Here is a 53,023-nt window from a genome sequence, read left to right as displayed (position 1 = left end):
CTCGTTCGACTTGCATGTGTTAGGCATGCCGCCAGCGTTCGTTCTGAGCCAGGATCAAACTCTCAAGTTTGTGTCACACACCAAACAGGCACGGGGAAAACCCCGCCGACCTGACTGGCATGAGCTTCAAGGAGCCGATACCTGCACTGTCAAACGTAATGGATACGAATGAACATGCTTGCCATCCGGGCGAGCGTGGAGCCCGCGATCGGATGTGGCGATCGGCTTGAGTTAACCGGTTACCGGAGCCTTGAGGTCCCCGGACCGGGCGCCGTCGCCCACATGTCCCTTCATCAAAAACCAACGATGTCAAAGAGCCGCCTGGACAGTTATAGCGGACAGCTTTTGGTTCCCCGATTTACACCGGGGGAGCCGGCTATCCGTTTCTGTTGGCGACCGAAGCAGTGGGCGGTGGAAGCCGCCAGCGCCGCGTCGGTGAGGGCCATCTAGGCTTGGTGTTGGATTCGGTCAACCGACTTTTGCAATTTTGTTGCGTCTTTTTTTCAAACCCGCGGAATTCTGCGGGTTTCAGGGGTTTTCGGGCCGATTTGCGGGTGTGGTTCTGCGGTATAACCCAACCGCACGCCGACAAGGTTCCTGTGCAGGCGCGTGAATCGGGGTGTGAATCAGCACTGATTCACCGGTGAATCGCATTGTCCTGACACGGGAATCGCGATTCAGCCGGCTCGCATTCGACACGAATCGCGCCTAGCACTTGGACATGACGGGGAACGGGGTCAGCCAGACAGGCGCACCGGATGGATTTGCGCAGCGTGTGCGAAGCGCACTGGCGTGGCGCTGGGGCAGCCAATTGCTTGCCCAGCTGATCACGTGGGGCGCAACCATCATGGTGGTCCGCCTGCTTGTCCCTGCCGACTATGGTCTGTTCGCCATGACCCAGGTGGTCGTGGTGGCGCTGAACTTTCTTAACGGCTGGAGCTTTGCCACTTCGCTGATCCAGGCCGATCGGGTCGAGAAGCGCCAAGTCGGCCAGGTCTTCGCCCTGCTACTACTGATGAACGGGACGTTGGGGCTGGCGCAGCTGCTGCTCGCGCCGATAGCGGCTGCCTATTATCGCGAACCTGCGGTGGCGGACCTGCTGCGGGTGCAGGCACTGATCTTCGCCACCACTCCCTTTATAGCATTGCCCCAGGCACTCCTGTCGCGCCGGCTGGAGTTTCGCACCCAGGCTTTGGCCAACCTCGCCAGTGCGATCATTGGGGCGCTTACCGCGCTTGGGCTGGCCTGGTTTGGCTTCGGGGTCTGGGCTCTGGTCTACGCGCCGATACTCGCCTTCGCCACGCGTGGCCTGATCATGACCATTTCGCTGGGTGCCCTGCCGCTGCCGGTCTTCGATTTCCGCGGGGCGGGTAAGTTGATCGGTTTCGGCGGCACGCTGACGCTGTGCCAATTGTTCTGGATCATCCAGAGTCAGTCGGACATCTTCATTGCCGGGCGCAGTTTCGAGACGCACCAGCTTGGGCTCTATTCCGAAGCGCTGTTCCTCACGCTGATCGTCACCGGGCGATTCCTGCCCCCGGTCAATGAAGTCGCGTTCCCCGCCTATGCCGAACTGCACAAGGCGGGACAGAGCCTTGCACCCTACTTCGTGCGCACCTTGCGGACTGTGCTGCTGGTGACCGCCCCTATATATATAGGGCTGTCGCTAACTGCCCCCGAAGCAATCCTGTTCGTCTTCGGCGAAAAGTGGATCGGAATGGCGTCCCTGGTGGCCGCGGTGGCCCCGGCAATGCCACTGATGGCAGTGCAGATAGTTTGCAGCCCGGCCACCAATGCGACGGGCGATGCACGTATATACTTGGCGACGAGTATTGCAGGTGCGCTTCTGTTCGTCACCGCATTCCTGGTCGGGGTAGGTTACGGCCCGGAAGGCCTGGTGCGCGCCTGGTGGTTTGCCGCACCGGCATTGCTGGCGGTAACCCTGGCACTGACCTTGCCCTCGGTCGGCGTTCGCCCGGGCACACTCGCCAAGGCCGCATTGCCGCCATTGGTTGCTTGCGGTTTCATGGCCTTCGCGCTTCAGGGCGCGCGGCTCTTGATACCGGCCGACCTGCATCCCGGGCTGATGCTCGCCATTCTCGTACCCCTGGGCGTTGCCAGTTATGTCGGCATGCTTCTGGCCTTTTGGCGGGAGATAGTGCGCGAGAGCATCGCCATGTTGCGCAGATGACGTTTTGGCAGATCGCGCCAGCGTGATACTCTCCCCAATTATGCCAACCCGCCAAAGCGGGGGCAGCTGGAGAGAGACGATGGCGCTTCGCGGCCTGATCGCGGGATGTGCGCTGGCCCTTGCCGGCGGCGTCGCAGCCCAGGATAACAATGCGGGCAGCATGCTGGGAAACAGCCAGGTCGATGAGGCCACGATGCTGCGCGACCGACACGAACGCATGACCGTGCCGGTCACTATCGACGGAGCGGGCCCCTATCGCTTCCTGATCGACACCGGCGCGCAGGCCACCGTCGTTACGCATGAGCTGGTCGAAGACCTCTCTCTGCGCCCCAGCGGGCGCGCAACCCTGGTGGCGATGGGCGGGATCAGCCAGGTCGATACGGTCGAGCTCGACAATCTCGAATTCGCTAACCGTTCGGTCAGCGGTCTGATCTCACCCACACTCAACGCCACACATATAGGTGCAGACGGAATCCTCGGACTCGACAGCCTTCAGGATACGAGAGTGTTGATCGACTTTCGCGAAGGGCGGATGAAGATCGCCGATGTCCCCGGCGAACAGAGCAATTCGGGGTATGAGATCATCGTGCGCGCAAGGCGCAAGCTGGGCCAGATGATCATCACCGACGCGCGGGTCGACGGGGTGCGCACTTCGGTGATCATCGATACCGGCGCGCAGACCTCCATGGCCAATACCGCGCTGCTTCGGCGGATTCGCGCACGCGAGCGGACCGAGGTGAAGAGCATCGACGTGCTCGGCACCGAGATGTCCAACGGCGCAGTCTGGGTGCGCAAGCTGGAAATCGGCGGCGCGGAAATGACCAGCGTGCCGGTTGCCATCGCCGACAGCCCGATCTTTGCGGCCCTGGGGATCGAGGGCAAGCCTGCCTTGATCCTGGGCGTGGCCAATTTGCGCGCCTTCGACCGGGTGGCGATCGACTTCTCGAACCAGCGCATCCTGTTCGATGTGCCGTCGAGCAGCGTACGCTTCTCCCAGCGCCAGGCGCCCGCGCTGGCAGAGCGGTTCTAGTCCCGCGGTACAGCACAGCGCTTGCCTGACGGGCACGGTGCCCCCAGATGGGCGACACGATGCCGCCTGAAACAGACACACCCGAGCCCCGCGAGGACACTGAAAGCTGGGCGACGGTCCGGCGCTTCCTTCCCTATCTATGGCCTGCGGACAATCCGGCACTGAAGCGCCGCATCGTCGGTGCCATGCTGCTGGTGTTGGCTGCCAAGGCGACCACGCTGGCGTTGCCCTTTGCCTATAAGCGCGCGATCGACGCGATGACCACGCCGACCAACGAGGCCGCCATGGTCGCGCTGGCCTTCGTCATTGCCTATGCCGCCGGGCGCTTCGCGGCGGTCACTTTCGACAATCTGCGCAACATCACCTTCGAGCGCGTCGGGCAGGAAGCGACCCGCCAGCTGGCCGAGGATACCTTTGCCCGGCTGCATCAGCTATCATTGCGGTTCCATCTCTCTCGCCGCACGGGCGAGGTTACGAAGACAATCGACCGCGGGACCAAGAGCATCGATGTCATGCTCTACTTCCTGCTGTTCAACATCGCCCCCACCGCGATCGAACTGATCGCCGTCGGGGTCATCTTCTATATCAACTTCGGCTGGGAGCTGGTCGCGGCGACCGCATTGACCGTCGCCTCCTATATAGTGGTGACGCGCCAGATCACCGAATGGCGCAACGAACTGCGGCGCCAGATGAACGAGCTCGATGGCACCGCCCTCGCCCGCTCGGTCGACAGCCTGCTAAACTACGAGACCGTCAAATACTTCTCTGCCGAAGGGCGTGAGAAGGCGCGTTACGGCGAATCCGCCCGTGCCTTCGCCGAGGCCGCGATCCGGTCCGAGAACTCGCTCGGCCTACTCAACATCAGCCAGGCGCTGATCATGAACCTGCTGATGGGTGGGGCCATGGGCTTCACCGTGTGGCAATGGAGCAAGGGCGTGCTGACCACCGGCGACCTAGTGCTGGTGAACACCTACCTCACCCAGCTGTTCCGCCCGCTTGACATGCTCGGCATGGTCTATCGCACCGTGCGCCAGGGGCTGATCGACATGGCCGCCATGTTCCGGCTGATCGATACCGAAGCCGAGGTGCGCGACATTCCCGATGCACCCGCGCTGGTCGTGCGCCGTCCCACGCTGCAGTTCGACGATGTGGTGTTCGGCTACGAACCGGGACGCACCATATTGCATGGCCTCAGCTTCGAAGTTCCGGCCGGCCGCCATGTCGCCATTGTCGGCCCCTCGGGCGCGGGCAAGAGCACTATCGGGCGCTTGCTGTTCCGCTTCTACGACCCGCAGGCGGGTCGCATCCTGATCGACGGGCAGGACATCGCGAAGGTGACGCAGGCAAGCCTGCGCGAAAGCATCGGAATCGTGCCGCAGGATAGCGTGCTGTTCAACGACACCATCGGCTACAACATCGGCTATGGCCGCGATGGCGCCACCAGCGAAGAGATCGAGGCCGCGGCCCGCGCTGCAGCGATCATGCCGCTGATCGAGCGCCTGCCCGAAGGGTTCGAAACCGAGGTGGGCGAGCGCGGGCTCAAACTATCCGGTGGGGAGAAACAGCGCGTCGCCATCGCCCGCACGCTGGTCAAGGATCCACCGATCGTCTTGCTCGACGAGGCGACCAGCGCGCTCGACAGCCGGACCGAGCAGGAAATCCTGCGCACCCTCCACCGCGTTTCCGAACACCGCACCACCCTGGCCATCGCGCACCGCCTTTCGACCATCGCGGATGCCGATCATATCCTCGTGCTCGATCAGGGCCGCCTGGCGGAAAGCGGCACGCATCCGGAACTGTTGCGGGCAAATGGCCTTTATGCCGAAATGTGGGCCCGCCAGCAGGCCGAGGCCGAAGAACTGGGCGAAGCCGCCGAGTAACAGCCGCCTCCTTCAGGGGTTGTGCTGCATTGCAGCATAGGTCATGGGTTCCGGCACATCCGGCGCCGCTCCCTGCGCGCCTCCATCCCCTGGCCTACGGAACCCTTACATGCTCGATCGCAGCGCGCTCCACCGCGACTGGACCTCCAACATTCGCGCCGACATCCTGGCCGGGATCGTCGTCGCGCTGGCGCTCATCCCCGAGGCGATCGGCTTTTCGATCATCGCCGGCGTCGATCCGCGCGTGGGGCTCTATGCTTCGGTAGCGATTGCCATGGTCGTCGCATTTACCGGCGGTCGCCCCGGCATGATCAGCGCCGCCACCGCGGCCGTTGCGGTGGTGGTGGTCCCGCTCGTGCGCGAACATGGCGTCGAATACCTCTTCGCGGCGACGATCCTGATGGGCATCTTCCAGGGCGTGGCCGCGCTGCTGCGGCTCGACCTGCTGATGCAGTTCGTCAGCCGATCGGTCATTACCGGCTTCGTCAATGCGCTCGCGATCCTGATCTTCATGGCGCAGCTGCCACAGCTCACCAATGTCGGGTGGGAAACCTACGCGATGGTCGCCGCAGCGCTGGCGATCATCTACCTGTTTCCCAAGCTGACCACCGCCGTACCCAGCCCGCTGGTGGCAATCATCGTGCTGACCGCACTGTCGATCTGGATCGACGCGCCGGTCAACACCGTGTCCGACATGGGCAAGCTGCCAGAAGGCCTTCCCTATTTCGTGCTGCCCGACGTTCCCCTGACCTGGGAAACATTGCAGATCATCGCCCCCTATTCGGCGACAATGGCGGCGGTCGGCCTGCTCGAATCGCTGCTGACCGCGCAGATCGTCGACGACATGACGCACACCGGCAGCAACAAGCGCCGCGAAAGCGTGGGCCAGGGCGCCGCCAATATCGTTGCGGCATTCTTCGGCGGTATGGGCGGATGCGCGATGATCGGGCAATCGGTGATCAACGTTGCCAGCGGCGGGCGCGGGCGCCTGTCGACCTTCACTGCCGGCTCCGCGCTGCTTATCCTGCTGGCTGCGCTCGGCGATCTCGTCGGCCAGGTGCCGATGCCCGCACTGGTGGCGATCATGATCATGGTCTCGATCGGAACCTTCAGCTGGAACTCGATCCCCAATATCGGGAAGCATCCGTGGCAGAGCTCGGTCGTGATGGTCGCAACCGTCGTGGTGGTCGTGGCTACGCATAACCTCGCGCTCGGCGTGCTCGCCGGAGTAATCCTTTCGGGTGTGTTCTTCACCCACAAGGTGATGACCATGTTTGAAGTGGTGCGCGAACGCGAAGGCGATACGGCGATCTACCGCGCCAAGGGCCAGATCTTCTACGCCAGTGTCGAGCGGTTCGAAGCCGCGCTTGGCCCCGAAAGCAGCATGCCGGACCCGGCGAACCACGTGATCATCGACGTTCGCAAGGCACATTTCTGGGACATCTCGGCCATTGGCGCGCTCGACAAAGTGGTCGAACGGATGCGCCGGAACGGGCGCAGCGTGCAGGTTCGAGGGTTAAACCGCGCCAGCGCCGACCTGTTCGACAGATACGCCCTGACCGACAAGACCGGGGTCGAAATCGGCCTGGCACCTCACCCCTGAGAGGCGGAGAGCGCCAGCAGGATATCCAGTGCTTCCTTGGCGCGACCCGCAGGCACGAAGGCATGATCGTGGTGCAGCGCCGCGACCATGTTGCAGGCGATTCCCGCCTCGGCGAGCGCGGTCGACACGGCAGCCGTCAGCCCCACGCCTTCAAGATCCGAATTCACCTCGAGCACGATCCGCACAAAAGCAGGCGTTCCCTCCGGGGCTAGCACGGCGGGCACGATCGCACTGACGCCCTCCTCCTCGCGGAATGTGCCGATCGCCGCGCCGAGCAACTCCGGCGCCCGGTCGGGCGTCACCGCAACGAAGCACCAGCGCCGCTCGTCGAGCCGGGGGCTCATCTGCGCGATCATCGCCCGGGTACTGCGCACCGGGCCCGGCATTACAGGATGTACTTGCTGAGGTCGGTGTTACCCGCGAGGTCTTCCAGCCGCGCGCGGACATAGGCGGCATCGATGGTCACGGTCTCGCCCTTGTGCTCTTCGGCCTCGAAGCTGATGTCTTCGAGCAGGCGTTCCATCACCGTCTGCAGGCGCCGGGCGCCAATGTTCTCGACGGTCTCGTTGACCTGCGCGGCCACGCGCGCGACTTCGCCGATGGCATCGTCGCCAAACTCGAGGGTGACGTCTTCGGTGCCGAGCAGTGCGCTATACTGCTCGACGAGGTTGGCGCGGGTTTCATTGAGGATGCGGACAAAGTCCTCCTCGGTCAGCGCGCGCAGCTCGACGCGGATCGGCAGGCGGCCCTGAAGTTCGGGCAGCATGTCGCTGGGCTTGGCCACGTGGAACGCGCCGGATGCGATGAAGAGGACATGGTCGGTCTTCATCGGGCCGTATTTGGTGGCGACGGTGGTGCCCTCGATCAGCGGTAGCAGATCGCGCTGCACGCCTTCGCGGCTCACGCTGCCGCCGCGCACATCGGACACCGCGATCTTGTCGATTTCATCGAGGAATACGATGCCGTTGGTCTCCGCATTCTCCAGCGCGACGCGGGCGACGTCGTCCTGGTCCATGCGCTTTTCGGCCTCTTCCTCGACCAGCCGGTCCCATGCATCGGGCACCTTGAGCTTGCGCCGCTTCATCGGCTGCTTGCCCATCGCCTTGCCGAGCATGTCGGAGAGGTTGATCATGCCGACGCTGCCGGGCATGCCCGGGATCTCCATCGAGCCCGAAGGCGCTTCCGCAACCTCGATCTCGACCTCGGTCTCGTTCATCGAATTGTCTACGATGCGCGCGCGGAACGCCTCGCGCGTCGCCTCGCTGGCGCTGTCGCCGACCAGCGCGGTTAGCAGGCGATCCATCGCCGCCTTGCTCGCAGCCTCGCGCACCGCCTCGCGGCGACGGTCCTTTTCCAGCCGGATCGCTTCTTCGACCAGGTCGCGGGCGATCTGTTCGACGTCGCGGCCGACATAGCCGACCTCGGTAAACTTGGTCGCTTCGACCTTCACGAAGGGCGCATTGGCCAACTTGGCCAGCCGGCGGCTGATCTCGGTCTTGCCGCAGCCGGTGGGGCCGATCATCAGGATGTTCTTTGGCGTCACCTCGTCGCGCAGTTCGGGGCCGAGGCGCTGGCGGCGCCAGCGGTTGCGCAGCGCCACGGCAACCGCGCGCTTGGCGTCCTTCTGGCCGATGATGTGCTCGTCGAGCGCGGCAACGATCGCCTTGGGGGTCAGGGTATCGGTCATGGTTTTGCTGGGCCGCTCAGACCGTTTCGACGGTCAAATTGTTGTTCGTGAAGACGCAGACGTCGGCGGCAACCGCCATCGCCTTGCGCGCGATCGTTTCGGGATCGGTTTCATAGTCGACCAGGGCGCGGGCCGCAGACAGCGCATACATGCCGCCGCTGCCGATCGCGGCGATGCCGCCTTCGGGTTCGAGCACATCGCCATTGCCGGTAAGGACCAGGAGGTTCTCCTGGTCTGCCACGATCATCAGCGCTTCGAGATTGCGCAGGTACTTGTCCATGCGCCAGTCCTTGGTCAGCTCGACCGCCGCGCGCAGGAGCTGGCCATTATATTGTTCGAGCTTCTTCTCGAGCCGTTCGAACAGGGTGAAAGCATCGGCGGTGGCGCCGGCAAATCCGGCCACGACCTTGCCGCCCTCGCCGATCCGCCGAACCTTGCGGGCATTGGGCTTCATCACCGTGTTGCCCATCGAAACCTGGCCGTCGCCGGCGATGACAGTCACGTCGCCGCGCTTGACGCCGATAATGGTGGTGGAGTGCCACTGCACGAGGCCGTGGCTGTCGCTGTTCGAGTTCATGCTGCGCGATATGGGGCGCACAGCACGAGGGTCAAGCGGCAGGCTTACTGCGGAGCCCCGGCACCCGGTGCGCCGACCGCGCCGATGTTGCCGAACAGGTCTTCGAGGAAGCCGCGTTCACGGCCCAGCGTAGGCGTCTTGTTGCCGTCAGGGCTCAGATAGGCGACCTTTTCGATCCCCGTACGGTCGGCCGAAATCACATTGCCAGCCCCGTCGAACCGTATGGCAAGCACCGTATGATCCTGGATCTTGGGACGGACGAAGGGTTTGCGGCCCGTGGTGCTGGAGACATAATACCAGGTCGGCTCACCGAACTGGCTGGTGAAGGTCGGGCGACCAAGCGTGCCGGCAACCGAAGTCTGGTTATCGATGCCCGGCTGGATCGACTCGGTCAGCACCGGGTCGACGATATAACCGCGCGCCTCGCGGATCGACGAACAGCCGCTCGTCGCGACGCCCGCAGTTGCAACCAGGGCGAGGCCAAGAATCTTCGTGCCGTTCATGGAACCAGCAAGTCTCCGTATCCAAGGGCGCTTGGCCGCTGGCGGCGGCGTCCCTATAAGCTCGGCCACGCCTTAGTCCGAAAGCGACCGGCCATGCAACGTGGTATGGCTCATCGCTTGGGGATCGCGGCCTGTATTGCCGCTGAACGGAGTTTCCACGTGTCCTTGCTTGCCCGCCTATTCGGCACATCCCCCGACCCGCGCGAAGAATGGCGCGCGCTGTGGCACCGCGTGGTCGGCGAAGCGCGCGATCCCGACTGGTACCGCATGTGCGGCGTCGCCGACACGATCGAGGGGCGATACGACATGATCACCCTGGTGCTCGCGCTGGTGATGCTGCGGATGGAGGACGAAGGCGACATGGCGCCTGCCACCGCGCGCATGACCGAACTTTTCGCCGAAGACATGGAAGGCCAGCTGCGCGAAGCCGGAATCGGCGATCCCACTGTGGGCAAGAAGATCTCGACGCTGATGGCCAGCATGAACGGGCGCATCGGCGCCTATCGCGAAGGGCTGCGCAGCGATCCCAGCGTGTTGGTCGACGCCGTACGGCGCAACGTCACCATGGCCCAGCCCGACGCGGCCGAGGCGCTTGTCCAGCGCATGGCCGCACTCCATGCCCGGCTGGCCCGCACCACGATGGACGGCTTGCGCAAGGGCGAAATCGCAGCATGAGCGGGGAAGGCGAACTGATCCGGCTGGTCAAGCCGCGCGCCCTGCCCGCCGGGACCATGACGGTCGAAGCGAACGAGGCCGAGCGCGCCGCGCTGGCCGGGCGCTTCGGGGTCACCGCGATCCACAAGCTGGTGGCCGAGGTCGCGTTCGACACCAAGGATGAAGCTGTGCGGGCCTCCGGCCAACGCTCCGCGACCATCGCCCCACCCTGTGCGGTGACCCAGGACGATTTCGTCTACGCGGTGGATGAGCCGCTGACGCTGCGCTTCGTGCCCGCAGGCTCCTCGGCCGAGCTCGCCCCTGACGAAGAGGTTGAACTCGACAGCGAGGATCTCGACGAGATCGAATATGAGGGCGAAGTTTTCGACCTTGGCGAAGCCATCGCGCAAACGCTCGCGCTCGCCATCGACCCCTATCGCGAAGGCCCCGGCGCCGATGCAGCTCGCAAGGCGGCGGGCATTACCAGCGACGAAGACCAGCCACCCAGCGGCCCGCTGGCCGAAGCGCTGGCGGCGCTGAAGGGCAAGGATGCGTAGGCATCGAGAAATGGATGTCTGACAGGCATCGCGCCAACTGCCGATAATTTGACATGCGCAGCCGGGAAGGATCAACGTCGCAGACCACGTGGAGCGACTGAGGTTATCCGATGCGTCTGACCCGCCGTAACATTGTCAAATCGATCGGCGCGACCGGTCTGGCGATCGCCAGCGGACGGGTCGGCGCGACAAGCTCGCAGACTTTGGACGTGGCCGTAGTCGGCGCAGGGGTGTTCGGCTCTTGGACCGCCTGGCATCTTCGGAAGCGTGGCCTGAAGGTTGCCCTCTATGACGCCTATGGCCCGGGGAATGTCAGGAGTTCGTCCGGCGGCGAAAGCCGGGTCATTCGCCTGAGCTATGGCGGCGACCCGCTCTATTCTTCGATGGCGCTTGAATCGCTGGGTTACTGGAAAGCACTGTCGGATCGCCAGAGCACTCCCATCTTCTACCCAACCGGCGTCTTGTGGTTTTCGCCCGAGCGCGACCAGTACATGCAGCGCAGCCTGGCATGGCTGGAAGAACAGAAGATCAGCCACCGATCGGGGAACGCCGAATGGCTTGGCAAGAACTGGCCGCAAATCCGCTTCGACGCGAATGATGTGGGTTTCATCGAGGAAGACACGGGCGGCCTCATCGCCAACAGGGCGGTGCAGGCGACGGTTCGGGATGCCGGTTTGAAGCCGGTGATTGCGCATGTCGGACCGCCCCGAAGCGGGCAGGTCGGCGGCTTCGAATTGCCTGACGGGCAAAGAGCGCGAAAGCTGGTCTATGCACTCGGCCCGTGGTTGGGGAACCTGTTTCCAGAGACGCTGGGCGAGCGGCTCTCGGTCACGCGACAGGAAGTCTTCTATTTCGGCCCCCCGGATGGTGATGACCGTTTCGCCGCTGGCAACTTTCCCGTTTGGGCGGACTTCAACGGCGGCGATATCGTCTATGGCCTGCCCGATATCGAGGGCCGCGGCTTCAAGATCGCCTTCGATCGGCATGGCCCGGCGATCGACCCCAACTCGCTGGAACGGGAGCCGAGCAGCGAGGGCATTTCCATGGCCAGGGCATTCATCGCGAACCGTTTCCCGGCGCTTGCCGATGCGCCCCTGGTCCAGGCTAGGGTGTGCCAATATACCAATACGTCGAACGGCGATTTCCTGATCGATTGGCTGCCCGGCAACAGCGACATCCTCGTGATTGGCGGAGGGTCCGGCCATGGCTTCAAGCATGGCCCAGCCGTGGGCAAACGCGCGGCCGAGCTGCTAGTGTCAGGATCGGCGCAGACCGAGCCTCGGTTCTCGCTGGCGACCAAGGGTGTCAACGCCGATCGCCAGGTCTATTAGGGCGCGATTGGCTCCTAACACGGTTGAACTATCGGTCCCTGCAAAGGGGCCTCTCGCTGACTGCCTGCTCTTAGCAGTAGCCAGGAAGGCCGTTCACTTTGGTCTGCGATCGGATCATTGGCAGCCCATCCATCCCTTGAGTTGGTTCCCGTAGTCAAAGCCTGGCGAAAGTGGACACGATCCATTTCTGCACCAGCTTGATCGAGGGCAGCCGGCGCAGGTCGCGGTGGACGAGGAGCCACGGCTGGCGTGATGGTATCGTGAAGGGCGATGCGACTTCGATCAGGTCGGGCTCGCGCGCGGCGAAGGGTATGGGCAGCATTGCAATGCCCGCCCCGGCCATGGCCGCGGTCAACAGCCCCCGCGTGCTGCCCGTCCGCATGGCTACCGCTTCGGCAAGACCGTGCCGCGCCACCCATTCGAGTTCGGGTAGTCGCCCATAGCTGTCGTCATAGATCAGCAGCCTCTCCGCGTGGAGGTCGAGCGCGTCGGGCGAACGGTCGGCAAGATAGTCACGCGATGCGAACAGACCGAGCCGGATCTCCGCCAGCCTTCGTGCATAAAGACTCGCCCCTTCGGGTCGGGCCATCCTGATCGCAAGATCGGCGTCGCGGCCCGCGAGGCTCACCACCGCGGCCTGCGACTGCAGGTGGACGGGGAAGTCGGCACCAGCGGCCCACAATTGGTCGAGCGCCGGGGCCAGTACGTCGGAGATCATGATTTCGGTCGCCGAGATCCGTATCGGCGCGGACTTCACGCCATCGCGCAGGCTTTCCGCCACGCGCTTGACCCGCAACAATTGCTCCGAAATCGGGGCAGCAGCATCGGCAATGGCCAGCCCCTCTTGCGTCAGGCGTACGCCGTCTGCCCGGCGGTCGACAAGCGGCAGGCCGAGCGCCGCCTCGAGCGTCTCGATCCGCCGCGATACGGTGGAAACGGCGACCCCGCGTGCCTTCGCAGCTGCGCTCAACGTACCCGCGTCGCGGATCGCGATGAGGTCACCCAGGTCTTGCGGATCGAGAGCCATGACTGCGAACTTTGCAAAAACAGAAAGGTGATTTGCTGTATCGCAAGATGGTTGCTGTTCGGCAATGCCCTATGATTGCCGCCTTGCCAAAGGAGAGAGCCAAGAATGGATACTGATACACAAACGGTACCGGCTGGCTTCGAGCGGCATTTCCGGCAGAGCCCGGCCACCAATCCGTGGGAGCCGATCTATATGCGGCGTGACGGGGAGGCGTTCAGCCTGGGCCTGACGATCGATACGCCACACTGCAACGCCCGCGGCCTGCTGCACGGCGGGATCATCACCGCCCTGGCCGACAATGCGATGGGCCTGAGCTGCGTCCTGCAGATGGAGAATGTCTCGGCACTGACCGTCAACCTGACGATGGACTTCTTGTCGATCGGCAAGATCGGTCAATGGCTCGAAGTGCGCGCCAAGCCCGCCAAGCTGGGGCGGACCCTGGCTTTCGCCGATGCCGAAATATCGGCCGACGGTGAATTGATCGCCAAGGCCAGCGCAACCTTCCGCATCGTTGCCAAGCAAAAACCGGCGTTCTGACCGCGCCGCGGGCAGGCAGCGACCAGCGCCCTGCCCATACTAGCTGAGCGCCGCGCTTCCCTAGCCAGGTCGTGCCAAGCTAGGCTCGCAGCCACTCCTTGCCATCGTCGATCGCCCAGCCGCGCCGGAGATTCTAACTCCAGAACCGTGTTCCATCTGTTCCATCGGTTCAGCCCGGCAGGTGCCAGGCTGAACACGGGAAACAGCTCAGAACGGGATATCGTCGTCGAGATCGTCGTAATTCGAACCGCCCGACGAACCACCACCCTGGCTGCCGCCGCCATAGCCGCCCGAAGAACCGCCGCCGTAGCTGCCGCCAGAGCCGCCGCCCTGATCCCAACTGCCGCCGCTGCGCTGGCCACCGCCACCGCCCGAACCCTGCGGCCCGTCGAGCATGGTCAGCGTGCCGTTCATGCCGCGAATCACGACCTCGGTCGAATAGCGGTCATTGCCGTTCTGGTCCTGCCACTTGCGGGTCTGGAGCGAGCCTTCGACATAGACCTTGGAACCCTTGCGCAGGTAGCGCTCGACCACGCCGACCAAGCCTTCGGAAAAGATCGCGACGGTGTGCCATTCGGTGCGTTCCTGCCGCTCGCCGGTGTTGCGATCCTTCCAGGTCTCGCTGGTGGCAATGCGCAGGTTCGCGACCTTGCCGCCGTTCTGGAAGCTGCGGATTTCCGGATCGGCCCCGAGATTCCCGATCAGCATGACTTTGTTGAGGCTACCGGCCATCGATTCGTCCCTTCGTATCTGTTGGACGTGGCCTAACTCACGGTGCGAGTCGCATCTAGGGTCGTTGCCGAGTTTCCCCCGTAGCGGAGGAAATTGCCTAGAGCCCCAGCGCGGTCGCCAGCCAGAAGGTCAGGCCGGCGAAGAGATATGCCAGCGTGAATAGATATCCGATCATGAAGGCCGGCCACTTCCACCCATTGGTTTCGCGCCGGGCCACCGCGATGGTCGAGATGCATTGCGGCGCAAAGACGAACCAGGCGAGGAAGGCCAGCGCCGTCGGCAGGCTCCACAGGGCCGCGATCTTGCCGGTCACACCGGCGGCGGCGACATCCTCGTCCTCCGCATCGACGGCATAGGTCGTCGCCAGCGCGGACACCGCGACTTCGCGCGCCGCCATGGCCGGGATCAGCGCCAGGCTGATTTCGCGGTTGAAGCCGATCGGCGCGAGGATGGGGTGCATGACATCGGCGACATGGCCGGCGATACTGGCATCCATCTGGCCTTCGCCGGGCTCCGCCTTAGGGAAGCTCAGCATCAGCCACAGCACGATGGTGACGGTGAAGATGATCGTGCCCGCGCGGCGCAGGAACACCCAGGCGCGCTGCCACAGCCCGATGGCGAGATCCTTGATGCGCGGCATCTGGTAGCGGGGCATCTCCATGATGAACCCGCTCGCCGTGCCGCGCGTGACCGTGCGACGCAGCACCAGGGCCGCGACCATCGCTCCGACGATCCCGATCACATAGAGCGCGAACAGCACCAGTCCCTGCAGACCGATCCCGGGCCCAACCGAGGTCTGGGGAATCACGGCCGAGATGATCACTGCGTAGACCGGGAGCCGCGCCGAACAGGTCATCAGGGGCGCGATCAGGATCGTGGTCAGCCGATCCTTGGGGTCGGGAATGCTGCGCGTCGCCATGATCCCGGGAATGGCGCAAGCAAAGCTCGACAGCAGCGGGATGAAGCTCTTTCCCGAAAGGCCCACGCTGGCCATCAACCGGTCCATCAGGAAGGCCGCGCGCGCCATGTACCCGCTCGCTTCCATCACCAGGATGAAGAAGAACAGGATTACAATCTGCGGGAGGAACACCACAACCGAGCCAACACCCGCAAGCACGCCTTCGGTCAGCAGGTCGCGGACGAAGCCCTGCGGCAGCGTGTCGCTGACCGCTTGCGAGACGAACGCAACCCCCGCCTCCAGCGCATCGGCAAAGGGCGTGGCCCAGGCGAACACCGCCTGGAAGATCACGAACAACAAGCCGAACAGGATCAGCGGCCCGACCCACGGATTGAGCAGCACGCGGTCGATACCGTTTTCGATCGTGTGACGGGTCGATTTCGAGAGGATTGCGGCACGCGCCATGTGCTTCGCGGACAGGCGCCGCTCTGGCAGCGTCAGGTGCCAGCGTTTGCGGGCTTCCTCGTCTGCATGGGTTTCCGCCTCGGCGATGGCATCGGCCAGTTCCGCGATCCCGCGTTTGCGCACTGCGACGGTCGAAATCACCGGAACGCCGAGCGCTTGCGACAAGGCGGCGGGATCGAGCGTCAGCCCGTCGCGCTCGGCCAGGTCGACCATGTTGAGCGCCACGACCGTCGGGCGGCCCAGTTCGAGCACTTCCTGCGCGAAGACCAAATGCTGTTCGAGGTTGGCCGCGTCGAGCACCAGGATGATGACATCGGGCGTCGCCTCGCCATCGAGCTCGCCATGGATGACCTTGCGGGTCACTTCCTCATCAGGGCTCGCGGCATCGAAGCTGTAGGATCCGGGCAGGTCGATCAATTCGACCGGTTCACCCGATGGCAGCAGCAGGCGGCCCGCCTTCCGCTCGACCGTGACACCAGCGTAGTTTGCGATCTTCTGCCGCGCACCAGTCAACGCATTGAAGAGCGCGCTCTTGCCCGAATTGGGGTTGCCGACCAGCGCGGCGGTACGCTTGCGGGTCATACCGGTTCGACCTCGATCGCGCGAGCATGCGCGCGGCGCAGGGCAATGGTCATACGGCCAAGCCGGATTGCCAGCGGATCGCGCCCACCAAATATTCCGCGATGCAGGATTGCGACCTCTGCGCCTTCGTCAACGCCAAGAGCCTTGAGCCGCTTGCCTTCATCCTCGGCCAGAACGGCCCAGTTCACCGCAACGATTCGCGCGGCAGTCTCATGTTCGAACCCGTCGAGAGTCATGCAGGTCGCCCTGTCAGATGTCGAGGCTTGTTGCAACTCGTTATCAATAGCGGTTCGTCGCATTGCTTCCGGCTAGCAGCCGGAAACCGGGCGATCCTTGACGCGCGTCAATCGCGCCGCGTCAGCGAGTGGGGTATCGCAAGCGACCCAGAAAACGCGACATGCTGAAATGCTCGCGCTCGGGGTTGAGCCACTTGGCCTTGACCTTTTCGAACTTCATCACCCCGTCGATCCGCCGGTCAAGAAATGCCCGTGTCTCAGCCTTGCCCTCGCTCTGGTCATTGACGAATACCGCCAACGTCGCACCATAGATCGAGGCCAGGATCGTACGCTTGGTGTAGTGGTTGTAGTCCGTCGCGGTGTCGCCCGCGAGGCGCCACATAACGTCGGCACTGTTCCAACCAGTCTTGAGCGCCCTGGCAACATTCTGCGGCATGGCCATGATGGCGAGAGCGCGACGCAGCGCTTCCTCCTGACCAGCTACCGCATCGAGGCGGTACTGAATCAGGCTGCGAATCCGCTCGCGGATCTTCATCGTCGCCAGTTTCTCTGGCGGCAGGTCGAGCACCATCCGGCGGTCGATCGTCTCGATCCAGGCGGCAACCATGCCCAAAGCGCCATCGTCCTTGAACGCCAGCCGCGCCACATCACGGTCCGCGCCGAGCTGGTCGGCAGCCATCTCCAGCGCGGCATCGCTCCATCCGTCAAAGACCGCGGCTTCGGCGATACCTGGAGCAAGCGCCAGACGCAGTTCGTCGAGGGTGAGATCAGCAACCTCCATGGGATCAGTTCGGCCCATAACCCTTACTCTTCTCGCCCCGCTCGGCGATTGCGCGTTCGATTTCCTCAAGGACCCGTGACCGGGCTCCCATCAATTCAGCATAGTCGCGCGCGGAACGCCCCGAATTGTCCGCCCGCTCGGGGTTGGCCCCCTTGGCGATCAATGCACGAATCATTTCGACATCGCGGCGGTGCACTGCCGAGATCAGGGGGGTCTCACCCGCGATATTGGTTGTTTCCACTTGGGCCCCATGGTCGAGCAGCATCTGCACGCCCTCGACGAAGCCGAGTTGGACCGCAATCTCGAGCGGGGACACGCCATCGCGCGTCTCGATGTTCGGATTCGCGCCTTTTTGCAGCAGGAACTGAAGCCAGGTCGGATCGCGCCGCTGCGTTACGATGTGCAGTCCCGTTTCGCCACTGGTGATGTCACGCGCATTGACCAGAACACTTCCCGGTTCATCGAGCAGCTCGCTGGCCTTGGTGCCATCGCGATCACGCACGGCTTCGAGAAACTCATAACCTTCGCGCTTGCGCTGGGCTTCGACGGGAGAAGCCACCATGGCCAACATCGCTATACCGAGAATCGCACCGAATTTCACATCGAGCACGCGCTTGAACACTTGTCTTACCCCTGTCGTTTTCCGCAAGTCCGTGAGGGTGCATCCCTTGAACCGCGCCGGTTAGCAGACCATGAACCGGGATACCATGCCTCGACTGAAAACCCTTGCTATTGCCGCCCCTCTCGCGACCCTATTGCTGCTGCCCGCATGCGGCAGCGCCCCCGGCGATCCTCCACCACTGGAAGGGGGACGCATTGGCGGCGATTTCACATTGACGGGTGAGGACGGCGGACCGGTCAGCTGGAAAGACTTCGACGGCAAGTACCGCACGGTCTATTTCGGCTATACTTTTTGCCCGGACGTCTGCCCTACCGACAACCAGCGCCTGGGTGCCGGCCTCAAGCTCTTCGAAAAGGAACATGCTGCGCTTGGGGCGAAGGTCCAACCGCTGTTCGTGAGCGTGGACCCCGAACGGGACACGCCTGCGGTGCTCAAGGAATTCACGGCCAACTTCCATCCGCGCATGATCGGTCTGACGGGCGACGAGGCAACTCTGCACAAGGTCGCCGCATCCTTCGCCGCCAGCTTTTCGCGAGGTGAGGATTCGCCCGGCGGCGGTTATCTCATGAATCACACCAACATTACCCTGTTATTCGGGCCCAAGGGCGAGCCGATCGCGACGCTTCCGACCGATCAGGGTGCCGAGGCGGTTGCCGCGGAACTTGAGAAATGGGTGCATTGAGAGAGCGTTTCTGGGAGCTGCCACTCGCAGCCCTTACCACTCCCGAATGGGAAGCGCTGTGCGACGGATGCGGGCGATGCTGCCTGCACAAGGTTGAATATGAAGAAACGGGAGAGATCGAGCAGACAAATGTCGCTTGCCGCCTGCTGGATACCGGAACCGCGCGCTGTACCGACTACAAGCATCGCAAGGCCTTCGTCCCTGATTGCCTGCGGCTAACGCTCAAGATTGTCGATCGAATCAACTGGCTTCCGCCAACCTGCGCCTATCGGCTGCGCGCCGACGGCAGGCCCCTGCCGTCCTGGCACTATCTGCTGACCGGCGATCGCGAAGACGTGGTCCGCGCCGGGATTTCGGTCGCCGGGCGCGTGATCAGCGAGGATCGGGCCGGACCGCTCGAACATCACGTCGTCGATTGGGGCGATGACGAGGATGATACATGATCGACTGGTTGCGTCGCGAACCCCAAGACCCGGAGGTCGAAGTCGACGGACGCATCCTGCCAATCGAGCTAACCCGCAATGCCCGTGCACGGCGCCTGACCCTGCGCCTGGCGCCCGATGGCAGCGCCGTAAGGATCACCCTGCCACACTGGTGTCGTACGGCAGAGGCGGTTGCATTCGCGCAAGCTCGGCGCGCCTGGCTTGCCGAGCAACTCGGCAAGGTTCCTGAGCGACGCGACCCCGTAGCGGACGGGACGCTGCTCTATCGTGGCGACGAGATCGCACTCGACTGGGATGCAGATGCACCGCGCCGGGCACAACTGGGGACGCGCGGGTTGCTGCTGGGCGGGCCACAGGAGACGCTGAACCGGCGACTTCAGCGCTGGCTCGAAAGCGAAGCTCTGCGCCTTTTTACCGAGGATACAAGGGACTACTGCACGCGGGCCGACCTGGCAGTCGCAGGGGTCAAGCTCACACGTGCCCGCCGCCGCTGGGGAAGCTGTTCCTCCGAAGGTGTGTTACGGCTCAACTGGCGACTGGTGCAGGCACCCGACACAGTACGCCGGTCGGTGGTTGCGCACGAGGTCGCTCATCTCGTCCACTTCGACCATTCACCCGCCTTTCACGCGCTGCTCGATCTGCTGTTCGAAGACGATGTGGAGCAGGCCAACCGCTGGCTCAGCCGCCATGGACGGACGCTCTACGCAACTTTCGGTTGAGTTCAGCCCACTGGCGCCCGGCGGCAATCCCCCCTATCTACGCCCGCATGCGCTTCAAGAGCCGTCTCAACCCGGTTGGCGGGATTACCGATTTCCTCGCCTACATCCGCCAGCCGACACCTCATCGCTGGCCGATCCTCCTCGCCTCTTGCCTGATGACCTTTGGCCTTTTGTTCTGGATCACCAAGGAATCGGTGTTCGTCCCGCCTGAGCCACCCAAGGTAGTTTACATCAGTACCTTTGCCGAAGGGCGAAGCGACGAGGAAATTCGCCAATCAAACCTCGAGAATCAGAAGCGCAAAGAAGAACGCGAGGCCGAACTTGCCGAATTGCGCGAGAAGAAGGTCGATGCCTACAAGGCGCTGGGACGTGCGACCGGGCTCGATGTAGATAGCATGGCCGAACAGGCCCAGGCAGAGAACGCCCGCGAAGCAGCAGCGCGCGAATTGCGCCAGAAAGAACTCTATCAGGCGGGCAGCACCCTTGGCGCAAAGCCCGAGTGATGCGCGTTGGATGGCGGCAACAGCGCGGCTTGCCGCGCGTGGCCGCCCGCTGACCCACCCCAATCCCGCTGTCGGTTGCATCATTGTAAAGGACGGCAAGGTCGTCGGCCGGGGCTGGACGCACGACGGCGGGCGCCCACATGCCGAAGCCGCAGCGCTCGAGCAGGCCGGAGCGGCGGCACGCGGTGCAACCGCCTATGTCACGCTGGAGCCCTGCGCACATCGTTCAGAGCGGGGACCGGCCTGTTCCGACTTGCTGGTTGCATCCGGAGTCGCGCGGGTTGTGGTGGGGGTCGAAGATCCGGACCCGCGAACAGCGGGGGCAGGCCTTGAGCGTTTGCGCAAAGCTGGCATCATTGCGGACCTGCTGCCCAGTGCTGAAGCCGTTGCGAGCCTCGCAGGCTACCTCATCCGCGCGAAGCAGGGTCGCCCGCACGTAACACTGAAGCTCGCCACGTCGCTGGACGGCTGCATCGCCATGGCTAATGGGGAAAGCCAGTGGATTACCGATGAGTGCGCACGAGCGCACGTTCATTCGCGCCGCGCAATGAGCGATGCAATCCTTGTCGGCGGAGGTACATGGCGCAAGGACAAGCCTCAGTTGGACGTGCGCCTGCCGGGTCTTGAAGATCGCAGTCCGCAGCGCGTCGTGCTCACCCGCGGGGTCGCACCCGATCGTGCGAAAGTAATCAACGCACCTGGGCAGATCACGCGCCTCGATGCCCAGTATCTCTATGTCGAGGCAGGGACGGATGTGGCCGCCAGTTTCATCGAACAGGACCTGGTCGACCGACTAGAGCTCTATCGTGCCCCGATCCTGATCGGGGGCGGCTGGCCAGCCCTCGGCGACATCGGGCTCGCCAGCCTTGCCCAAGCCCATGGGCGTTGGTGCCTTGTCGAACGGCGCCAGCTTGGCAGCGACAGCTACGAAGCTTACAGCCGCACGCGATAATCAATCGCCAGCAAGGAGCCTGCATGTTCACAGGGATCGTCACCGCCATCGGAACAATTGCAAGCGTCGAGCAACGCGGCGACCTGCATGTGACGGTGGCTTGCCCATTCGATCCGGGCGCAATCGACATCGGCGCCTCGATCGCCTGTTCTGGCGTGTGCCTGACCGTGGTCGAACTAGCGGGTTCGAAGGGCGACGCGCACATTGCCTTCGATGTATCGGGAGAAACAGTGAGTCGCACTCGTCGAGGCATGTGGGCAGAAGGCAGCACCCTCAATCTCGAACCCGCCTTGAAGCTTGGCGATGAACTTGGCGGCCACCTGGTGACCGGTCACGTCGATGCGGTGGGCGATGTCGTGCTGTCACGCGAAGAAGGCGGATCGCGCAAGCTGGCGTTCCGGATCGGACGCGACTTGGCTCCATTTGTGGCGCCCAAGGGATCGATCACCGTCGATGGCGTGTCGCTCACCGTCAACGACGTGCGCGACCGCACCGATGGGACCTGCGATTTTGCGGTAAATATCATCCCGCACACGGCGGAGGTCACCACGCTGGGAGCCTTACGGGAAGGGGATCAGGTCAATCTCGAGATCGATGTTCTCGCGCGCTATCTCAAGCGCATGCAGAGCCTGCAGGGCTAACTCCGCCGACCGGGATGGAACGGGGTGGACCGAAGTCCACCCCGCTGAAATCAAAGCTCGCCTGCGATCCCGTCGACAGCCTTGCTGACGAGGATGTTCACCGCGACTCGGCGGTTCTGGGCCTTGCCTTCTTCGGTGCTGTTATCCGCCGCCGGATCGGCTTCCGCCATGCCGGTGGGGGTCAGCATGCGATACGGCTTCCAGCCGCACTGCTGCTGCAGGTAATTGACCACGCGGGTGGCACGCTTCTCGCTGAGCGTCTGATTGAACTCGTAGTTGCCCGTCGAGTCCGTGTAGCCGACCACAAGCAGAATCGCGTTGTCGGTGGCGCTCGCCTGGCTGGCGGCCGCACAAAGGTCCGCCCGCGCCTGGTCCGAAAGGTTGTACTTGCCCGTGTCGAAATAGACGTTGGTGGTGCCCTTGACGTTGTAGTTGTCGATATCCGCGACGCGGCTACGCAGCGCATCGGTCGCAGCAGTCTGTTCGGCAAAACCCTGGGCAGTACCGTTGCGGATCATGCGCGCAACTTTGAGGTCTTTGCTCTTGAGCGTGACCTTGCTTGCGATCAACGTGCTTCCGCCCCATTGCACAGTGGCGACCGAAACAGGCAGGCCGTTCAGCAACGAGTTCTTCGCCAGCTTGTCACGGCTGAGGCCAAGGAAGCCACCCGTGCCACGAATCTCGGTGCCATCGCTGATGGTGATAACCGTGCTGGCGCCATCGGTCGTGGTCACCTGCATCTTGTCACCCTTGCGGGCCGTAATGATACCTTCGATTTCGGGCCCGGCGGGCATGCCGCTGAGATCGACCGGAGCGGCTCCGTAAACTGTGGTAAGCACCTCGCCGCCCTGCGGCTCCAGTTCCTGGGCGGATAGCCCGCTCGCCATTGGCGCGGCAGCCAGCGCAAGCAATGGAAGCGCGACCGATATTCTGGAAACGAAATTCATTCTTGTACTCCTTGAACTCCATCGACTCGTCGCGCCCCTATGGAACCCACTGGCCCATAACTCCCCTGAGATGGCGTGGTCGGCAAGTCAAAGCCCCCTTCTCTCGCGCAGCGAAAACCATATAGCACGAGCTCTGCACGTGGACGCTCGTGTGCGTCCGTAACCAATCACCCCCCGAACGGTTCCAGCAACACTTCTCCGGCAGGAGATAGTCGGAGCGCATTCTACGACAAACCGTGTGCCCGCGCGACCCTCCTGTGGGTTTATGAGCAGGTTAGGGACACTTGCGCGAAAACGGGGCACCCGAACTCCGCCGGATTCCCCGTTTCCTTTGCATGCTTTCGCCTAAGGGTTGGCTCACGCCGCCTCAATGGAGCCGGCAAGCACCCGAAGTCCGATTTGTTCAGGCATCGCTGACCCGTGACGTGGGGCTCCACAATGTGCCACTCAGTACCGCGGGAGCCACGAAGTTCGAGCCGCCGATCACAAGCGGCGCTTCGGGACCACCGCCGGGCCTGTCGCCCCGAAGGCGATCATACATCGCCTCCGCCGCATCGAGGTACTTCTCCCACTCGGCTTCGGGAATCCCCAATTTCGAGAGCTGGCCTTGGTAGGCGATCAGGAAGGTGTTGAGCGAAAGTTTGGTCACGTCGACGCTCGACTTGTAGGCGGCGGTTGCCAGTGCAGATTCGATCTGCGTGGTAATCCCTTCCGCTTCGATCATGCGACACCAGATGCGAATGTCGAAGCGGATGATGCCAAAGCTCTGAACGATGATGAAATAGCTGCTCATCTCCTGCTGCACTGCCTGGCCGGCACCGATGATCGCCTGAATGCCGGTGGTCACGATGCTGGCCACGCCATCGAGGATATTGTCGCTGCCGCCGGCAATGAATTTGCGGATGGCATCGGTGACCTCGGTCGCGATCTTGCCCGCATCATCCTTGACGTAGGCGCGGTACTCGGTGTGCGTCGCAAGGATCTCGGTCACCGGCACACTGCGGTTCTCCACTGTCCCGGCGGTTCGCAGATTGCTCTCGATCGCTTCTGTGAACTGTGAGACTTTCTGTTCGCACAGTTCGGACAGTAGCGACAAGGCTAGCGTCAGTTGCTTCTTCTTGTCCGGTGCCGGATCGAGCGCTTCAATTGCTTTCTTGAGGACGGCCATCGCGTATCTCCCGCTGGATGTTCGATGAACCACGCACCGCGAGGTTCGCATCCGGCATATCCGCCGCCGCGAACCGGAGTCCGGGCCAATCCCCTCCAGTTTGCAGCCATTGTGCCGCTGCTCGACCATGTGGGAGAAAATAGACTGGCTATGAATCGCGGCCAGACCCGAAGGCGCACCTTCAAGTACCCTCAAAATAACCCATCCATTGTCGATCAATTAATCTGGAGGAAGACCCAATTTCACTCAGATTTATGATCAAACTAAAGGATCGTGGAATTCATATCCTGGAAAATTGCGACTCAATCGGCCAAGGGACCATTTGCGAAACTCTGGCGGTCAATTTCGTAATAGAGGTGCACCACACGCTTTCCGTCGTACCGGCCCAATTCGTATCGATCGGTGCGGACCGCGCCTATCGCCTCCAACGCGTTGCGTGAACGATAATTGGTATCCCCGACCCTGAACTCGACCAGCGCAACCTCGTCGAAGGCATGCGTCAACATCGCACGCTTCATCTCGGGATTGATGCCCTTGCCCCAACAGTCCCGTTCGAGGAACGTCCAGCCGATCTCGACCTTGCCGCCTTCTTCTGCGTCGTAACGGTCGAAGCGGGTCGATCCCAGAATCTTGCCGGTGGCCTTGTCCAGCACTGCCAGGGCCCCGCCGGAAGCAATCCCTTCATCGAAAAGGGCATCGAAGACCTCGCGGCGCCACCGGTCGTGTGCCGGATGCTGTTCCCACAACGCCGGGTCCGCAGCGACCGCGAACAAATCCGCGCGATCGCTCTCAGCCAATGGCCGAATTACCAGCCGCTCGGTCTCGAGAGTCGGCTGGCGGTTCATTTCACTCAGCCCTGAGTCACATCCGCCAGCGCGGCGATGAACTTGTCGGTATTGCCCGCATGCAGGCCGGCAACGTTGATACGGCCCGATGCTGCCATGTAGATACCGTGATCCTCGCGCAGCTTGACGATCTGCTCCTTGCTCAGGGGAAGGACGGCAAACAGCCCGTTCTGCTGACCCAGCGCGGCAAGATTGAGACCCGAAGCTTCATTGTCGGCCGCGGCCAAACGTGCCCGCACCCGGCGCATGCGGGCGCGCATGTCGTCCAGCTCTTCGAGCCATTCGCGGGTCAGTGCGGGGTCGCGCAGGATATAGCGCACTGCGGCACCGCCATGATCGGGCGGCATCGACCAGTTGGCGCGTGCCAGCGCATTGGCATTGGAAGTTATCGCGGGGAGCTGCCCTGGCTCCTTGGCCAGCATGTAGAAGGCACCCACGCGATCGCGATAGAGGCCGAAGTTCTTGTCGCAGCTATAGGCCAGCAGCGCCTCGGGGACCTGGGCCAGCACCTGGCGTACGCCGGCGATGTCTTCCTCAAGCCCATGACCGAGGCCGTGATAGGCAACGTCGAGCAGCGGCAGCACGCCGGTTTCGGCAAATGCATCGGCAATCGCCGCCCATTGCTCGGCGGTGTAATCGACCCCGGTGGGGTTGTGGCAGCAACCATGCAACAGCACTGCGTCGGTCGGCCCGGCCCCGCGGATCGCACCCAGCACCGCTTCGAGATCAGCGGTGCCATCGGCCCTTGCATGGGTGAAGGAAACGAATTCCACGCCGACATCGGCAAGGATCTGCGCATGGTTGGGCCAGCTGGGCGTTCCCATGTGGACACGGGTCACGCCGGCAGCCTTGGCCAGCGCCACCGCCAGCCGCACCGCGCCGGTTCCGCCCGGGGCCTGCATGCCCTCGATCCGGCCACCCATCGTCGCGTCCTTGCCGAAGATGTACGGCTTCAGCGCGTCGACGAAGCCGGTATCGCCTTCCGGACCAAGGTAGGACTTGCTGTCCTGTTCATCGACCAGCTTCTGTTCCGCCTTCTTAATCGCGCGAAACACCGGGGTGGCCCCTTCATTCGTACGATAGACACCGACGCCGAGGTCAATCTTGTCCTCGCGCGGGTCCTGAGCATGCATCTTGATCAGCGCGAGCAGCGCGTCGGGAGCCTGGGCTTGAAGTCGGTCGAGCATGGCCGCCCTTTCGCCAAATATGCGGGGGGCCGCAACAGGAAATCCCGTTGCGGCCCCGGAGCCAGTCAGGTTTGTTCTATTGCGACCCGAAGGGCTCCTTGTCGCTGCGACCCGGACTCAGAACGGCAGCCAGCGCTGCTTCTTGGAAAACTTCATATATCCGGCATTGACGCCAAGACGCAGGCCCGCCCCGACGCGAATTGGAATGAGGACGATATCGCCCTTGCGCATGTAGCTCGCGGTCAAACCGCCGACGAGGTAGGCCTGCCCCTCACCCGCCGGGAAACGCTTATACAACTCCTCGCTGTCCCAGAGATTGTAGACCAGCACGAAAGTGCTGCCGGCATTGGCACCGGCATCGAAGCCGATAGAGGGCCCGGTCCAATAGACGGGATGTTCGCCTTCGACCTTGTGGAACAAGGTGCCTGAGCCATAGCGCGCGCCCACGACGAAAGCGCCGCTTGCTTCGCGCCCGACAATATAGGCATTGGGCTCGCCCTGCTCATTGAGCAGCTTGCGGATCATCTCTGCAACGCCCTTCGCGCCCTTGCCGAAAACGCCTTCGGCCGCGCCGATCATGTCATCCTCTTTATTGGTCGTCGCCGGGTCGTCGACCGAAGCGGTCGCCAAGGTTGCAGTAGCAGCTTCTTCAGCACCCTGTTCCGACCAGCTGGGTTGTTCGGGATAGGCATCGGCCGGCGCGGTGGCATCGGGCTCCTGCGAATAGGTCACGCTGTCCTGCGGATCGGCATAGACCGGCTGATCGCCGGGATTTTCGACCAGGTCGCCATCGATCGCGATATTGGGATCGACCGTCTCGACCTGCGCCATGGCTGGCGTCGCGACGAGCGCGAGTGCGGCCAGGGCAAGGCCTAGACCGGGAATCTTGGTGAATCGTGGGCTCATGATTTCCTCCGTGCCCACGCGCGGGGCGCAGGCAGCTGCATGGCAAAGAGAATCCTCTTTGACCCCTGCGGCAATGAAACGGCGATGAACCGAATCGAAAATGCGCTGAAGCGAGTCATCCGCAAGGCAATCGGTGCCGTGCACAGGGGTGTAATCAGCGCTTGAAGGGGGCGGGGCCCGTGGCTATAGCGCGCCCCTCGCAGGGCCGCACGGCAGCCTCGCGACATGCGGAGACGTGGGTGAGTGGCTGAAACCAGCTCCCTGCTAAGGAGCCATACCTGGTAACGGGTATCGAGGGTTCGAATCCCTCCGTCTCCGCCAGCTTCCCGACATTGAAGCCCCACGGCGATATCGGCGCGCGGCACCGTCGCGGCGAAGGCGGCCGTTGTCGATTTCCGGATTTCGCTGGAAAAGGTGGTGCCGCTTACAGGACTCGAACCTGTGGCCCCATCATTACGAATGATGTGCTCTACCAACTGAGCTAAAGCGGCACGTCCCGCAGGTGCATCGCTGCACACGTCAGGATGTGGAGGCCCGAGCCGGAATCGAACCGGCGTATACGGATTTGCAGTCCGCTGCGTCACCACTCCGCCATCGGGCCTCGCCCCGCCCTCTCGGACGGGAAGCGGCGCACTAGCGATTCTGTGCGAGGATGGCAATCGCAAGCTGTGCGGCCTTCCGTAACGTCAGTCTGGACGCGAGCTCATCGAGCCGCGAAGAGGGGGCATGAGCGTTGCCAATCTCCTTGATCCGATCACGCCCGATGGCGGCCCGACCCGCTTCGAAAACCTCGATTCCTGGCTGCAGGGGCGCACACTTTATGGCGGCGCGTCGGCACTGATCGCCTATACCGCCGCGGTTCGCGCCTTTTCCGACCTGCCCCCGCTGCGCGCTGCGCAGGTTGCCTTCGTCGCCCCTACCGGGCCCGAGGCGGAGCTGCGCCGCGAAATCGTGCGCCAGGGGCGCAATGTCGCGCAGGTTCGCAGCGAGATCTGGTGCGAAGGTCAATGCACGCTTACCGCCTTCTGGCTGTTCGGGACCGAGCGCGAGGCCAATGCGGTCCATCCCGCCGCAGCGATCGCCGAATGGCCGGGCCCGCCCGAGGATGCCGAAACGGCGATGACCGACAAGGGTCCCGCCTTCATCCAGAATAATTTCGAGATCCGCCGGGCACAGGACATGCGCGGCCCAGGCGATCCGGTGGTCCGCCGCTGGGCGCGTCTGACCGACCGCAGCGCGCTCGACCCGATAAGCGAGCTGATCCTGCTGGGCGACGTGTTGCCGCCGGGTGCCATGCGGGCCATGCAGCGACAGGGGCCGATCAGTTCGATCAACTGGTCCTTCAACCTGCTCGAGCCCGAACCGACCACTCGCGACGGATGGTGGCTGAGCGAGAATGCCAGCCAGCATGCGGCGCACGGTTATTCGAGCGAACGGCTGCGCCTGTGGAATGCCGAGGGCAAGCAGGTGCTCGACGGGATGCAATGCGTGGCGGTGTTCGGCTGAGCCATCCCTCAAGGGAAGGGTGGAACACCGAAGTGGGCATTTAGAAAACTCCGCAGCCGCACTTTTTCGCGGAATTTTGCGGGTCTGGTGACGAATGCTTGATCAGGCTTGTCACCTTTCGCTTTCCTACGGGTCGAGCCAACCCGTGTCTGGAGTTGACTGGCAGCATGGGCGGGAACGGCCATGGCTTGTCATTGGCATGAGCCCGATACGGTGGGAAAGATGCGGCACACTGTGCCGGGTTCGAGTCCGGATGACCCCGCGCTTCTTGCGGTACGGGAAGGTCATTGCCATTGTGATGCGATCACGGGATCTGCATGGCGACAGGCGCAATGACACCAGGGCACACATCGGCGATAGTGGCGGCAGCCATAGCTTTCGCGATGCCTACTGTTGCCTCGGCGCAGGACGTGGGCGAGGTCGTTGACCCGGACACAGCCCTTTACACAGAAACAGTCGCGCCCGAGGACGAGGCCAGCTGCATTCCGGAAGCTGAAGCGAACAAGGCCGTAATGCCCGAGGTCGAAGAGGCCGAGCCGGTCTTCGTCATGCCCACGACGGGAATTGCCTTCACCCTTCCCCCGGACGAGCCGCCGGCGGAGCTTGAGATCTGCGCACCGCCGCCGCCGGTTCGCCCGATGGCCCCAAGCCTGTTTCGGATGATCGCACTGCCGGTGGGCCTCAATTCTTCACTGGAGAAGTGGGAGCGCGCGCGGCTGGGCGCGGTGACCGATCGGCCCGGGCCATGGGATGAGCTGTTGGCCCAGGCCGACACGATATCGCCCGGCGACCCGATCGATATGGTGAACCGCTGGGTGAACTGGCACATTCGCTATCGCATCGACCTGCCGGGTGACGAATGGGCCACCGCCCCCGACACGCTGAGCCGCGGGTTCGGCGATTGCGAGGATTTTGCGGTGGCCAAGATGGGCCTGCTGCTGGCACTCGGCATCCCGGCGGATGACATGTATCTGGTGCTGCTGCGCGACCAGCGACAGACGGATCATGCGGTGTTGGCGGTCAATCGCGATGGCCGGCTCTATGTGCTGGACAACCGGACTGACACGGTCCTGCCTGCCGACCAGATTTACGACTACACGCCGATCGTCAGCTATTCGGGGCCGTTTTCGTGGATCTATGGCAGGCCCGCGGGCTGACGCGAAAATTCCAGGCTAATCGCCCGATTGCAAATCCCCCTTGGCCCAGACGGTCGCCCATTGGTTCAGGCCGTTGAGGTGTCCGGCCAAATCCACACCTCGTGCACTCAGGCAAAACCCCTGATCCCCCAAATCTACGATGCCCGCTTCGCGCAACTGCTTGAGCCGGGCGTTCAACAGGGTCGGTGACACATCGTCGCACCGTTCGCGCAGTGCACGGAACTTGATTGGTCCGTCGCGCAGTTCCCACAAGACCCGCAGGGTCCAGCGCTGACCGAGCAGGTCGAGCAGGACCATGATCGGCCTGCCAGTCCTTGAGCCCCTGACCTTCTTGCCTTGCTCGATCATCGATACCTCCGCCACAGAAAGCGCTTTACGCTACATTTTTTGTAGCATACTGCTACATCAAATGTAGCAAGGATTCCCGTCATGCAAAGCCGTCTCTCGCCCCTGGAAGAACCTTACGCAGAAGATATTGCCCGACTCCTGTCGGCCTATCCCAAGGCCAATGGGCAGGTCCTCTCGCTGTTCCGCACCTTTGCCAACAGCATCCGATTCCTGAAGAAGGGCGTGGCCAACCTGCTCGACAAGGAAAGCCCCCTGCCCCTGCGCATCAGGGAAGTGGTGATCCTGCGCGTCACATCACTGTACCGCTGCGAATATGAGTGGGGCGTGCACGCCGCGATCTTTGCCAGCCACGCCCAGTTCGACGAGCAGCAGCTTGCCGACCTTGCATCGGCCGATGCGAATTTCGAGGGATGGCCAGCGGCAGAGGCCGCCCTGATCCGTGCGATCGACCAGCTCTGCCGCTCGGGGCGGCTCGACCCAGCCGCACAGGCGAGCTTCGAAGCCGACTGGTCGACCGAACAGCAGCTGGAGATCATCGCGATCATCGGCGCGTACCACAAGGTCAGCATGGTGGCGAACGTCGCTGCGCTACCGCTGGAAGACTTCGCCCGCCCCTTCCCCAAATAGAGGAAGCGGCGGCACGGGCCGCCGTCAGACGTCGGTGAAGTTGGGCGCCCGCTTCTGCATCTCGGCCATCACCGCCTCGACCTGGTTGGGCTGGCGAATGATCCCATCCTGTTCGACGCTTTCAGCCAGCAGGATCGCATCCTCGCCCTCTTCGCGCATCACATGGAACAGGCGCTTGGCGCCGCGGATCGCCTGAGGGTTCTTGTTGGCGATGACTTCTGCCAGCGCGGTGGCGCGAGCCAGCGGATCATCATCGAGCATCGTCGCGAAACCGAGACCGAGGGCTTCCTCGCCCGAGAATTCGCGGTTGGTATAGGTCAGTTCACGCAGCACGTCGTCGCGCACCAGCCCGCGCCACAGCGCATAGCCGGCCATGTCGGGGACCAGGCCCCACTTCATTTCCATCACCGCCATCCGGGTTGCCGGATGAACCACGCGGATATCCGCGCCGCTGGCAATTTGCAGGCCGCCACCAAAGCACACACCATGCACCGCCGCGATCACCGGGACCGGGCACTTGCGCCAGGTCATCGCCGCTTCCTGCGCGCGGTTGGCGTTGCCGTGGCTGCGGGTGGCGAGATCGACCGTGGGGTTCGATCCGCCCGAAGCCATGCTGCCCAGATCCAGGCCCGCACAGAAGGCGCGCCCTTCGCCCGAAAGCACGGCCACGCGCAGCCCCTTCATCTCGCGCAGCGCGGCGCCGGCTTCGATCACCGCTTCGAATTGCGCCGGGTCGAGCGCGTTCATCTTGTCGCCGCGGGTGAAGCGCACCTGCGCGACGCCATTGTCCCCCAGGTCAATCGAAACGCGATCGTTCGGTTGCATTCTCTCTATCCTCTCCAAGATTTCTTCGCGAAGTACCGTTGCCGATTGCAACCGGCCTGTCCAGCGCTTCGCAACTGTCGCGCGCGGGGCGCGGCTCAGGGCGTATGTTCGGCGAGGAAGCGCTTGATGTTGCGCGCCGCCTGCCGCAGGCGCTGCTCGTTCTCGACCATGGCTATGCGAACATAGCCTTCGCCTTCTTCGCCGTAGCCCACGCCCGCCGCTACCGCGACGCCGGCATGTTCGAGCAACTGTTTCGAGAACTCGAGGCTGCCGATATTGTGGAATGCCTTGGGGAGCGGCGCCCAGGCGAACATGCTGGCGGGCGGCACGGGAATTTCCCACCCGGCGCGGCCGAAGCTTTCGACCATTACGTCGCGTCGCCGCTGATAGCGCAGGCGGTTTTCCTCGACGATGTCCTGCGGCCCATTGAGCGCCGCGCAAGCCGCCGCCTGAATCGGGGTGAAGGCACCGTAATCGAGATAGCTCTTCACCCGGGTTAGCGCGGAAATCAGCTTCTGATTGCCGACCGCGAAGCCCATGCGCCAGCCCGCCATCGAATAGGTCTTGGACATGGACGTGAATTCGACCGCGACATCCTTCGCGCCCGGCACCTCGAGAATCGAGCGGGTCGGCTTACCGTCGTAGTACAGCTCCGAATAGGCGAGGTCGGACAGCACCCAGACCTTGTTCTCGCGCGCCCAGGCCACCAGTCGCTCGTAGAATTCGAGGTCGACCGTCTCGGCCGTGGGATTGCTCGGATAGTTGACGATCAGCACCGTCGGGCGCGGCACAGTGAAGGCCATCGCATTGTCGAGCGCCTTCCAATAGCGTTCGTCCGGCGTGGTCGGCACGCTGCGGATCGTGGCGCCGGCGATGATGAAGCCGAAGGTATGAATCGGGTAGCTGGGACTGGGCGCAAGCACCACGTCGCCCGGTGCGATGATCGCCGTCGCCATCGACGAAAGGCCCTCTTTCGAGCCCATCGTCACCACCACCTCGCGTTCGGGATCGAGGTCGACGTTGAAACGACGGCCGTAATAGTTCGCCTGCGCGCGGCGCAGCCCGGGAATGCCCTTGGACTGCGAATAGCCGTGCGCGTTGGGCTTGGCCGCCACTTCGCATAGCTTGTCGATGACATGCTGCGGCGGCGGGCGGTCGGGATTGCCCATGCCCAGGTCGATGATGTCGCGCCCCGCCTGACGGGCCGCGTGCCGCATGGCGTTCACTTCCGCGATGACATAGGGCGGCAGACGCTTGATGCGGTAGAACTCGTCGGACATTCTCGCTCCGTTGGGGCTTGGGAATGTCATACTGATTACCTATTCATCCAGCAGGCGCAATCGGCCTAGGTGCGCTGAGGCCCGGAATATCCTACCAAGGGCCCAACCCGCGCTTGCCCGGACGAGGAAGACGATGACCGACGACGGACCCGATCCTTTCACCAATATGTTCGAAGCACCGGCCAAATTCGCCCGCGCCCTGTTCCAGCCGGTGATGGGGGCCATGACCCCCGAAGGGCTGGACGAGACCAGCCTGTCGCCCCAGGACCTGCAGCATTGGGGCGAAGTCGGCGCCAAGCTGCAATCGATGTGGGCGCAGTACCAGGCCGAACAGCTGGCCAACCCGCATGCGCTGGCCCCCTATTTCGATCCGTCGCGCTGGATGCAGATGGCGGAGGACTGGTACAAGCAGATGCCGATCGCCAATCCGGCAGAACAGCAAGCGCTGCTACAGGAAGGCATGGCGCTGTGGCAGCAGGTGCTGGGCCAATACGGGCTGAGCGGCGAGGCACCGCCCGCGACTGAACCCGAACTACCGCGCAAGGACCGGCGTTTCGCCGATCCCCGTTGGCGCGCGCACCCGGCCTTCGCGCTGATCCACCAGACCTACCTGTTCCTGGCCGAACGGGTGGCGGAGATGGTCGAGAAGATGGAGGGTGTGCCCGAAGACAAGCGCGAGCAACTGCGCTTCACCACGCGTTCGATCACCGAAGCGTTGAGCCCGTCGAATTTCCCGCTGCTCAACCCGGTGGTGATGGAACGCACGCTGGAAACGCGCGGAGACAATCTGGTCAAGGGCATGGAGCACCTGCTCTCCGACCTGCGGCGTGGGCAGCTGAGCCACGTCGACGACAGTGCCTTCAAGCTGGGCGAGAATATCGCAGTCACCCCGGGCAAGGTCGTACACGAAACACCGCTCTACCAGCTGATCCAGTATTCGCCGAGCACCGACACGGTGATGGAAACCCCGCTGGTGATCTTCCCGCCGTGGATCAACCGCTTCTACATCCTCGACCTCAATCCCAAGAAGAGTTTCGTGCGCTGGGCGGTCGAACAGGGCGTGACCGTGTTCATGGTCAGCTGGAAATCGGCCGATGCCAGCATGAAGGAGGTGATCTGGGACGATTATGTCCGCGCCCAGATCGATGCGATCGACACCATCCGCACGCGGCTGGGCGTCAAGAGCGTGCATGCCATCGGCTATTGCGTCGCCGGGACCACCCTGGCCGCGACGCTGGCGATCCTCCACCGCCGGGGCGAGGCCGACAAGGTCAAGAGCGCGACCTTCTTCACCGCACAGGTCGATTTCGAGAAGGCGGGCGAATTGCTCAACTTCATCGATGACCAGCAGCTGGGCCTGATCAAGGCGATGAGCCAGGACGGTTACCTCGACGGGCGCTATATGGCGGCGACCTTCAACATGCTGCGCGGCACAGACCTGATCTGGAACTATGTCGTCAACAATTACCTGCTGGGCGAGGATTACCCGGTGTTCGACCTGCTCCACTGGAACGGCGACGTCACCAATTTGCCCGCCAAGTGGCACCAGCAATATCTGCGCGACCTCTATCGCGACAACCGCTTGGTCGAACCCGACGAGTTGGTGGTCGACAACACGCCGATCGACATCGGTCTGGTCGAAACCCCAACCTATGTGCAGGCAGGCAAGGAAGATCACATCGCCCCGGCAGAAAGCGTGTGGAAGATCACCGAACACTTCAAGGGCCCGCTCAAATTCGTGCTCGCCGGATCGGGCCACATTGCCGGCGTGGTGAACCCGCCGGGTTCGGGCAAATACCAGTACTGGCTCAACGATGGCGCCCCGCGCACCCTCGCCGAATTCCGCGCCGGTGCGGTCGAGCATCCTGGGAGCTGGTGGCCCGACTGGATCGATTGGCTACGCGGGCAGGATGCGGCGACGGTGCCCGCAACGGGCAAGCGTCAGCCGGGTGGAAAGGGTGATTCCGTGATTGAGGACGCACCCGGCCGCTACGTCGCCACACGTTAAAATACTGATATAAAGTTCGATTTCGAGTTATTGTGCACTGCACAAAAAACTCTTGACTTCGCACTTGCAATGCCTATTTTGTGCACTGCAACAAAAGCGAGGTTCCGATGGCTGACAGCCAGAGCAAGATCGATGCCGCCGCCGAAAAGGCTTTTGCCGAAGCTGCCGAGAAGAAGGCTGCCGAGGCTGTAAGCGCCAAGGCTGCTGCGAAGCCCGTCACGGCTGCAAAGCCCGCGCCGGCCAAGGTCGAGACCGCGCCCGAAACGGCAGCCGTTGCCACCATGACAGCTGAAACTGTCGCGAAGGCAGCCCTCGCCGCCAAGGCCGCTGCAAAGAAGGTTCCGGCCAAGAAGGCCGCACCGAAGAAGGTCCTGGCCAAGAAGGCTCCGGTGAAGAAGCCGGTCGCCGCCAAGAAGATCAAGGCCGCCCCGAAGAAGGCGGCTTCCCCCAAGACCACCCCCATTACCCAGTTGAAGGAAACCATCATGGCCACTGCCAAGACCGCGAAGACCACCGACTACACCGCCAAGGCGAAGGAATTGGCTGCCGACGTGCAGACCCGCGCCAAGGCCGCTTATGACAAGGGCACCGAAATGACCAAGGAAGCCGTCGAATTCCAGAAGGGCAACCTCGAAGCGATCGTCGAAGCTGGCAAGATCCTTGCCGCCGGCATGCAGGACATGGGCCGCACCTATGTCGAGGAAGCCAAGGGCGCCGTCGAGACCGTCCAGGCCGACGTCAAGAAGATCGCTGCCGTGAAGTCGCCGACCGAGCTGTTCCAGCTTCAGGGTGAAATCGCTCGCCGCAACTTCGATGCCGCCGTTGCCGGCGCTTCGAAGAACACCGAAGCCATGCTGAAGCTGGTGAACGACGCGTTCGCTCCGGTTTCGACCCGCATGAGCCTCGCTGCCGAGAAGTTCTCGAAGGCCGCCTGAGCCTTCATTCCAGCTTCAATCCACCGGGCACTCTCTCCTCTCTCCCTCGCCCGGTGATTGGACACAGCGGGTCGGATGGCAACACGCCGTCCGGCCCGCATCTTTTTGGCCCGCAACCGAGGCAAATGCGCTTTTTCTTAACCTGCGCATGACTTACCATCAGCCTGACGGCTTGCGATTTCGCCGCGCGTTACGATAATGGCCCATGCGATGATCGATCACCTGCCCTTCCACCCGCTGTGCGCCACCGATGGCGACGATGCGAATGACGGCCAGGAACAGGTCGGCATTGCCACCAAGACCCGGGCCAAGCCCAAGAAACCAAGCCAGTACAAGGTGCTGCTGCTCAACGACGACTATACCCCGATGGAATTCGTGGTGATCGTGCTCAAGCGCTTCTTCCGCATGGATATGGAAGAAGCGACGCGCGTCATGCTCCACGTGCACCAGAAGGGCGTCGGCGTTTGCGGGATCTTCCCCTACGAAGTGGCGGAAACCAAGGTGAACCAGGTGATGGACTTTTCACGCCAGAACCAGCACCCGCTGCAGTGCACGCTGGAAAAGGCCTAGACGCCAGGTCCGACAAGCGAACATGAGGGCATGACCCGTGCGCGTTTTCGCGCTAGGGCGCGTCCAGAGGACGAAGAGACCAGCAGCCCCTTGTTCAATTTCCTACCCGCCATCGATCGCTACATCTTCCGGCTCGTCGTCGTGCCGATGATCGGCGTGTTCGCCGTTGCAGCCTCGCTCCTGTTGCTGGAGAAAATGGCGCGCCTGTTCGATTTTGTCGCGGTAGAGGGCGGACCGGTCAATGTGGTCTTCAAGATGCTGGCCGCGCTCGTGCCCGAATATGCCAGCCTGGCCATTCCGCTGGGTCTGATGCTCGGCATCCTGCTGGCCTTCCGCAAGCTCGCGACGAGCAGCGAGCTCGACGTCTTCCGTGCGGTCGGCCTGAGCTATGGACGATTGTTGCGCGTTCCCTATGTCATCGCCGCCGTGCTAATGGCCATCAACGTCGCGCTGGTTTTCTACATCCAGCCGATCAGCCGCTACTATTACGAGCAGCTCGAATATGAGCTGCGATCGGGCGCGCTGGGCGCATCGATCAAGGTTGGCGAGTTCACCACGCTGGCCGACAAGATGGCGCTGCGTATCGATGAGAGCGAGGACGAAGGGCGCCAGCTCAAGGGGATTTTCGCGCGCGTTTCGAACGACCGTGGCCAGGTCCTGTCAATCTCGGCACGCGGCGGTGCATTCCTGGCGACCAGCGACAGCAAGGATACTATCATCCTGCGACTGACCGATGGCACCATCGTCCAGGAAACCGAAGGCCAGACGCCGCGCGTGTTGACCTTCACTCGGCACGACCTGCCGATCGACTTGCCGCAGATCGAGAAGTTCCGCGCCCGCGGCGACGCCGAACGCGAATATATCCTGCCCGAATTGCTCAGTATCGGCTGGAGCGGCGATACGAGCGAAGAAAAGCGCGATGCCAGCCAGGCGAGCTTCAACTTCCGTCTTGTGGAAGTGGTGATGATGGCGCTGATGCCGTTGCTGGCGGTGGCGCTGGGCATTCCACCCAAGCGATCGACCAGCGCACTCGGCGTTTTCCTGTCGATCATCATGGTGGTCGCCTATCACAAGGTGAACCAGTACGGCGAAGACGTCGCCGCGCTTGGACTGATCGATCCGATCGTCGCGCTATGGGGCCCGTTCTTCCTGTTCGCGGCGCTGATCGTATGGATGTACTGGCGCGTCGCCTTTGTGCCGGGCGGTCAGGCCATCGGTGCGCTGGAAGTGTGGTTCGCCAAGCTTTCCAAGCGCGTGGGCAAGCTGTTCAGCCGTCGGCGCCCGCTCAATCTCTCGCTGGCCCCGGCGGAGTAGCAGCGCGCCATGCAGTTCGATTTCTTCCCCTCGCGCACGGTCACGCTCTACCTCGCCAAGCTGTTCGTCGTCCGCATCTTCGCCATGCTGGTCATGCTGGTCCTGGTCCTGATGATGCTCGATCTGCTGTCGAACAGCGGTAAGATCCTGGCGGTCCCCGGCAACGGCCAGGGCGAACTGCTGACCTATGTCAGCCTGCGCATTCCGCAGCTGATCCAGAGTTTCCTGCCCTATTCGGCGCTGCTTGCCACGCTGATCACGCTGGTCGCGCTGAACCAGAACAGCGAAGTCATCGCGATGAAGGCTGCGGGCATGTCGGCCCACCAGGTACTGGCCCCGCTGCTGCTTACCGCGGGGATCGTCGGCCTGCTCAATTTCGGTTTCAACGAACGGGTGGTCACCCGGGCAACAGCTACGCTCAAGGCGTGGGAAGCAGTCGATTATGGCGCCGTACCCAGGGATTCGGGGGTCAAGGCCAACATCTACATGACCGATGGATCAGGCGTCCTTACCGCGGCCAGAATGGAAGGTGCCGGCGAAGCCATCGTGATGGCCGACCTGACCTGGTACGAACGGAATCCTGACGGGACGATCAGCGACCAGATCAACGCAGAGCGGGCGACCTATGCCAATCCCGGGTGGAAGTTGGAGCGAGCGACACGCTTTCGCGTGCAGAACGCCGTGACAGACCAGCTCGACTCTTTGGTTGTAGGACAGGGCCTGACGCCGGAGCAGATCGATCTGGCCAAGGTCGACGCCGATGCCCAGCCGTTCTGGACCCTGTCCGAATCCATTGCCGCCTATGACGAGGCCGGGCGACGCACCGATGAACTGCGCGCGAAATGGTGGCACAAAATATCCGGGCCGCTTTCGACTTTCCTCATGCCACTACTCGGCGCGGTTGCGGCCTTCGGACTGGCCCGTTCGGGGCAGTTGTTCCTCCGCGCCGTAATCGGGATGGCGATGGGCTTCGCCTATTTCGTGGTCGACAGCGCCGCCCTGGCGATGGGCAGCTTCGGCGGCTATCCGCCGTTCCTGGCCGCATGGGCGCCGTTCTTGCTGTTTATCCTGATCGGCGAAACGATCCTGATCCGAACCGAGGAATGAGCGACTGGCATATCCGCCTGGCGCGTCCTGCGGATGCCGACCACCTTCCCGAGATCGAGCGCGCGGCGGCGGTGCTGTTCGCTGGCGATCCGGATGCGGCATCATTCGATTTCGACGACGTCGTGAGTGCGGAGGAGCATCGCAAGCTGATCTCCCGCGGCCACTGCCTGGTCGCGGAGATCGATGAACGGATCATCGGCTTCCTGGCCGCCGAGCCTTTCGGTCGCGAACTGCATATCTGGGAAATGGACGTCCACCCTGAAATGCAGGGCCAGGGTATCGGTGCGATACTACTTCGCGCCTGCCTGATCGATGCCGGCAATGCCGGGTTTCGCGCGGTGACGCTCACAACCTTTCGCGACCTGCCGTGGAACGGCCCGTTCTATCGCCACGTCGGTTTTGTCGAAATGGATGACCTCCCCGCGCACCCGCGCCTGGCGAAACTGATCGCGGACGAAACTGAAGCGGGCCTTCCGGGCGACCGGCGCACCGCGATGATCCGCTTTCTCGGTTGATCAGCCCCGCGGGCCCATCGTGTTGCGCGCGATCCGCGCCACCAGCACCGCCATGCCCGCGTGGTTGGCGCCGTCATAGGTCGAACCGGCCCCAAGCTCCTTCTTCAGGCGGCGGTGCGCCTCAGGCAGGGCGTGATAGGGCATGGACGGCATAAGGTGGTGCAAGGCGTGATAACGCAGGCCGACCGGCGCCCAGATTTCGGCGACAAGGCCCGGCGGCGGGACATTGACCGAATCGAGGAACTGCGCGGTGACGGTCATCGCCTCGCCCTCATTCTCCCACAAATGGGCAACGAGGGTACGCAGCTGGTTGAGTACCGCGGTCAGCGAAACCACCGCGAGCGTAACTAGCAGCGGGCGCCAACCCCATACGAAGACGCTGGCGATCAGCGCCCAGGACCAGATGAAGCTGCCGATCTCGAGCCGGATCACCCGGCTACGGAATTCGCCTTCGGCCGGTCGACGGCGGAAGTCGGGATTGATCGCCAGCGCCGAGAACCGCTCCCATGTCAGGCGGCGGATCGGCCGGATGATCAGGCCGAGCGGAAGCAGGATCGCGCAGCGGAACAGCAGCGCGACCGGCGCAAGCAGCGCGACGAGCACGAAGAGCGGCAGGCTCCAGGGCTTCATCAGCGCCAGCGGAAGGTATTCGGGATCCTCGACCGTGCCGTACTGCGTCCGCTTGTGGTGCAGCGTGTGCACGTTTTCGTACATGAACGAAGGCATCAGCATCGGGATGCCGACCAGCAGGTTCCACGCTGCGCGGAAGCCGGGCAGCGCGTCACGGTGCAGGTGCGAGATTTCGTGGATGAACAGCAGCGCGCGATAGAGTGTCAGTGCCGAGACGAGCCCCAGCGCCAGCGCCAGCCAGCCATTGTCGACCAGGATCGTACCGATCAGCGTGGCGTAACCGACCAGTACCGAACCAAGCATGTCGGGCCAGTAGATGCCGGCCCTTGCCTCGGCGATATCCTTGGTCAGGTCACGCGCGGCGCGCAGCATCGCCTTGTCGTCGGGCATCTGCGCATGCCAGTTCGCCCCGGCATCGCGGCGGGCGACGAAATCGGCAGAAGGGATCGTCTGGTGTGAAGTCATCTCGAATATCCTGGAGGGACCCTAGCCCAATCGGGCGGCGGAATACAGCATCAGCTCTCGATCATAGTGATCGGTGCATGCTCATTCCTTGACAAAGATCATCCAGCATTCGACGGGCGAACCGAGGCTGAACGAAAGAGGTCACGCGCGTGTCTGACATGGAAATAAGGATCGAACCGGTCGACGGCAAGAAAGGTCGCGCGCGCTTCGTCGATCTCGGGCGGATGTTCGCGACCCGCGAACCGCATAACGTCCCGCAACTGCGGTCCGAACAGCTCGAACTGGTCGATCCCGACAAGAATCCCTTTTTCGGCCACGCCAGCCACCAGCTCTTCGTCGCCACTCGTGGGGACAAGGACGTCGGGCGCATCTCTGCACATATCGACCATCTCGCGCTCGAACTCCCGCCCGAACAGGGCATGGGACCAGGGACCGGCATGTTTGGCTATTTCGACGCCGAAGACGAAGCGGTCACAAAGGCGCTGCTCGCTGCGGCGGAAGACTGGTTGCGCGGCCAGGGCATGACCCATGTGCTCGGCCCCATTTCGATGTCGATTTGGGAGGAACCCGGCCTGCTGGTACGCGGGCAGGACCATTCCCCGATGATCATGATGGGTCACCATCCCGCCCATTATGCCGGCTGGATCGAAGGCGCGGGCTACACCCTCGCCAAGACCCTGCTGACCTATGACCTCGACGTCAGCCACGATTTCCCGCCGCTGGTGCGCCGCATCGTCCAGTCGGGCCACCGCAACGAGCGCATCCGCATCAGGCGCGTGGACAAGTCGAAATGGGATAGCGAGGTCCAGATCGTCCTCAACATCCTCAACGACGCCTGGTCGAGCAATTGGGGCTTCGTGCCCTTCACGCCTGAGGAAATCGCCTATGCGGGCAAGAAGCTGAAGCCGATCATCCACGAACCGCTCAACTATATCGCGGAGGTCGATGGCCGCCCGATGGCCTTTATGTTGACCTTTCCAGACGTGAACGGCGTGCTCAAGCAGATCAAGGGCAAGTTGTTCCCCTTCGGCTGGATCCGAATGTTGCGCTGGCTACACAAGCCCACCGGCTCGGGGATGCGCGTGCCGTTGATGGGCGTGCTTCGCGAGCTGCACAATTCGCGCCTCGCGAGCCAGCTGGCTTTCATGATGATCAGCAAGATCCGCGAGGACGCCGTGGCCAATTACGGCTCAGAACGGGCCGAAGTCGGCTGGATCCTCGACGACAATCAGGGGATGATCGCCATCGCGGACGCGATCGACAGCAAGATCAATCGCGAATATGCGATCTATCGCAAGCCGCTCTAGGTTGGGCCCCATCGCGGTTCGGACACGCTCTGGCGTGATCGTGCCGCCATTGGAAACTGGCAGGCTGCGGCTACGTTGAAAATGGGCACACGACCAACGCCCGACAGGATCTGATGGCCACGAACAGTCCCTCCGACACCCTCGCCCCGCTTCCATCGCACGTTTTGGTGGTGGAAGACGATGCGGTGTTGGGCCTGGCCATCGAACAGGCACTGGAAGACGCCGGCGTCGAACGCGTCGAAATTTGCGGTTCAACCGAACAGGCGCTCGCCGCGCTGCGGCGGGGAACCCCAAAGGTTATTGTCCTCGACGTCCACCTGGCCGATCGTGACGATGGTTGGGCGATCGCCGAACTCGTCACGACACTGGGCCCGGATTCTCCGCGAATCATCTTTTCGACGGGCAAGCCCGACGACATACCGGCCAATGTGGCCGCGATGGGGTGCATCATGGAAAAGCCCTATGACACGGCGACGCTGGTCAAGGTCTTGCGCCAGCCCCGGCGCCGCGGGATCATTGCCCGCCTGCGCGGTCTCTAACACCCTCACGATCCACGCCACCGCAGAAACCGGCAAAAAAAGACCCCCGTCGGGACGCGACGGGGGTCTTTCGGGATCGTATCACCAGCCGCTTGGACGGGAGGGGGGTCTCGGCGGTGACATAGCTGAAATGCCTCATCTGACGGGCAGTTCCCGCAGTGGCAAAAAAATTTCTCTGCGGCGGGGAACCGGGCGGATAAGGTTGGACATAGGGCAACAGGGGCATTCGAGAACTTGGTTCGCTGTTATGGAACCATCCATGCATTAACGCGTTCAATGCCCGCACTTTAAGGAAGGGGTTTTATGTCGCTAGGTGACCAAATTGCCCGCAATCTCCCGTATCTTCGCCGCTATGCCCGCGCCCTCACCGGCTCGCAGGCGACAGGCGATGCCTTCGTTCGCGCCACCCTGGAAGCCGCGCTGGCAGACGAGGATCTGAAACAGTCGCTCGGCGATGGCCGCGTGCCGCTATACCGGGCCTTCAATCAGCTATGGGCCAGCGCCTATCTCGAAGTTCCCGAAACCGTAGGCGGGGGTCCTGTGGACGATTTTGCGCAGGAACGGCTCAGGACCATCACCCCGCTGAACCGGCAAGCGCTCTTGCTCACCACGCTCGAGGATTTTTCGATCGAACAGGCTGGCGAGATCATGGACCTTTCGCCACAGCGGATCGAACAACTGGTTCAGGAAGCAGTGTCCGAGATCGATCGTGAATCCGCTACAAGCGTGCTGATCATCGAAGATGAACCGCTGATCTCCATGCAGTTGGAAGACCTGGTCACTTCGCTGGGCCACGAAGTATGCGGGACCGCCGCGACGCGGACCCAGGCGCTCGAGGTCGTTTCAAGCAATACGCCGGGGCTGGTTCTCGCCGACATCCAGCTGGCGGACGGCTCGTCAGGTCTGGATGCGGTCGATGACATCCTGGCTATCAGTCGTGTCCCGGTGATTTTCATCACCGCTTATCCGGAGCGATTGCTGACCGGCGATCGGCCCGAACCAACCTATTTGGTGACCAAGCCATTCCAGGAGAAAACAGTCCGCGCAGCGATAAGCCAGGCGCTGTTCTTCGGGTCAAGCCGCTCACCGGAATAGGCCATCGAAGGCATTCAAAGCTTGGAGGCCTGCCTTTCGAGGCAGGCCTTTTTCATTCTATTTGGCGTCGGCGGAGCGTTCGCGAAGCGCAAACTCACCGGGCTGGCGGACCGGCACCAGCAGCGTGCAGCGAACGCCGCTCACATCGAAATCAAGTTCGACCGGGTGCCGCAGTTCATGCGCCACGATCTTCTCGATCAGTTCTGTGCCGAAGCCGCGTGGGGGGGATTTGAGCACCGGCGGCCCACCGCTTTCGACCCATTCGATCCGCGCCAACCGTTCGCCCTGCATGCTCCAGCGTACCTCAATCCGCCCACCCGAAACGCTCAGCGCACCGAATTTCGCGGCATTGGTTGCAAGTTCGTGCAGCGCAAGGCCCAATGAAAGGGCATCGTTAGGCGCGAGTTCGACGACGGGCCCGTCGAGCAGGATTTCATGATCGAGGTCATGCGCATAGGGCGCCAGCTCGACTTCAACCACCGAACGTAGCGGAGTGGTGCCCCATTCGGACTGAGTCAGCAGGTCATGGGTTGCCGACAGTGCGCGGATCCGCGCATCGATACCTTCGGCAAATTCGTCCAGGCCGCTGGCCCTTCTCCTTGTCAGGGCAACGATTGAGAGGACATTGGCCAGGGTATTCTTGACCCGGTGGTTGAGCTCGCGCGTCAGCGAATTGCGGATGGAGTTCTGCTCCATCAGCATGTCGAGCGAACGGCCGTCCTCCAGGGCCTGCTGGGTCAGCAACCGGGCCACCAGCATCAACAGGCTAGCTACGGCCAGTCCGAACAGCAGGGTTATCATCGACATGCCCGAAAGCGCCGTATCACGCGCCGATTGCACCACCAGGATCATCGGCCGATCAGCCAGCTTGACTTCCCGCTCCACCGTCAGCCCCGTCGAATGCCAGCCTGGCAATTCTGCGATTAGTGTGCGTTTGCCGTCCTCCAGATCAAAAAGCCGCGCACCAAAGCCTTCGTAGCTGACCAGATCGGCCGAAGCCTCAAGGAAGTGATCGGCATTGAACGGGCTGTAGACATAGCCCTTCAACTTTCGCCCGCCAGCACTGGTATCGAAGACCGGCATGTAGATGAGGAAGCCGGAATCCTGGCGCGCCCCTTCCTGAACCAGTACCACCCGTCCACTGGCCGTCGGACGCGCGGTTCGCGCCGCTTCGTCCATCGCTTCGCGGCGGACCCTTTCCGAATACATGTCGAAGCCGATCGCCCTTCGGTTCCTCTGGGTGTCCGGTTGCAGATAAAGCACCGGTACCATGGTATCGCGTGGACGCTCTGCCAGTGTCGGGTGAAGCAGCAGGTCGTCCCGCCGGCGCGCCAGCGCCTGGTTGAACCCGTCGACATCCCCCGGCTCCAGCACGGGCGCCCAGCCGATACCGTCCGAACCGCGATAATCCGAATCAAGACGCAGTTCTGCGACGAAGCGATTGAACAGGTTTTCCGAAACTTCGCTCTGTGCCGACAGCAGCGCTGCCCCTGCACGCAGATAGGATGCGCCGGTGAAGGCGCGGCGCTCGATCGCAGAATTCATCGCCTGCGCGCGACGGTTGATATCGGCAATGTCGCGCTCTTCCTCACCACGTTCGATTGCGAACACGCTGGTGACGGTCATCGCCATGACCATCAGGAAGATAGCGACGGGAATCGCACGTGGATAATCAACCAGCCACCTGCGACGCCTGCCCTTGCGTTCGTGTTTGTCGCTAGCCAGCGCCCTGTCCCTTTTGGCTTCTTCCCTGCGCAGTATACTATGATGCCAAGTGTAAATGGTTCCGCGAATCTACGGGAACTTTGTGCGTTTTCTGACGTTTTTGCCTCCACTGACGGTGTCGTTTCTGTCGAATGAGTGCAGGCGAGCCGAACCAAGGGTACTTTTGAAGGCTTATGAAATCCGACAATCCAAACCCGCCCCGCCCTGGAGGTGAGCGTCCTTCCGATACGCGCGCAGCCAAGCCTGGATGGGCCGACGGACTGCGTCAACTTTACGATTCGGTAGTGGACGAACCACTGCCCGACAGTTTCAAGGACCTGCTGGCAAAGCTGGACTCGGCCGACTGATGGAGGGATCCGATCGCACGGCCGCGCAAAAGGCCGATTTCAAGCGAGAGTTGACCGAGGTCGTACCGCACCTGCGCGCATTTGCACGCGGCCTGTGTGGGCGACCCGATATGGCCGATGATCTTGTGCAGGAAACCCTGCTCAAGGCCTGGGCCGCACAGGAGCGCTTCCAGCCCGGAACGAGCATGCGTGCATGGACCTTCGTGATCCTGCGCAATGCCTATCTGACCGACATGCGTCGCAACCGCTTCCGGGGCGAGTATGACGAGACCGTGGCCGAACGGGTACTGACGGCACCGGCCGGCCAGGAAGAACCGATCCACCTTTCCGACATGCATCGCGCACTGCTCACGCTGCCGCCCGAACGTCGGGAAGCTTTGTTGCTCGTTGGAGCTGGCGGATTTTCCTATGAAGAAGCCGCGGAAATCTGCGGATGTGCGGTCGGCACGATCAAGAGTCGCGTTGGCCGGGCCCGCGCAGCGCTGACCGCCATGCTGGAAGAAGGCAGCGTGCCGCAACGCTCGCTCGACGACGCCGGGGCACACCGTGCCATCCTCGAGGAACTCGATATAGTCGCCGCGGGCAACGGCATTGCCGCGGCCAGCTAGCGGCGTCGCGCGAATCTTGTCACGGTTCGCGCCGCAGGGCAGATAGGCGGTCATGGAAGAGCAGCCGCCAACAGCCGAACAGCCGACCCAGGATCGGGCGCGCCGGCTGGCATTTGCCGAACAGGAACTGCGGCTGATCTCCTCACTGGTCCTGCTGATCGGGCTCGGACTGTTCTTCGCCCTGCCCTTCGTCCTGTCGATCGGATCGGTGGTCTTCCTGCCGCTCGTCACAGCACTGGTCTTGACCGTCATCCTGTCACCGCTGGCCGACAAGCTCAACGGCTGGGGCCTACCCAATGCGCTTGCCTCGCTGGTGGCCTTGCTGATCTTCTTCGCGATCCTGCTGCTTTCGGGCGCGCTGATCTTGCAGCCTGCCATTGACCTGTACGACGACTTGCCTGCCATGATGCAGCAGGTCCTCGCACGATTCGGCGAAGTGCAGCAGCGCTTTGCCTGGGTGGGGCAGATTAACGACCAACTGGCCATGCTGATGAACAGCGAAGGAGAGCGAGAGGTCGTGTTGGCGACGCCGAGCCTGCTCGAAGAACTCGCATTCGCCACCCCCAGCTTCCTGCTCGAAACCGTGCTGACACTGCTGATGACCTACTTCATGGTCGAAGCCCGGGTCCGTCTGCGCCAGCGACTGCTGTTCGGGCGCACCAGTTTCGGCACCAGTATCAAGGCTGCGCGCGTGCTGCGCGAGGTTCAGGACAGGGTCGCATCGTACATCCTGACCGTTGGCTGGATCAACGCGATGGTCGGGGTGATTGTCGCATTGGGGGCTTGGGCCATGGGCTTGGGCGCGCCGATCATGTGGGGCGGGCTCGCCGCGCTGCTGAACTTCCTGCCCTATGTCGGGCCAATTGTGATGCTCGCATTGTTGAGCCTGTTCGGGATCGGCACCGCCGATACGATCTTCCTCGGGATACTTCCGGCACTCGCCTATCTGGCTCTGCACACGATCGAGGCCAATGTCGTGACGCCGTCAATCCTTGGCGCACGCTTTACCATGAACCCGGTGTTGATCCTGATCGCGCTGTCTTATTTCTCATGGGTTTGGGGCGTGTTCGGGGCGCTGTTGTCGGTTCCGATTCTGCTGATGCTGACCGCACTGTTCGATCACATCGGGCGACCGAACCTGGTCGGCTTTATTTTCGGTGAGCCGCTATTCGCCAACGATCTTTTGGTCGAGGCGGAGAGCGAGCCTCACACCTGAAAAGCAAGAGGCCCGCCGCGCAATACGCAGCGGGCCCCGAAAGCTGGCCGAAACGGAGATCAGCCCGGATAGACCCAGGTCGTGCCACGAGCGAGGTTTTCGCTGGCGAAGGCCCAGTTCAGCTTGGCATTGACCGCATCGAGGTAAGCCGGGCGGGCGTTCTGGTGGTCGAGGTAATAGGCGTGCTCCCACAGGTCGATCACCAGCAGCGGGTTGACCCCGGCCTCGTCGGCCAGCGTGTCGCCGTCATGCGTTTCCTCGATCGTAAGCTTACCACCCTTGACCGCCAGCCACACCCAGCCGCTGGCGAAGTGACCCGCACCGCGTTCGGCCAGCTTGGCCTTGAGTGCATCAACCGAACCGAATTCAGCCTCGATCATGCTCTTGAGTTCATCCGACGGCGCGGTCTCCGACGCCGCCATCGAGTGCCAGTAGAAGCCGTGGTTCCAGCTCTGCGCCGAATTGTTGAACAGGCCAGCGTTCGAACCACGGGCCGCAGCGATCACCGCTTCCAGGCTCTTGCCGGCAAGATCGGTGCCGTCGATCGCGGCATTGGTCTTGTCGATATAGGCCTTGTGGTGCTTGCCGTGGTGGAACGACAGCGTCCGGGCCGAAACAGCCGGTTCCAGCGCGGTATCTGCATAAGGCAGGTCGATAAGGGTGAATGCCATGGGGGTTCTCCAATGCTTGCGTGGCGGAAAATCCAGCCGTCCCTACACCAATGCGCGGGACGCGCTAGGGTTGCAGTGGCTCTTCGCCTAGGTCTTCTTCATGGTCAACGGCAGTCGTAACCGCAACGTCCATCGTCACATTGCCAATGGTCCGCATGATGTCGGGCAACATCTCGACCGCGACCAGCAGTGCCAAAGGTTCAACCGGAATACCCATGGCGATGGCAATCGGGCCGATCGAGACGACGAAGCTGATCGAACCGGGAAGGCTTACCGACCCCACACTGATGATCAGAGCGACCAGCACGCCGGTGGCCAGAGTAGTAGTATCGAGCGTGACGCCCGCGAGATGCGCGACATAGATCGCCACGGCCAGGTTCATCGCCGGGCTGGTCGCGCGAAAGATTGCAACCGCCAGCGGCAGAACGAAATCGGCCGTCGATTCGCGAATACCCATGCGCCGCGCGCTGACCAGCATCGCCGGGAGGCTTGCCAGCGAGCTTTGCGTCGATAGCGCCACTGCTTGTGCAGGCAGCATGGCACGGGTGAAGGCTAGCGGCCCGATCCGTCCCCCGACAATGGCGACGACATAGCCGGCAAGCATGACCAGCGTGCCCATGGCCGCAACGGTTAGAATGTAATGGGCCAGCGTGGCGAATGCCCCGCCGCCGCCGTTCGCCGCCACGCCGATCGCCAACGCAAACACGCCAACCGGCGCGACTGCGAGCACCCAGCCAATAATGACCAGCATGGCGTTGCCCAAGGCGCGGAACAGCGCCAGCAGCGTGTCGCGCTGACCCGTCGGCAAGCGGACGATCGCCAGCGCGAGCAGTGCAAAGAAGATGGTTAGCGGCAACATCGATGTCTGCGCCGCGGCCGCAATGATATTGGGCGCCACCAGCGACGTAACGAAAGCGCCGACGCCCGGAACCTCACTGGGTGCGGCCGGCTCTCCGGTCATCAGGAAACCCGCCGCACCTTCGGGAATCGGGAAGGCCTCGAGCAGCAGCGGCATGAAGATGCAGGTCGAGATTGCACCCAGCACTAGGAGACCGAAGATCCAGCCGACCGTATGCCGTGCAACCCGGCCAGCCGATGCCGCTTGTGCCATCTGCGAAATGCCCAGCACGAGAAGCGATGCGACCAGCGGGATGATCGTCATCTGCAGGGCGTCGAGCCAGATCGAACCGATCGGTGCGGCGATCATCTCCACCACCGCGAAGCCTGGCGTCCCATGCAGGGCCATCCCGAAAAGGAGCCCGCCGATCAATCCGGCCAGGGTCCACCCGGCCGGTATCCTAATATCCATCAACCCGTTTTCTTTATCTGTCGCCATGCCGGCACTTACTCCTGATTCCGGTTCGGCCTTAGCGGGTTTTGCCCAATGTGCCAGTTACCCGTGACAAGCGCAGCGCTTCACGCCATGGAGCCGGCAGGGACCAAGGGAGCAACCATGGCACGCAAGTTCTTCGGCACCGATGGCATTCGCGGGCGTACCAATGAAGGCGTGATGACCGCCGCCACAGCCATGCGCGTGGGACAGGCCGCCGGCACGCATTTCCTGCGCGGCGGCCACCGTCACCGTGTCGTGATCGGCAAGGACACTCGCCTGTCGGGCTACATGATGGAAAGCGCCCTGGTGGCGGGCTTCACCAGCGTGGGCATGGATGTGATCATGACCGGCCCGCTGCCAACACCGGCCATCGCGCTGCTGACACGCGAAATGCGCGCCGATCTCGGCGTGATGATATCTGCCAGCCACAACCCGTTCGAGGATAATGGTATCAAGTTGTTCGGGCCTGACGGCTTCAAGCTTTCGGATGAAGCCGAAGCGGCGATAGAGCTGCTGCTCGAACAGCAGCCGTTGCTGGTCGAGCCTCATCGGATAGGCAGGGCGCGGCGGATCGAAGATGCCCGCGGGCGCTACATCCACGCGGTCAAGCAATCGGTGGCCAGCGACATCCGCTTCGATGGCCTCAAGGTGGTGGTCGATTGCGCCAATGGCGCGGCCTACCAGGTCGCTCCTTCGGCAATCTGGGAATTGGGGGCTGAAGTCATTGCAATGGGGGTGACCCCCAACGGCACCAACATCAACGACGGCGTCGGTTCGACATCGCTGGCGGCGATCAAGGCCCGTGTGGTCGAAGAAGGCGCGGACATCGGCATTGCGCTGGATGGTGACGCCGATCGCCTGATCGTGATCGACGAGAAGGGCGAAACGGTTGATGGCGACCAGATCATGGCGGTCATCGCCAGCCGCCTACAGGCCCGCGGCGATCTGAAGGGCGGCGGGATCGTGGCCACCGTCATGTCCAACCTCGGGCTCGAGCGGTACCTGCAGGGTATCGGCCTGACGCTCGAACGGGCCAAGGTCGGTGATCGCTACGTGCTCGAGATGATGAAAGCCGGCGGCTACAACGTCGGTGGCGAACAATCGGGCCACATGATCCTGCTCGATCACGGCACTACTGGCGATGGCACAGTTGCCGCTCTACGAATCCTTGCCAGCTTGGTTCGTTCGGGCAAGCCTGCCAGCGAACTGCTCCATGCCTTCGATCCGGTTCCACAACTGCTCAAGAACGTGCGATACTCTGGCGGCAAGCCGCTCGAGAATGCCACCGTCAAGCAGGTCATCGCCGATGCGGAGGCCGAACTTGCCGGCAAGGGACGCCTGGTCATCCGGCCCTCGGGAACCGAACCGGTGATCCGGGTCATGGCCGAAGGCGATGACGCCGCCCAGGTCGAATCCATCGTCGACCGAATTTGTGAAGCCATTAAAGGAACTACCTGATGCTTGAGATGCGCCCAGACTGCGAACGCTGCGGCACCGACTTGCCCGCTGAAACGCCAGGCGCCTTCATCTGCAGCTTCGAATGCACCTTTTGTGCCGATTGCGCTGACGAACTCGATGACTGCTGCCCCAATTGCGGCGGCGAATTGATGGATCGCCCGACCCGGGCCAAGAAGCTGCACGAAAAATACCCCCCCTCCACCGAACGGAAATACAAGGGGTGAGCAAGCCGCCGCCGCGCATCCTTTCGATCGCCGGTTCCGACAGTTCGGGCGGTGCCGGAATCCAGGCCGACATCAAGACCATCACCATGCTGGGTGGCTATGCGATGACCGCAATCACCGCGGTGACGGCGCAGAACACGCGGGGGGTCCAGGGGGTTGAGGTCATGCCGCCGGGCTTCGTGATGGCGCAGGTCGAAAGCTGCCTTTCGGATATCGGCGCCGATGCCATCAAGATCGGCATGCTCGGTTCCCCTGAGATCGCTCGTCACCTAGCCAAACGGCTCGACACCTTCACCGGGGCGATCGTATTCGATCCCGTCATGGTCGCCACCAGCGGTTCGTCACTGGCCAGCGCCGAAACCATCGCCGCATTTGGAGACTTGATGCAAATTGCCACCGTGGTGACCCCCAATCTCCCGGAACTGGCAGCACTGACCGGTCGTGAGCAACTGGATGAGGAAGATGTGTTTGATGCAGCCAGGGAGCTGGCTCAGGCGCAGGACACCATCGTCCTGGCTAAAGGCGGGCATGGCGACGGGGACGAAGTGATTGACCGGGTAATCTCGCCGTCCGGCAAGCTCGCCAGCTATGGTCACGCACGGATAGACACGCGCCACACACACGGTACGGGCTGCACCCTGTCCGCCGCACTGGCGACATTGCTTGGCCACGGCCAGCCCCTGGTCAACGCCATCAGGCTGGCCCGCGGCTTTACCTTTGCGGCAATCGAGAATGCTCCCGGCTTCGGCGAGGGACATGGCCCCCTCGGCCACCAGGCGGTCCGCAAGCTCGAGGATCCGCGCGAAGCCTAACGGTCGAGGTCGTAGAAGGCGCTGATATGCGCCCAAGCCTCGTCCGCAGTTTCACACCAGCGGAACAGGTCGAGGTCTTTCCTCGAAATCGTGCCCTCTTCGGCGAGGGCATCGAAATCGATCACCCGGGTCCAGAACTCCTTGCCGAACAACAGGATTGGGATCGGCTTCATTTTGCCGGTCTGGATCAGCGTGAGAAGCTCGAAGAACTCGTCGAAGGTGCCGAAGCCGCCGGGGAAGACCGCCACGGCCCGCGCACGCAGCAAAAAGTGCATCTTGCGTAGCGCGAAGTAGTGGAAGTTCAGCGCGAGGTAGGGCGTTACGTATTTGTTGGGCGCCTGTTCATGCGGCAAGATGATATTCAGGCCGATGCTTTCCGCCCCCGCGTCGCTGGCACCCTTGTTGGCCGCTTCCATGATCGATGGGCCCCCGCCCGAGCAAACCACGAACTGACGCTTGCCGTCTTCGACAATCGACTTGTCGCTGGAGATTCGGGCCAGGCGGTAGGATTCGGTGTAATACTTGCTCTTGGCGACGAGACTTTCAGCGATGCGCTTTTCTTCGTCGGGTAGGTTCTTTGCACGCTCCAGCGCTGCTTCGGCCTCTTCCGGTGAGGGAATGCGGGCTGAGCCATATACCACCAGAGTCGAGCCCACGCCGGCTTCGTCGAGCAGCATTTCAGGCTTGAGCAGCTCCAGCTGAAACCGCACCGGGCGCAACTCCTCGCGCAGCAGGAAATCCTGGTCCTGGAAGGCCAGCCGATAGGCGGGGTGCGCGGTCTGCGGTGTTTGTTTGGGGTGGCTCTTGTCGAACTCGGCCTCTGTTTCGGCCGGATAAAACTTGCGATCGGCAAGTTCGCGCTTGTGCTTTTCTTCGTCTGTCATGCCGAGCCCGATAGGGCCGGTCGATGCCGCCGACAAGCAAAGAAGGCGGAAATGGCAGGGGTGACAGGATTCGAACCCGTGGCCCTCGGTTTTGGAGACCGATGCTCTACCAGCTGAGCTACACCCCTGCAGCGCAGGCGGGCGCATTAGTATGGGCTTCGGGGAATGGCAAGGCGCATATCGCCCGACCGCACGAACTGCTATGATGGCAGCAATGCACGCCCCCACCACCCGCACGATCCCGATCGACCTGCTGCTGCGCGCCTATCGCGCAGGGGTATTCCCTATGGCCGACCACCGCATCGATGACGACCGGCTCGTCGACCATATCGTCGAACTGGTCGAGGCCAGGGCGGCGGAAATCGAAGCGGAAATGAAATCGCAGGACGCGCCGGATGCGGCGTCGGTGGCCTGAAGTACGGGAGAGTAGGTGTGTCGAAGCTGCAACCGGTTCGCGGGACCCATGACCTTGTCGGCGATACGGCGCAGCGTCACCGCCATATCGCCGAGACGGCGCGCGCCGTTGCCGCGCGCTATGGCCACGAGGAGATCGATCCGCCGATTTTCGAGTTCACGCCGGTTTTCGCCCGCACCATGGGCGAGGGCTCGGACGTCGTGCGCAAGGAGATGT

The 53,023-nt window shown here is 62.9% G+C and carries 56 protein-coding genes, 4 tRNA genes, 1 rRNA gene and 1 pseudogene; 35 read left to right on the top strand and 27 right to left on the bottom strand.

Annotated features, from left to right (window positions below; genetic code table 11):
* Positions 1–70 (bottom strand): 16S ribosomal RNA (locus AAFM29_RS07255); the annotation flags it as partial.
* A 651-nt stretch (positions 71–721) separates the two neighbouring features.
* Between AAFM29_RS07255 and AAFM29_RS07250 the strand changes: the two genes are divergently transcribed.
* From AAFM29_RS07250 to AAFM29_RS07235, 4 genes are all read left to right on the top strand, one after another.
* Entirely contained in the window at positions 722–2,191 is a 1,470-nt protein-coding gene (locus AAFM29_RS07250; RefSeq protein WP_341712134.1) for a lipopolysaccharide biosynthesis protein, read from the top strand.
* 79 nt (positions 2,192–2,270) lie between these two features.
* Positions 2,271–3,221, top strand: a complete 951-nt coding sequence (locus AAFM29_RS07245) for a retroviral-like aspartic protease family protein (protein WP_341712133.1) — start codon at positions 2,271–2,273, stop codon at positions 3,219–3,221.
* Positions 3,222–3,280: 59 nt separating this feature from the next.
* Positions 3,281–5,101: an ABC transporter ATP-binding protein/permease gene (locus AAFM29_RS07240; protein WP_341712136.1), complete on the top strand. Its 1,821-nt coding sequence runs from the start codon at positions 3,281–3,283 to the stop codon at positions 5,099–5,101.
* A gap of 109 nt (positions 5,102–5,210) precedes the next feature.
* Positions 5,211–6,704, top strand: a complete 1,494-nt coding sequence (locus tag AAFM29_RS07235) for a SulP family inorganic anion transporter (RefSeq protein ID WP_341712132.1) — start codon at positions 5,211–5,213, stop codon at positions 6,702–6,704.
* On the opposite strand, the gene AAFM29_RS07230 is transcribed toward AAFM29_RS07235, so the two are convergent.
* From AAFM29_RS07230 to AAFM29_RS07215, 4 genes are read right to left on the bottom strand one after another with little or no spacing between them, the layout of a single operon-like run.
* On the bottom strand, positions 6,695–7,090 hold the full coding sequence (locus AAFM29_RS07230) for an ACT domain-containing protein (RefSeq protein WP_341712131.1): 396 nt from the start codon (positions 7,088–7,090) through the stop codon (positions 6,695–6,697). The genes AAFM29_RS07235 and AAFM29_RS07230 overlap by 10 nt on opposite strands.
* On the bottom strand, positions 7,090–8,391 hold the full coding sequence (hslU, locus tag AAFM29_RS07225; protein ID WP_341712130.1) for an ATP-dependent protease ATPase subunit HslU: 1,302 nt from the start codon (positions 8,389–8,391) through the stop codon (positions 7,090–7,092). The genes AAFM29_RS07230 and hslU overlap by 1 nt, the downstream gene beginning before the upstream one ends.
* A 16-nt stretch (positions 8,392–8,407) precedes the next feature.
* Positions 8,408–8,968: an ATP-dependent protease subunit HslV gene (hslV, locus tag AAFM29_RS07220; protein ID WP_341712129.1), complete on the bottom strand. Its 561-nt coding sequence runs from the start codon at positions 8,966–8,968 to the stop codon at positions 8,408–8,410.
* A 44-nt stretch (positions 8,969–9,012) separates the two neighbouring features.
* Positions 9,013–9,471, bottom strand: a complete 459-nt coding sequence (locus AAFM29_RS07215) for an outer membrane protein assembly factor BamE (RefSeq protein ID WP_341712128.1) — start codon at positions 9,469–9,471, stop codon at positions 9,013–9,015.
* A 159-nt stretch (positions 9,472–9,630) separates the two neighbouring features.
* Between AAFM29_RS07215 and AAFM29_RS07210 the strand changes: the two genes are divergently transcribed.
* The 3 genes from AAFM29_RS07210 to AAFM29_RS07200 all read left to right on the top strand — a co-directional run bounded on the left by AAFM29_RS07210 (position 9,631) and on the right by AAFM29_RS07200 (position 12,013).
* A complete protein-coding gene (locus AAFM29_RS07210; protein ID WP_341712127.1) occupies positions 9,631–10,146 on the top strand; it encodes a ubiquinol-cytochrome C chaperone family protein in 516 nt (171 codons plus the stop codon).
* Entirely contained in the window at positions 10,143–10,682 is a 540-nt protein-coding gene (locus AAFM29_RS07205; protein ID WP_341712126.1) for a DUF177 domain-containing protein, read from the top strand. Before AAFM29_RS07210 ends, AAFM29_RS07205 begins: the two co-directional genes overlap by 4 nt.
* A gap of 110 nt (positions 10,683–10,792) precedes the next feature.
* A complete protein-coding gene (locus tag AAFM29_RS07200) occupies positions 10,793–12,013 on the top strand; it encodes an FAD-dependent oxidoreductase (RefSeq protein WP_341712125.1) in 1,221 nt (406 codons plus the stop codon).
* 154 nt (positions 12,014–12,167) lie between these two features.
* Here the strand turns inward: AAFM29_RS07200 and AAFM29_RS07195 are convergent, their stop codons facing one another.
* Positions 12,168–13,040: a LysR family transcriptional regulator gene (locus AAFM29_RS07195; protein WP_341712124.1), complete on the bottom strand. Its 873-nt coding sequence runs from the start codon at positions 13,038–13,040 to the stop codon at positions 12,168–12,170.
* A gap of 105 nt (positions 13,041–13,145) precedes the next feature.
* On the opposite strand from AAFM29_RS07195, the gene AAFM29_RS07190 reads away from it, so the two are divergent.
* Positions 13,146–13,577: a PaaI family thioesterase gene (locus AAFM29_RS07190; protein ID WP_341712123.1), complete on the top strand. Its 432-nt coding sequence runs from the start codon at positions 13,146–13,148 to the stop codon at positions 13,575–13,577.
* Between the two features lie 207 nt (positions 13,578–13,784).
* Here AAFM29_RS07190 and ssb read toward each other — a convergent pair whose 3' ends face one another.
* From ssb to AAFM29_RS07165, 5 genes are all read right to left on the bottom strand, one after another.
* Positions 13,785–14,309, bottom strand: a complete 525-nt coding sequence (ssb, locus tag AAFM29_RS07185) for a single-stranded DNA-binding protein (RefSeq protein WP_341712122.1) — start codon at positions 14,307–14,309, stop codon at positions 13,785–13,787.
* A gap of 97 nt (positions 14,310–14,406) precedes the next feature.
* The gene (feoB, locus tag AAFM29_RS07180; protein WP_341712121.1) at positions 14,407–16,254 is read right to left on the bottom strand and encodes a ferrous iron transport protein B; all 1,848 of its coding nucleotides are present in this window, start codon (positions 16,252–16,254) and stop codon (positions 14,407–14,409) included.
* Positions 16,251–16,490 (bottom strand): FeoA family protein, encoded by a 240-nt coding sequence (locus AAFM29_RS07175; RefSeq protein ID WP_341712120.1) that lies wholly within the window; start codon positions 16,488–16,490, stop codon positions 16,251–16,253. Before AAFM29_RS07175 ends, feoB begins: the two co-directional genes overlap by 4 nt.
* A 121-nt stretch (positions 16,491–16,611) precedes the next feature.
* Positions 16,612–17,289: a COQ9 family protein gene (locus tag AAFM29_RS07170; RefSeq protein WP_341712119.1), complete on the bottom strand. Its 678-nt coding sequence runs from the start codon at positions 17,287–17,289 to the stop codon at positions 16,612–16,614.
* Positions 17,276–17,881 carry an ankyrin repeat domain-containing protein gene (locus AAFM29_RS07165; protein ID WP_341712118.1) on the bottom strand — a complete coding sequence of 202 codons (606 nt, stop codon included), beginning with the start codon at positions 17,879–17,881 and terminating at the stop codon, positions 17,276–17,278. The genes AAFM29_RS07170 and AAFM29_RS07165 overlap by 14 nt, the downstream gene beginning before the upstream one ends.
* Positions 17,882–17,978: 97 nt before the next feature.
* On the opposite strand from AAFM29_RS07165, the gene AAFM29_RS07160 reads away from it, so the two are divergent.
* Genes AAFM29_RS07160 through AAFM29_RS07135 form a run of 6 tightly spaced genes read left to right on the top strand, consistent with a single transcriptional unit; the run spans position 17,979 to position 21,833 of the window.
* Positions 17,979–18,575 carry an SCO family protein gene (locus AAFM29_RS07160; protein ID WP_341712117.1) on the top strand — a complete coding sequence of 199 codons (597 nt, stop codon included), beginning with the start codon at positions 17,979–17,981 and terminating at the stop codon, positions 18,573–18,575.
* A complete protein-coding gene (locus tag AAFM29_RS07155) occupies positions 18,563–19,018 on the top strand; it encodes a YcgN family cysteine cluster protein (protein ID WP_341712116.1) in 456 nt (151 codons plus the stop codon). The genes AAFM29_RS07160 and AAFM29_RS07155 overlap by 13 nt, the downstream gene beginning before the upstream one ends.
* Entirely contained in the window at positions 19,015–19,737 is a 723-nt protein-coding gene (locus tag AAFM29_RS07150; RefSeq protein ID WP_341712115.1) for a SprT family zinc-dependent metalloprotease, read from the top strand. The genes AAFM29_RS07155 and AAFM29_RS07150 overlap by 4 nt, the downstream gene beginning before the upstream one ends.
* 47 nt (positions 19,738–19,784) lie before the next feature.
* Positions 19,785–20,240, top strand: coding sequence for a hypothetical protein (locus AAFM29_RS07145; RefSeq protein ID WP_341712114.1), 456 nt, complete (start codon positions 19,785–19,787; stop codon positions 20,238–20,240).
* Between the two features lie 10 nt (positions 20,241–20,250).
* Complete coding sequence (gene ribD, locus AAFM29_RS07140) at positions 20,251–21,192, top strand: bifunctional diaminohydroxyphosphoribosylaminopyrimidine deaminase/5-amino-6-(5-phosphoribosylamino)uracil reductase RibD (protein ID WP_341712113.1); 942 nt, start codon at positions 20,251–20,253, stop codon at positions 21,190–21,192.
* A 23-nt stretch (positions 21,193–21,215) separates the two neighbouring features.
* Complete coding sequence (locus AAFM29_RS07135) at positions 21,216–21,833, top strand: riboflavin synthase (RefSeq protein WP_341712112.1); 618 nt, start codon at positions 21,216–21,218, stop codon at positions 21,831–21,833.
* 50 nt (positions 21,834–21,883) lie between these two features.
* On the opposite strand, the gene AAFM29_RS07130 is transcribed toward AAFM29_RS07135, so the two are convergent.
* The 5 genes from AAFM29_RS07130 to AAFM29_RS07110 form a co-directional block, all read right to left on the bottom strand.
* A complete protein-coding gene (locus tag AAFM29_RS07130) occupies positions 21,884–22,780 on the bottom strand; it encodes an OmpA family protein (protein WP_341712111.1) in 897 nt (298 codons plus the stop codon).
* A gap of 403 nt (positions 22,781–23,183) precedes the next feature.
* Positions 23,184–23,948: a hypothetical protein gene (locus AAFM29_RS07125; protein ID WP_341712110.1), complete on the bottom strand. Its 765-nt coding sequence runs from the start codon at positions 23,946–23,948 to the stop codon at positions 23,184–23,186.
* 302 nt (positions 23,949–24,250) lie between these two features.
* Positions 24,251–24,793: a GNAT family N-acetyltransferase gene (locus tag AAFM29_RS07120; RefSeq protein WP_341712109.1), complete on the bottom strand. Its 543-nt coding sequence runs from the start codon at positions 24,791–24,793 to the stop codon at positions 24,251–24,253.
* 5 nt (positions 24,794–24,798) lie between these two features.
* Positions 24,799–25,980: an aromatic amino acid transaminase gene (locus AAFM29_RS07115; protein ID WP_341712108.1), complete on the bottom strand. Its 1,182-nt coding sequence runs from the start codon at positions 25,978–25,980 to the stop codon at positions 24,799–24,801.
* 117 nt (positions 25,981–26,097) lie between these two features.
* Positions 26,098–26,886, bottom strand: coding sequence for a DUF1134 domain-containing protein (locus AAFM29_RS07110; RefSeq protein ID WP_341712107.1), 789 nt, complete (start codon positions 26,884–26,886; stop codon positions 26,098–26,100).
* A gap of 229 nt (positions 26,887–27,115) precedes the next feature.
* On the opposite strand from AAFM29_RS07110, the gene AAFM29_RS07105 reads away from it, so the two are divergent.
* Positions 27,116–27,207, top strand: a tRNA-Ser gene (locus AAFM29_RS07105).
* 94 nt (positions 27,208–27,301) lie between these two features.
* On the opposite strand, the gene AAFM29_RS07100 is transcribed toward AAFM29_RS07105, so the two are convergent.
* Positions 27,302–27,377, bottom strand: a tRNA-Thr gene (locus tag AAFM29_RS07100).
* Between the two features lie 36 nt (positions 27,378–27,413).
* Positions 27,414–27,487 (bottom strand) — tRNA-Cys (locus tag AAFM29_RS07095).
* A gap of 125 nt (positions 27,488–27,612) precedes the next feature.
* Here AAFM29_RS07095 and AAFM29_RS07090 point away from each other — a divergent pair.
* Both AAFM29_RS07090 and AAFM29_RS07085 read left to right on the top strand, forming a co-directional pair.
* Positions 27,613–28,392 (top strand): thioesterase family protein, encoded by a 780-nt coding sequence (locus AAFM29_RS07090; protein ID WP_341712106.1) that lies wholly within the window; start codon positions 27,613–27,615, stop codon positions 28,390–28,392.
* Between the two features lie 383 nt (positions 28,393–28,775).
* Positions 28,776–29,549 carry a transglutaminase-like cysteine peptidase gene (locus tag AAFM29_RS07085; protein WP_341712105.1) on the top strand — a complete coding sequence of 258 codons (774 nt, stop codon included), beginning with the start codon at positions 28,776–28,778 and terminating at the stop codon, positions 29,547–29,549.
* A gap of 15 nt (positions 29,550–29,564) precedes the next feature.
* Here the strand turns inward: AAFM29_RS07085 and AAFM29_RS07080 are convergent, their stop codons facing one another.
* Positions 29,565–29,897, bottom strand: a complete 333-nt coding sequence (locus AAFM29_RS07080; protein WP_341712104.1) for a helix-turn-helix domain-containing protein — start codon at positions 29,895–29,897, stop codon at positions 29,565–29,567.
* An 81-nt stretch (positions 29,898–29,978) separates the two neighbouring features.
* Between AAFM29_RS07080 and AAFM29_RS07075 the strand changes: the two genes are divergently transcribed.
* A complete protein-coding gene (locus AAFM29_RS07075) occupies positions 29,979–30,524 on the top strand; it encodes a carboxymuconolactone decarboxylase family protein (RefSeq protein ID WP_341712103.1) in 546 nt (181 codons plus the stop codon).
* A 24-nt stretch (positions 30,525–30,548) separates the two neighbouring features.
* Here the strand turns inward: AAFM29_RS07075 and AAFM29_RS07070 are convergent, their stop codons facing one another.
* Positions 30,549–31,349 (bottom strand): crotonase/enoyl-CoA hydratase family protein, encoded by an 801-nt coding sequence (locus AAFM29_RS07070; protein WP_341712102.1) that lies wholly within the window; start codon positions 31,347–31,349, stop codon positions 30,549–30,551.
* A gap of 95 nt (positions 31,350–31,444) precedes the next feature.
* Positions 31,445–32,629: an LL-diaminopimelate aminotransferase gene (locus AAFM29_RS07065; protein ID WP_341712101.1), complete on the bottom strand. Its 1,185-nt coding sequence runs from the start codon at positions 32,627–32,629 to the stop codon at positions 31,445–31,447.
* A 133-nt stretch (positions 32,630–32,762) separates the two neighbouring features.
* On the opposite strand from AAFM29_RS07065, the gene AAFM29_RS07060 reads away from it, so the two are divergent.
* From AAFM29_RS07060 to AAFM29_RS07035, 6 genes are all read left to right on the top strand, one after another.
* On the top strand, positions 32,763–34,637 hold the full coding sequence (locus AAFM29_RS07060) for a class I poly(R)-hydroxyalkanoic acid synthase (protein WP_341712100.1): 1,875 nt from the start codon (positions 32,763–32,765) through the stop codon (positions 34,635–34,637).
* Positions 34,638–34,744: 107 nt separating this feature from the next.
* Positions 34,745–35,572, top strand: coding sequence for a phasin family protein (locus tag AAFM29_RS07055; RefSeq protein WP_341712099.1), 828 nt, complete (start codon positions 34,745–34,747; stop codon positions 35,570–35,572).
* A gap of 210 nt (positions 35,573–35,782) precedes the next feature.
* Positions 35,783–36,142 carry an ATP-dependent Clp protease adapter ClpS gene (clpS, locus tag AAFM29_RS07050; RefSeq protein WP_371830721.1) on the top strand — a complete coding sequence of 120 codons (360 nt, stop codon included), beginning with the start codon at positions 35,783–35,785 and terminating at the stop codon, positions 36,140–36,142.
* A 30-nt stretch (positions 36,143–36,172) separates the two neighbouring features.
* A complete protein-coding gene (lptF, locus tag AAFM29_RS07045) occupies positions 36,173–37,456 on the top strand; it encodes an LPS export ABC transporter permease LptF (RefSeq protein WP_341712097.1) in 1,284 nt (427 codons plus the stop codon).
* A gap of 9 nt (positions 37,457–37,465) precedes the next feature.
* On the top strand, positions 37,466–38,563 hold the full coding sequence (gene lptG / locus AAFM29_RS07040) for an LPS export ABC transporter permease LptG (RefSeq protein WP_341712096.1): 1,098 nt from the start codon (positions 37,466–37,468) through the stop codon (positions 38,561–38,563).
* Entirely contained in the window at positions 38,560–39,078 is a 519-nt protein-coding gene (locus AAFM29_RS07035) for a GNAT family N-acetyltransferase (protein ID WP_341712095.1), read from the top strand. The genes lptG and AAFM29_RS07035 overlap by 4 nt, the downstream gene beginning before the upstream one ends.
* Here AAFM29_RS07035 and AAFM29_RS07030 read toward each other — a convergent pair whose 3' ends face one another.
* Entirely contained in the window at positions 39,079–40,173 is a 1,095-nt protein-coding gene (locus tag AAFM29_RS07030) for a fatty acid desaturase (RefSeq protein ID WP_341712094.1), read from the bottom strand.
* 158 nt (positions 40,174–40,331) lie between these two features.
* Here AAFM29_RS07030 and AAFM29_RS07025 point away from each other — a divergent pair, with 158 nt between their 5' ends.
* The 3 genes from AAFM29_RS07025 (at position 40,332) to AAFM29_RS07015 (ending at position 43,114) form a co-directional block, all read left to right on the top strand.
* Positions 40,332–41,480: an N-acetyltransferase gene (locus AAFM29_RS07025; RefSeq protein ID WP_341712135.1), complete on the top strand. Its 1,149-nt coding sequence runs from the start codon at positions 40,332–40,334 to the stop codon at positions 41,478–41,480.
* Between the two features lie 113 nt (positions 41,481–41,593).
* Complete coding sequence (locus AAFM29_RS07020) at positions 41,594–42,019, top strand: response regulator (RefSeq protein WP_341712093.1); 426 nt, start codon at positions 41,594–41,596, stop codon at positions 42,017–42,019.
* Between the two features lie 303 nt (positions 42,020–42,322).
* Complete coding sequence (locus tag AAFM29_RS07015; RefSeq protein ID WP_341712092.1) at positions 42,323–43,114, top strand: response regulator; 792 nt, start codon at positions 42,323–42,325, stop codon at positions 43,112–43,114.
* Between the two features lie 57 nt (positions 43,115–43,171).
* Here AAFM29_RS07015 and AAFM29_RS07010 read toward each other — a convergent pair whose 3' ends face one another.
* Positions 43,172–44,746 carry a CHASE domain-containing protein gene (locus tag AAFM29_RS07010; RefSeq protein WP_341712091.1) on the bottom strand — a complete coding sequence of 525 codons (1,575 nt, stop codon included), beginning with the start codon at positions 44,744–44,746 and terminating at the stop codon, positions 43,172–43,174.
* A 266-nt stretch (positions 44,747–45,012) separates the two neighbouring features.
* Here AAFM29_RS07010 and AAFM29_RS07005 point away from each other — a divergent pair, with 266 nt between their 5' ends.
* From AAFM29_RS07005 to AAFM29_RS06995, 3 genes are read left to right on the top strand one after another with little or no spacing between them, the layout of a single operon-like run.
* Positions 45,013–45,186, top strand: coding sequence for a NepR family anti-sigma factor (locus tag AAFM29_RS07005; protein WP_341712090.1), 174 nt, complete (start codon positions 45,013–45,015; stop codon positions 45,184–45,186).
* Positions 45,186–45,794 carry a sigma-70 family RNA polymerase sigma factor gene (locus AAFM29_RS07000; protein ID WP_341712089.1) on the top strand — a complete coding sequence of 203 codons (609 nt, stop codon included), beginning with the start codon at positions 45,186–45,188 and terminating at the stop codon, positions 45,792–45,794. Before AAFM29_RS07005 ends, AAFM29_RS07000 begins: the two co-directional genes overlap by 1 nt.
* A 52-nt stretch (positions 45,795–45,846) precedes the next feature.
* Positions 45,847–47,010 carry an AI-2E family transporter gene (locus AAFM29_RS06995; RefSeq protein WP_341712088.1) on the top strand — a complete coding sequence of 388 codons (1,164 nt, stop codon included), beginning with the start codon at positions 45,847–45,849 and terminating at the stop codon, positions 47,008–47,010.
* A 59-nt stretch (positions 47,011–47,069) separates the two neighbouring features.
* Here the strand turns inward: AAFM29_RS06995 and AAFM29_RS06990 are convergent, their stop codons facing one another.
* Both AAFM29_RS06990 and AAFM29_RS06985 read right to left on the bottom strand, forming a co-directional pair.
* Complete coding sequence (locus AAFM29_RS06990) at positions 47,070–47,681, bottom strand: superoxide dismutase (protein WP_341712087.1); 612 nt, start codon at positions 47,679–47,681, stop codon at positions 47,070–47,072.
* A gap of 64 nt (positions 47,682–47,745) precedes the next feature.
* The gene (locus AAFM29_RS06985; protein ID WP_341712086.1) at positions 47,746–49,017 is read right to left on the bottom strand and encodes a cation:dicarboxylate symporter family transporter; all 1,272 of its coding nucleotides are present in this window, start codon (positions 49,015–49,017) and stop codon (positions 47,746–47,748) included.
* Positions 49,018–49,134: 117 nt separating this feature from the next.
* Here AAFM29_RS06985 and glmM point away from each other — a divergent pair, with 117 nt between their 5' ends.
* From glmM to thiD, 3 genes are read left to right on the top strand one after another with little or no spacing between them, the layout of a single operon-like run.
* Positions 49,135–50,472 carry a phosphoglucosamine mutase gene (gene glmM / locus AAFM29_RS06980; RefSeq protein ID WP_341712085.1) on the top strand — a complete coding sequence of 446 codons (1,338 nt, stop codon included), beginning with the start codon at positions 49,135–49,137 and terminating at the stop codon, positions 50,470–50,472.
* The gene (locus AAFM29_RS06975) at positions 50,472–50,696 is read left to right on the top strand and encodes a DUF1272 domain-containing protein (RefSeq protein ID WP_341712084.1); all 225 of its coding nucleotides are present in this window, start codon (positions 50,472–50,474) and stop codon (positions 50,694–50,696) included. Before glmM ends, AAFM29_RS06975 begins: the two co-directional genes overlap by 1 nt.
* Entirely contained in the window at positions 50,693–51,508 is an 816-nt protein-coding gene (thiD, locus tag AAFM29_RS06970; RefSeq protein WP_341712083.1) for a bifunctional hydroxymethylpyrimidine kinase/phosphomethylpyrimidine kinase, read from the top strand. Before AAFM29_RS06975 ends, thiD begins: the two co-directional genes overlap by 4 nt.
* Here the strand turns inward: thiD and AAFM29_RS06965 are convergent.
* A complete protein-coding gene (locus AAFM29_RS06965; protein ID WP_341712082.1) occupies positions 51,505–52,392 on the bottom strand; it encodes an LOG family protein in 888 nt (295 codons plus the stop codon). The two genes, thiD and AAFM29_RS06965, sit on opposite strands and share 4 nt — an antisense overlap.
* A gap of 52 nt (positions 52,393–52,444) precedes the next feature.
* Positions 52,445–52,520: transfer RNA gene (locus AAFM29_RS06960), tRNA-Trp, on the bottom strand.
* Positions 52,521–52,597: 77 nt separating this feature from the next.
* Between AAFM29_RS06960 and AAFM29_RS06955 the strand changes: the two genes are divergently transcribed.
* The gene (locus tag AAFM29_RS06955) at positions 52,598–52,807 is read left to right on the top strand and encodes a hypothetical protein (protein WP_341712081.1); all 210 of its coding nucleotides are present in this window, start codon (positions 52,598–52,600) and stop codon (positions 52,805–52,807) included.
* Between the two features lie 17 nt (positions 52,808–52,824).
* Positions 52,825–53,023: pseudogene (locus AAFM29_RS06950) on the top strand (histidine--tRNA ligase); the annotation flags it as partial.

The organism is Erythrobacter sp. (assembly GCF_038133525.1).
Classification (GTDB): Bacteria; Pseudomonadota; Alphaproteobacteria; order Sphingomonadales; family Sphingomonadaceae; genus Qipengyuania.
This window is presented reverse-complemented; position numbering and strand designations above follow the sequence as displayed.

Bases quoted from the DNA above. Each gene is read 5' to 3' on its own strand.
- AAFM29_RS07250 (WP_341712134.1), top strand. From the start codon at position 722: ATGACGGGGAACGGGGTCAGCCAGACAGGCGCACCGGATGGATTTGCG.
- AAFM29_RS07245 (WP_341712133.1), top strand. From the start codon at position 2,271: ATGGCGCTTCGCGGCCTGATCGCGGGATGTGCGCTGGCCCTTGCCGGC.
- AAFM29_RS07240 (WP_341712136.1), top strand. From the start codon at position 3,281: ATGCCGCCTGAAACAGACACACCCGAGCCCCGCGAGGACACTGAAAGC.
- AAFM29_RS07235 (WP_341712132.1), top strand. From the start codon at position 5,211: ATGCTCGATCGCAGCGCGCTCCACCGCGACTGGACCTCCAACATTCGC.
- AAFM29_RS07230 (WP_341712131.1), bottom strand. From the start codon at position 7,090: ATGCCGGGCCCGGTGCGCAGTACCCGGGCGATGATCGCGCAGATGAGC.
- hslU (WP_341712130.1), bottom strand. From the start codon at position 8,391: ATGACCGATACCCTGACCCCCAAGGCGATCGTTGCCGCGCTCGACGAG.
- hslV (WP_341712129.1), bottom strand. From the start codon at position 8,968: ATGAACTCGAACAGCGACAGCCACGGCCTCGTGCAGTGGCACTCCACC.
- AAFM29_RS07215 (WP_341712128.1), bottom strand. From the start codon at position 9,471: ATGAACGGCACGAAGATTCTTGGCCTCGCCCTGGTTGCAACTGCGGGC.
- AAFM29_RS07205 (WP_341712126.1), top strand. From the start codon at position 10,143: ATGAGCGGGGAAGGCGAACTGATCCGGCTGGTCAAGCCGCGCGCCCTG.
- AAFM29_RS07200 (WP_341712125.1), top strand. From the start codon at position 10,793: ATGCGTCTGACCCGCCGTAACATTGTCAAATCGATCGGCGCGACCGGT.
- AAFM29_RS07195 (WP_341712124.1), bottom strand. From the start codon at position 13,040: ATGGCTCTCGATCCGCAAGACCTGGGTGACCTCATCGCGATCCGCGAC.
- AAFM29_RS07190 (WP_341712123.1), top strand. From the start codon at position 13,146: ATGGATACTGATACACAAACGGTACCGGCTGGCTTCGAGCGGCATTTC.
- ssb (WP_341712122.1), bottom strand. From the start codon at position 14,309: ATGGCCGGTAGCCTCAACAAAGTCATGCTGATCGGGAATCTCGGGGCC.
- feoB (WP_341712121.1), bottom strand. From the start codon at position 16,254: ATGACCCGCAAGCGTACCGCCGCGCTGGTCGGCAACCCCAATTCGGGC.
- AAFM29_RS07175 (WP_341712120.1), bottom strand. From the start codon at position 16,490: ATGACTCTCGACGGGTTCGAACATGAGACTGCCGCGCGAATCGTTGCG.
- AAFM29_RS07170 (WP_341712119.1), bottom strand. From the start codon at position 17,289: ATGGGCCGAACTGATCCCATGGAGGTTGCTGATCTCACCCTCGACGAA.
- AAFM29_RS07160 (WP_341712117.1), top strand. From the start codon at position 17,979: ATGCCTCGACTGAAAACCCTTGCTATTGCCGCCCCTCTCGCGACCCTA.
- AAFM29_RS07155 (WP_341712116.1), top strand. From the start codon at position 18,563: ATGGGTGCATTGAGAGAGCGTTTCTGGGAGCTGCCACTCGCAGCCCTT.
- AAFM29_RS07150 (WP_341712115.1), top strand. From the start codon at position 19,015: ATGATCGACTGGTTGCGTCGCGAACCCCAAGACCCGGAGGTCGAAGTC.
- AAFM29_RS07145 (WP_341712114.1), top strand. From the start codon at position 19,785: ATGCGCTTCAAGAGCCGTCTCAACCCGGTTGGCGGGATTACCGATTTC.
- ribD (WP_341712113.1), top strand. From the start codon at position 20,251: ATGGCGGCAACAGCGCGGCTTGCCGCGCGTGGCCGCCCGCTGACCCAC.
- AAFM29_RS07135 (WP_341712112.1), top strand. From the start codon at position 21,216: ATGTTCACAGGGATCGTCACCGCCATCGGAACAATTGCAAGCGTCGAG.
- AAFM29_RS07130 (WP_341712111.1), bottom strand. From the start codon at position 22,780: ATGAATTTCGTTTCCAGAATATCGGTCGCGCTTCCATTGCTTGCGCTG.
- AAFM29_RS07125 (WP_341712110.1), bottom strand. From the start codon at position 23,948: ATGGCCGTCCTCAAGAAAGCAATTGAAGCGCTCGATCCGGCACCGGAC.
- AAFM29_RS07120 (WP_341712109.1), bottom strand. From the start codon at position 24,793: ATGAACCGCCAGCCGACTCTCGAGACCGAGCGGCTGGTAATTCGGCCA.
- AAFM29_RS07115 (WP_341712108.1), bottom strand. From the start codon at position 25,980: ATGCTCGACCGACTTCAAGCCCAGGCTCCCGACGCGCTGCTCGCGCTG.
- AAFM29_RS07110 (WP_341712107.1), bottom strand. From the start codon at position 26,886: ATGAGCCCACGATTCACCAAGATTCCCGGTCTAGGCCTTGCCCTGGCC.
- AAFM29_RS07090 (WP_341712106.1), top strand. From the start codon at position 27,613: ATGAGCGTTGCCAATCTCCTTGATCCGATCACGCCCGATGGCGGCCCG.
- AAFM29_RS07085 (WP_341712105.1), top strand. From the start codon at position 28,776: ATGCCTACTGTTGCCTCGGCGCAGGACGTGGGCGAGGTCGTTGACCCG.
- AAFM29_RS07080 (WP_341712104.1), bottom strand. From the start codon at position 29,897: ATGATCGAGCAAGGCAAGAAGGTCAGGGGCTCAAGGACTGGCAGGCCG.
- AAFM29_RS07075 (WP_341712103.1), top strand. From the start codon at position 29,979: ATGCAAAGCCGTCTCTCGCCCCTGGAAGAACCTTACGCAGAAGATATT.
- AAFM29_RS07070 (WP_341712102.1), bottom strand. From the start codon at position 31,349: ATGCAACCGAACGATCGCGTTTCGATTGACCTGGGGGACAATGGCGTC.
- AAFM29_RS07065 (WP_341712101.1), bottom strand. From the start codon at position 32,629: ATGTCCGACGAGTTCTACCGCATCAAGCGTCTGCCGCCCTATGTCATC.
- AAFM29_RS07060 (WP_341712100.1), top strand. From the start codon at position 32,763: ATGACCGACGACGGACCCGATCCTTTCACCAATATGTTCGAAGCACCG.
- AAFM29_RS07055 (WP_341712099.1), top strand. From the start codon at position 34,745: ATGGCTGACAGCCAGAGCAAGATCGATGCCGCCGCCGAAAAGGCTTTT.
- clpS (WP_371830721.1), top strand. From the start codon at position 35,783: ATGATCGATCACCTGCCCTTCCACCCGCTGTGCGCCACCGATGGCGAC.
- lptF (WP_341712097.1), top strand. From the start codon at position 36,173: ATGACCCGTGCGCGTTTTCGCGCTAGGGCGCGTCCAGAGGACGAAGAG.
- lptG (WP_341712096.1), top strand. From the start codon at position 37,466: ATGCAGTTCGATTTCTTCCCCTCGCGCACGGTCACGCTCTACCTCGCC.
- AAFM29_RS07035 (WP_341712095.1), top strand. From the start codon at position 38,560: ATGAGCGACTGGCATATCCGCCTGGCGCGTCCTGCGGATGCCGACCAC.
- AAFM29_RS07030 (WP_341712094.1), bottom strand. From the start codon at position 40,173: ATGACTTCACACCAGACGATCCCTTCTGCCGATTTCGTCGCCCGCCGC.
- AAFM29_RS07025 (WP_341712135.1), top strand. From the start codon at position 40,332: ATGGAAATAAGGATCGAACCGGTCGACGGCAAGAAAGGTCGCGCGCGC.
- AAFM29_RS07020 (WP_341712093.1), top strand. From the start codon at position 41,594: ATGGCCACGAACAGTCCCTCCGACACCCTCGCCCCGCTTCCATCGCAC.
- AAFM29_RS07015 (WP_341712092.1), top strand. From the start codon at position 42,323: ATGTCGCTAGGTGACCAAATTGCCCGCAATCTCCCGTATCTTCGCCGC.
- AAFM29_RS07010 (WP_341712091.1), bottom strand. From the start codon at position 44,746: ATGGCGATGACCGTCACCAGCGTGTTCGCAATCGAACGTGGTGAGGAA.
- AAFM29_RS07005 (WP_341712090.1), top strand. From the start codon at position 45,013: ATGAAATCCGACAATCCAAACCCGCCCCGCCCTGGAGGTGAGCGTCCT.
- AAFM29_RS07000 (WP_341712089.1), top strand. From the start codon at position 45,186: ATGGAGGGATCCGATCGCACGGCCGCGCAAAAGGCCGATTTCAAGCGA.
- AAFM29_RS06995 (WP_341712088.1), top strand. From the start codon at position 45,847: ATGGAAGAGCAGCCGCCAACAGCCGAACAGCCGACCCAGGATCGGGCG.
- AAFM29_RS06990 (WP_341712087.1), bottom strand. From the start codon at position 47,681: ATGGCATTCACCCTTATCGACCTGCCTTATGCAGATACCGCGCTGGAA.
- AAFM29_RS06985 (WP_341712086.1), bottom strand. From the start codon at position 49,017: ATGGCGACAGATAAAGAAAACGGGTTGATGGATATTAGGATACCGGCC.
- glmM (WP_341712085.1), top strand. From the start codon at position 49,135: ATGGCACGCAAGTTCTTCGGCACCGATGGCATTCGCGGGCGTACCAAT.
- AAFM29_RS06975 (WP_341712084.1), top strand. From the start codon at position 50,472: ATGCTTGAGATGCGCCCAGACTGCGAACGCTGCGGCACCGACTTGCCC.
- AAFM29_RS06965 (WP_341712082.1), bottom strand. From the start codon at position 52,392: ATGACAGACGAAGAAAAGCACAAGCGCGAACTTGCCGATCGCAAGTTT.
- AAFM29_RS06955 (WP_341712081.1), top strand. From the start codon at position 52,598: ATGGCAGCAATGCACGCCCCCACCACCCGCACGATCCCGATCGACCTG.